This window comes from Comamonas aquatica NBRC 14918 (assembly GCF_000739875.1).
In the GTDB taxonomy this organism is placed as follows: domain Bacteria; phylum Pseudomonadota; class Gammaproteobacteria; order Burkholderiales; family Burkholderiaceae_C; genus Comamonas; species Comamonas aquatica.
This window is the reverse complement of sequence record NZ_BBJR01000022.1, coordinates 112624-169255: the sequence shown is the minus strand read 5'-3', so window position 1 is coordinate 169255 and position 56632 is coordinate 112624. Positions and strand designations below refer to the sequence as shown.

Annotated in this window: 50 protein-coding genes, 1 tRNA gene and 3 pseudogenes (2 of these 54 running past the window's edge); 23 read left to right on the top strand and 31 right to left on the bottom strand. The window is 66.2% G+C overall.

Translation table 11 applies throughout. The features are described from left to right. A protein-coding gene (locus tag CA2_RS02955; RefSeq protein WP_424949049.1) for an EamA family transporter crosses the window boundary here: on the top strand, window positions 1-55 show its end. 833 nt of this gene lie to the left of the window's left edge; only the last 55 of its 888 coding nucleotides appear in the window; its start codon lies beyond the left edge, outside the window; the stop codon is at window positions 53-55. A 256-nt stretch (window positions 56-311) separates the two neighbouring features. Further along, window positions 312-2930, top strand: a complete 2619-nt coding sequence (locus CA2_RS02950) for a sensor domain-containing protein (protein ID WP_042412454.1) — start codon at window positions 312-314, stop codon at window positions 2928-2930. 119 nt (window positions 2931-3049) lie between these two features. Here CA2_RS02950 and CA2_RS02945 read toward each other — a convergent pair. After that, window positions 3050-3415: pseudogene (locus CA2_RS02945) on the bottom strand (aldolase/citrate lyase family protein); the annotation flags it as partial. On the opposite strand from CA2_RS02945, the pseudogene CA2_RS02940 reads away from it, so the two are divergent. Continuing rightward, window positions 3404-3676, top strand: a pseudogene (locus tag CA2_RS02940) (LysR substrate-binding domain-containing protein); the annotation flags it as partial. The pseudogenes CA2_RS02945 and CA2_RS02940 overlap by 12 nt on opposite strands. Before the next feature lie 78 nt (window positions 3677-3754). Continuing rightward, a complete protein-coding gene (locus CA2_RS02935; protein ID WP_245620865.1) occupies window positions 3755-4930 on the top strand; it encodes a GGDEF domain-containing protein in 1176 nt (391 codons plus the stop codon). Between the two features lie 44 nt (window positions 4931-4974). Here the strand turns inward: CA2_RS02935 and CA2_RS02930 are convergent, their stop codons facing one another. From CA2_RS02930 to CA2_RS02920, 3 genes are all read right to left on the bottom strand, one after another. Beyond that, window positions 4975-6006, bottom strand: coding sequence for a patatin-like phospholipase family protein (locus CA2_RS02930; RefSeq protein ID WP_042412448.1), 1032 nt, complete (start codon window positions 6004-6006; stop codon window positions 4975-4977). A gap of 191 nt (window positions 6007-6197) precedes the next feature. Beyond that, window positions 6198-7286 carry a tartrate dehydrogenase gene (locus tag CA2_RS02925; protein WP_042412446.1) on the bottom strand — a complete coding sequence of 363 codons (1089 nt, stop codon included), beginning with the start codon at window positions 7284-7286 and terminating at the stop codon, window positions 6198-6200. A 160-nt stretch (window positions 7287-7446) separates the two neighbouring features. Then, window positions 7447-8400 carry an MBL fold metallo-hydrolase gene (locus CA2_RS02920; protein ID WP_042412444.1) on the bottom strand — a complete coding sequence of 318 codons (954 nt, stop codon included), beginning with the start codon at window positions 8398-8400 and terminating at the stop codon, window positions 7447-7449. Window positions 8401-8557: 157 nt separating this feature from the next. Here CA2_RS02920 and CA2_RS02915 point away from each other — a divergent pair, with 157 nt between their 5' ends. Both CA2_RS02915 and CA2_RS02910 read left to right on the top strand, forming a co-directional pair. Beyond that, entirely contained in the window at window positions 8558-9577 is a 1020-nt protein-coding gene (locus CA2_RS02915) for a Bug family tripartite tricarboxylate transporter substrate binding protein (protein ID WP_439708926.1), read from the top strand. 62 nt (window positions 9578-9639) lie between these two features. Continuing rightward, window positions 9640-10581, top strand: a complete 942-nt coding sequence (locus CA2_RS02910) for a LysR substrate-binding domain-containing protein (RefSeq protein ID WP_042412443.1) — start codon at window positions 9640-9642, stop codon at window positions 10579-10581. 62 nt (window positions 10582-10643) lie between these two features. Here CA2_RS02910 and CA2_RS02905 read toward each other — a convergent pair whose 3' ends face one another. The 3 genes from CA2_RS02905 to CA2_RS02895 all read right to left on the bottom strand — a co-directional run bounded on the left by CA2_RS02905 (window position 10644) and on the right by CA2_RS02895 (window position 12931). Continuing rightward, a complete protein-coding gene (locus CA2_RS02905; protein WP_042412440.1) occupies window positions 10644-11090 on the bottom strand; it encodes a GatB/YqeY domain-containing protein in 447 nt (148 codons plus the stop codon). Window positions 11091-11249: 159 nt separating this feature from the next. Further along, window positions 11250-11462 carry a 30S ribosomal protein S21 gene (gene rpsU / locus CA2_RS02900; RefSeq protein ID WP_003052999.1) on the bottom strand — a complete coding sequence of 71 codons (213 nt, stop codon included), beginning with the start codon at window positions 11460-11462 and terminating at the stop codon, window positions 11250-11252. A 191-nt stretch (window positions 11463-11653) separates the two neighbouring features. After that, entirely contained in the window at window positions 11654-12931 is a 1278-nt protein-coding gene (locus CA2_RS02895) for a BaiN/RdsA family NAD(P)/FAD-dependent oxidoreductase (protein WP_042412432.1), read from the bottom strand. 156 nt (window positions 12932-13087) lie between these two features. Between CA2_RS02895 and CA2_RS02890 the strand changes: the two genes are divergently transcribed. Beyond that, window positions 13088-13582: an acyl-CoA thioesterase gene (locus CA2_RS02890; protein WP_043385831.1), complete on the top strand. Its 495-nt coding sequence runs from the start codon at window positions 13088-13090 to the stop codon at window positions 13580-13582. A 571-nt stretch (window positions 13583-14153) separates the two neighbouring features. On the opposite strand, the pseudogene CA2_RS02885 reads toward CA2_RS02890, so the two are convergent. Further along, window positions 14154-15503 (bottom strand): annotated as a pseudogene (locus CA2_RS02885) (methyl-accepting chemotaxis protein); the annotation flags it as partial. 294 nt (window positions 15504-15797) lie between these two features. Between CA2_RS02885 and CA2_RS02880 the strand changes: the two are divergent. Continuing rightward, window positions 15798-17756, top strand: a complete 1959-nt coding sequence (locus tag CA2_RS02880; RefSeq protein ID WP_042412428.1) for a PhoX family protein — start codon at window positions 15798-15800, stop codon at window positions 17754-17756. Window positions 17757-18118: 362 nt separating this feature from the next. On the opposite strand, the gene cobA is transcribed toward CA2_RS02880, so the two are convergent. Both cobA and ybiB read right to left on the bottom strand, forming a co-directional pair. Beyond that, window positions 18119-18925 (bottom strand): uroporphyrinogen-III C-methyltransferase, encoded by an 807-nt coding sequence (gene cobA, locus CA2_RS02875; RefSeq protein ID WP_042412425.1) that lies wholly within the window; start codon window positions 18923-18925, stop codon window positions 18119-18121. Beyond that, the gene (gene ybiB / locus CA2_RS02870; RefSeq protein ID WP_042412424.1) at window positions 18922-19893 is read right to left on the bottom strand and encodes a DNA-binding protein YbiB; all 972 of its coding nucleotides are present in this window, start codon (window positions 19891-19893) and stop codon (window positions 18922-18924) included. Before ybiB ends, cobA begins: the two co-directional genes overlap by 4 nt. Before the next feature lie 213 nt (window positions 19894-20106). Between ybiB and CA2_RS02865 the strand changes: the two genes are divergently transcribed. The 6 genes from CA2_RS02865 (at window position 20107) to CA2_RS02840 (ending at window position 26897) form a co-directional block, all read left to right on the top strand. Then, complete coding sequence (locus CA2_RS02865; protein ID WP_042412422.1) at window positions 20107-20745, top strand: DUF937 domain-containing protein; 639 nt, start codon at window positions 20107-20109, stop codon at window positions 20743-20745. A gap of 114 nt (window positions 20746-20859) precedes the next feature. Beyond that, window positions 20860-21909, top strand: a complete 1050-nt coding sequence (tsaD, locus tag CA2_RS02860) for a tRNA (adenosine(37)-N6)-threonylcarbamoyltransferase complex transferase subunit TsaD (RefSeq protein ID WP_042412419.1) — start codon at window positions 20860-20862, stop codon at window positions 21907-21909. Window positions 21910-22019: 110 nt separating this feature from the next. Then, on the top strand, window positions 22020-23495 hold the full coding sequence (locus tag CA2_RS02855) for an efflux transporter outer membrane subunit (protein ID WP_081888836.1): 1476 nt from the start codon (window positions 22020-22022) through the stop codon (window positions 23493-23495). Window positions 23496-23515: 20 nt separating this feature from the next. Then, complete coding sequence (locus CA2_RS02850; RefSeq protein ID WP_042412417.1) at window positions 23516-24904, top strand: efflux RND transporter periplasmic adaptor subunit; 1389 nt, start codon at window positions 23516-23518, stop codon at window positions 24902-24904. After that, window positions 24901-25692 (top strand): ABC transporter ATP-binding protein, encoded by a 792-nt coding sequence (locus tag CA2_RS02845; RefSeq protein WP_042412415.1) that lies wholly within the window; start codon window positions 24901-24903, stop codon window positions 25690-25692. Before CA2_RS02850 ends, CA2_RS02845 begins: the two co-directional genes overlap by 4 nt. Further along, a complete protein-coding gene (locus CA2_RS02840) occupies window positions 25692-26897 on the top strand; it encodes an ABC transporter permease (protein ID WP_042412412.1) in 1206 nt (401 codons plus the stop codon). The genes CA2_RS02845 and CA2_RS02840 overlap by 1 nt, the downstream gene beginning before the upstream one ends. A 132-nt stretch (window positions 26898-27029) precedes the next feature. Here CA2_RS02840 and nhaA read toward each other — a convergent pair whose 3' ends face one another. The 5 genes from nhaA to CA2_RS02815 all read right to left on the bottom strand — a co-directional run bounded on the left by nhaA (window position 27030) and on the right by CA2_RS02815 (window position 33161). After that, window positions 27030-28433: a Na+/H+ antiporter NhaA gene (gene nhaA / locus CA2_RS02835; protein ID WP_245620864.1), complete on the bottom strand. Its 1404-nt coding sequence runs from the start codon at window positions 28431-28433 to the stop codon at window positions 27030-27032. A 331-nt stretch (window positions 28434-28764) separates the two neighbouring features. Then, the gene (locus CA2_RS02830; protein WP_042412408.1) at window positions 28765-30516 is read right to left on the bottom strand and encodes a TRAP transporter large permease; all 1752 of its coding nucleotides are present in this window, start codon (window positions 30514-30516) and stop codon (window positions 28765-28767) included. Between the two features lie 20 nt (window positions 30517-30536). Further along, complete coding sequence (locus CA2_RS02825; RefSeq protein ID WP_042412406.1) at window positions 30537-31148, bottom strand: TRAP transporter small permease subunit; 612 nt, start codon at window positions 31146-31148, stop codon at window positions 30537-30539. A 192-nt stretch (window positions 31149-31340) separates the two neighbouring features. After that, entirely contained in the window at window positions 31341-32453 is a 1113-nt protein-coding gene (locus tag CA2_RS02820; protein ID WP_042412402.1) for a substrate-binding domain-containing protein, read from the bottom strand. A 204-nt stretch (window positions 32454-32657) separates the two neighbouring features. Then, entirely contained in the window at window positions 32658-33161 is a 504-nt protein-coding gene (locus CA2_RS02815) for a low molecular weight protein-tyrosine-phosphatase (protein ID WP_042412401.1), read from the bottom strand. A 105-nt stretch (window positions 33162-33266) separates the two neighbouring features. Between CA2_RS02815 and CA2_RS02810 the strand changes: the two genes are divergently transcribed. Then, window positions 33267-33340: transfer RNA gene (locus CA2_RS02810), tRNA-Gly, on the top strand. 32 nt (window positions 33341-33372) lie between these two features. On the opposite strand, the gene CA2_RS02805 is transcribed toward CA2_RS02810, so the two are convergent. From CA2_RS02805 to CA2_RS02775, 7 genes are all read right to left on the bottom strand, one after another. Further along, window positions 33373-33741: a hypothetical protein gene (locus tag CA2_RS02805; protein WP_042412539.1), complete on the bottom strand. Its 369-nt coding sequence runs from the start codon at window positions 33739-33741 to the stop codon at window positions 33373-33375. Between the two features lie 133 nt (window positions 33742-33874). Continuing rightward, window positions 33875-34696, bottom strand: coding sequence for an alpha/beta fold hydrolase (locus CA2_RS02800; RefSeq protein ID WP_042412399.1), 822 nt, complete (start codon window positions 34694-34696; stop codon window positions 33875-33877). A 43-nt stretch (window positions 34697-34739) separates the two neighbouring features. Then, window positions 34740-35561 carry a proteasome-type protease gene (locus CA2_RS02795; RefSeq protein WP_042412398.1) on the bottom strand — a complete coding sequence of 274 codons (822 nt, stop codon included), beginning with the start codon at window positions 35559-35561 and terminating at the stop codon, window positions 34740-34742. An 82-nt stretch (window positions 35562-35643) separates the two neighbouring features. Beyond that, window positions 35644-38238, bottom strand: a complete 2595-nt coding sequence (gene mutS / locus CA2_RS02790; protein ID WP_042412536.1) for a DNA mismatch repair protein MutS — start codon at window positions 38236-38238, stop codon at window positions 35644-35646. A gap of 194 nt (window positions 38239-38432) precedes the next feature. Further along, on the bottom strand, window positions 38433-38747 hold the full coding sequence (locus CA2_RS02785) for a chaperone modulator CbpM (protein ID WP_042412396.1): 315 nt from the start codon (window positions 38745-38747) through the stop codon (window positions 38433-38435). Continuing rightward, complete coding sequence (locus CA2_RS02780) at window positions 38744-39715, bottom strand: DnaJ C-terminal domain-containing protein (RefSeq protein WP_042412533.1); 972 nt, start codon at window positions 39713-39715, stop codon at window positions 38744-38746. Before CA2_RS02780 ends, CA2_RS02785 begins: the two co-directional genes overlap by 4 nt. 158 nt (window positions 39716-39873) lie before the next feature. Further along, window positions 39874-40758 carry an inositol monophosphatase family protein gene (locus CA2_RS02775; protein ID WP_042412394.1) on the bottom strand — a complete coding sequence of 295 codons (885 nt, stop codon included), beginning with the start codon at window positions 40756-40758 and terminating at the stop codon, window positions 39874-39876. A gap of 203 nt (window positions 40759-40961) precedes the next feature. Here CA2_RS02775 and CA2_RS02770 point away from each other — a divergent pair, with 203 nt between their 5' ends. From CA2_RS02770 to CA2_RS02760, 3 genes are all read left to right on the top strand, one after another. After that, window positions 40962-41762, top strand: a complete 801-nt coding sequence (locus tag CA2_RS02770; RefSeq protein WP_042412392.1) for an RNA methyltransferase — start codon at window positions 40962-40964, stop codon at window positions 41760-41762. 36 nt (window positions 41763-41798) lie between these two features. Continuing rightward, on the top strand, window positions 41799-42602 hold the full coding sequence (cysE, locus tag CA2_RS02765) for a serine O-acetyltransferase (protein WP_042412389.1): 804 nt from the start codon (window positions 41799-41801) through the stop codon (window positions 42600-42602). Window positions 42603-42805: 203 nt separating this feature from the next. Then, window positions 42806-43465 carry a nitroreductase gene (locus CA2_RS02760; protein WP_042412386.1) on the top strand — a complete coding sequence of 220 codons (660 nt, stop codon included), beginning with the start codon at window positions 42806-42808 and terminating at the stop codon, window positions 43463-43465. Between the two features lie 66 nt (window positions 43466-43531). Here the strand turns inward: CA2_RS02760 and CA2_RS02755 are convergent, their stop codons facing one another. The 9 genes from CA2_RS02755 to CA2_RS02715 form a co-directional block, all read right to left on the bottom strand. Further along, window positions 43532-43867, bottom strand: a complete 336-nt coding sequence (locus tag CA2_RS02755; protein ID WP_042412531.1) for an SMR family transporter — start codon at window positions 43865-43867, stop codon at window positions 43532-43534. 20 nt (window positions 43868-43887) lie between these two features. Continuing rightward, window positions 43888-44694, bottom strand: coding sequence for a type I methionyl aminopeptidase (map, locus tag CA2_RS02750; protein WP_042412384.1), 807 nt, complete (start codon window positions 44692-44694; stop codon window positions 43888-43890). A gap of 288 nt (window positions 44695-44982) precedes the next feature. Next, the gene (locus CA2_RS02745) at window positions 44983-46293 is read right to left on the bottom strand and encodes a citrate synthase (protein ID WP_042412382.1); all 1311 of its coding nucleotides are present in this window, start codon (window positions 46291-46293) and stop codon (window positions 44983-44985) included. Between the two features lie 59 nt (window positions 46294-46352). Continuing rightward, on the bottom strand, window positions 46353-46628 hold the full coding sequence (locus CA2_RS02740) for an FAD assembly factor SdhE (protein WP_042412380.1): 276 nt from the start codon (window positions 46626-46628) through the stop codon (window positions 46353-46355). Window positions 46629-46631: 3 nt separating this feature from the next. Next, window positions 46632-47336 carry a succinate dehydrogenase iron-sulfur subunit gene (locus tag CA2_RS02735; protein WP_042412378.1) on the bottom strand — a complete coding sequence of 235 codons (705 nt, stop codon included), beginning with the start codon at window positions 47334-47336 and terminating at the stop codon, window positions 46632-46634. A 30-nt stretch (window positions 47337-47366) separates the two neighbouring features. Further along, window positions 47367-49172 carry a succinate dehydrogenase flavoprotein subunit gene (gene sdhA / locus CA2_RS02730; RefSeq protein WP_042412377.1) on the bottom strand — a complete coding sequence of 602 codons (1806 nt, stop codon included), beginning with the start codon at window positions 49170-49172 and terminating at the stop codon, window positions 47367-47369. Between the two features lie 38 nt (window positions 49173-49210). Next, entirely contained in the window at window positions 49211-49576 is a 366-nt protein-coding gene (gene sdhD / locus CA2_RS02725) for a succinate dehydrogenase, hydrophobic membrane anchor protein (protein ID WP_042412374.1), read from the bottom strand. Between the two features lie 33 nt (window positions 49577-49609). Then, window positions 49610-50047, bottom strand: a complete 438-nt coding sequence (gene sdhC / locus CA2_RS02720; RefSeq protein WP_042412372.1) for a succinate dehydrogenase, cytochrome b556 subunit — start codon at window positions 50045-50047, stop codon at window positions 49610-49612. A 136-nt stretch (window positions 50048-50183) separates the two neighbouring features. Continuing rightward, complete coding sequence (locus CA2_RS02715; RefSeq protein ID WP_042412369.1) at window positions 50184-50978, bottom strand: GntR family transcriptional regulator; 795 nt, start codon at window positions 50976-50978, stop codon at window positions 50184-50186. A 225-nt stretch (window positions 50979-51203) separates the two neighbouring features. Between CA2_RS02715 and CA2_RS02710 the strand changes: the two genes are divergently transcribed. From CA2_RS02710 to acnB, 5 genes are all read left to right on the top strand, one after another. Then, the gene (locus CA2_RS02710; protein WP_042412365.1) at window positions 51204-52190 is read left to right on the top strand and encodes a malate dehydrogenase; all 987 of its coding nucleotides are present in this window, start codon (window positions 51204-51206) and stop codon (window positions 52188-52190) included. Window positions 52191-52201: 11 nt separating this feature from the next. After that, on the top strand, window positions 52202-53002 hold the full coding sequence (gene tam / locus CA2_RS02705; RefSeq protein WP_042412363.1) for a trans-aconitate 2-methyltransferase: 801 nt from the start codon (window positions 52202-52204) through the stop codon (window positions 53000-53002). Continuing rightward, window positions 52999-54006, top strand: a complete 1008-nt coding sequence (locus CA2_RS02700; RefSeq protein WP_042412359.1) for an HpcH/HpaI aldolase/citrate lyase family protein — start codon at window positions 52999-53001, stop codon at window positions 54004-54006. Before tam ends, CA2_RS02700 begins: the two co-directional genes overlap by 4 nt. Before the next feature lie 50 nt (window positions 54007-54056). Next, a complete protein-coding gene (locus CA2_RS02695) occupies window positions 54057-54626 on the top strand; it encodes a hypothetical protein (protein ID WP_042412358.1) in 570 nt (189 codons plus the stop codon). Window positions 54627-54693: 67 nt separating this feature from the next. Continuing rightward, window positions 54694-56632 carry the 5' portion of a bifunctional aconitate hydratase 2/2-methylisocitrate dehydratase gene (gene acnB, locus CA2_RS02690; protein ID WP_042412353.1) on the top strand. The gene runs 653 nt beyond the window's last position, so only the first 1939 of its 2592 coding nucleotides appear in the window; it begins with the start codon at window positions 54694-54696; its stop codon lies off the right edge, out of view.

Genomic DNA, 56632 nt, shown 5'->3' with positions numbered 1-56632 from the left:
GGTGCTGGTCGGCATGGTGGTCAACCAGTTTGGCGGCCGCTGGCTGCGGCGCTGACCCCCGGCGCGCGCTGTCGTTGTCACCCTTGCAGCCCGGCGGCCCGCATGCCCCGGGCTTTTTTTGTCCCCATCAGGCACGTTGTGGGCCGCTGCCCGAGCGGCAAATCCGACTGTTTCATACTGTTGCTCACAAGTGGTTCATCCTTATTATGGAATCCTCAACCGGGGAGGCCGCTTCGGGCACCTGCACGCAGGGGCGTGGTGACAGGGCTCGCAACAAAGACAAAAAAACCAACAAACTCAAGGAATTGGCGATGCGAGAAGAATCGAACGACGGGCTGCCCGAAGCAGTGCAGCGCACCCAGTTCCAGGCCCTGGACCGGGTCATGGCGATGGCCAGCTTCGACCTGGACGGGGTGCTGCGCCATGCCAATCGCAATTACCTGCAGCTGCTGGGCCTGCCGCAGGACCAGGCCCTGGGTCGCAGCCACCAGAGCTTTTGCACGGCCGCCCAGGTGCACAGCGGCGCCCATGCCGCGCTATGGAGCCAGCTGCGCGCTGGCCAGGCCCATTCGGGCGTGGTGGAGCGGGTGCGCAGCGATGGCAGCAGTTGCTGGCTGGAGGCCACCTACACCCCTGTGCGCGATGCCCAGGGCCAGCTCACGCAGATCCTGAAGGTGGCCACCGACGTCACCCAGCGCCACCTGCAGGAACAGGCCCACCAGCAGCACCTGGAGCGCCTGTCGCTGGTGGCCGATGCCAGCGATGCGGCGGTCATCATCAGCGACAGCCAGTCGCGCATCGTCTATGTGAATGGTGGCTTCAGCCGCATGTTCGGCTGGACCCAGGAGGAGGTGCTGGACCAGGCCCCGATCGCCTTGCTGGCCCCGCAGATGCAGGAAACCTTCACCGAACAGTACCGCTCTGAGCTGCGCGGCGGCAAGCCGGTGTGGAGCGAGGAGATCGTGGTGGGCAAGCACGGCCAGCGCTACTGGGCCAAGGTCACCAGCAACCCCGTCATCAACGACCAGGGCGTCTGGAGCTGCACGGTGTCCGTGCTGACGGACATCACACGCTCCAAGATGCACGAGGCCCTGCAGCACCGTGTGCTCGAGGCCATGGCGCGCGAGCAGCCGCTGTCCGAAGTGCTGGACATGGTGTGCCTGGAGGTCGAGCGCATCGCGCCGGAGGTCACGGCCTCCATCCTGGAAGTCGATGCGCAAGGCCTGCTGCACCCCCTGGCCAGCCCCAGCCTGCCAAGTTCATATTCCGCGCTGCTGGATGGCGTCGCAATCGGGCCCGAGGTCGGCTCCTGCGGTACGGCGGCGTGGCGCAATGCCCCGGTGCTGGTGACCGACATCGCGACCGATCCGCTGTGGAGGGATTACAAGCACCTGATCCTGCCGCTGGGCTACCAGGCCTGCTGGTCCACGCCGATTTGCGGCACCGCGGGCAAGCCCATCGGCACGTTCGCGTTTTACTACCGCGATGTGACGGCGGGCGTGGCCTCGGCCTACCACCAGCAACTGGTCGATGCCTGCACCCATTTGTGCGCCCTGGCCCTGGAGCGCGAGCACACCCGGGCGCGCATTCGCCAACTGGCGTTCTACGACGGCCTGACCGGCCTGCCCAACCGCAGCCTGCTGCAGGCCAATGCCGACCAGGCCATGGCCGCCGCGGCGCGCAACGACGAGCAACTGGCCGTGCTGTTCATCGACCTGGACCGCTTCAAGCAGGTCAACGACTCCATGGGTCACCCGGCCGGCGATGAGCTGCTGCGCGTGGTGGCGGCGCGCCTGCAGAAAGTGCTGGGCCCTGGCGATATCGCCGGCCGCCTGTCCGGCGATGAGTTTGTGGCGGTGCTGCCGCAGTGCGATGCCGAGCGTGTCACGAACACCATCGAGCGCCTGCAGGAGCAACTGGCCGAGCCCCTGGTGCTGGCCGACAATGCGCTGGCCATCTCCGCCAGCATCGGGATTGCCATGTTCCCTGCCGATGGCCGCGACATGGAGACCCTGCTGCACCGTGCTGACATGGCCATGTACCAGGCCAAGAGCAGTGGCCGCGGGCGCTTCAGCTTCTTCAGCAGCGAGATGAACCGCCTGGCGCAGGAACGCCTGGCGCTGGAAAACGCCTTGCGCAAGGCGCTGCAGGGCGGTGAGCTGCGCCTGCACTACCAGCCGCAGGTGGACCTGGCGAGCGGCCAGCTGTATGGGGTCGAGGCGCTGGCGCGCTGGACGCACCCGCAGCTGGGGGAAATCTCCCCGGCGCGCTTCATCCCGCTGGCCGAGGAGTGCGGCCTGATTGCCGATCTGGGCCGCTGGGCCGTGGGCGAGGCCTGCCGCCAGCTGGCCGCGTGGCGCACCCAAGGGCTGGCGGTGCCGGCTGTGTCGGTCAACCTGTCGCCGTCCAGCTTCCACAACCTGGACCTGCCGCGCATGATTGCCGACACCCTGGACCGCCACGCGCTGGCACCCAAGGACCTGACGCTGGAGCTGACCGAAAGCATCCTGCTGGACACCAACCCCAGCACCATGAAGACCATCGAAGAGGTCCATGCCCATGGCGTGCGCCTGTCCATGGACGACTTCGGTACGGGCTACTCCAGCCTGAGCTACCTGCGCCGCTTGCCGGTCAGCGAACTCAAGCTGGACCGCAGCTTCGTGGCCGACCTGGAGCACGACGAGGCCGCACGCGCACTGAGCAGCGCCATCCTGGGCATCGGCCAGAGCCTGCGCCTCACCGTGGTCGCCGAAGGCGTGGAAACCCCGGTGCAGAACATCATGCTGCGCGAGCAGGGCTACCCCGTGGCCCAGGGCTTTCTGTTCGCCCGGCCGCTGGCCCCGCAGGATCTGGAGCGCTGGCTGGTGGCCCGCATGGCCCCCGCGCAAGCCAGCGCCGACCAGCCGGTGCACGGCGAGGAATCGGCATAAAAATAGCTGTTGGCGCAGGTGTGGACTGCGCCAACAGCTATGAAATTCGGGGCATTCCCGGTGGGTTCTATTCACCTGCAGGGTGCCGCCCAGCCGTCCAGCCGTCCAGACGCCCGGTCTCAGTAGGCCGCGCCGGGCGTGGCCGGGGCCACCACCGTGGTGCCGGCAAACTGGGTGCGCAGCTTGCGCGCGGCGTTCACGAACATCAGCATGTCCACGCCCACGGCCACAAAGCTGCAGCCAAGTTGAAGGTAACGCTGGGCCAGCACCGGGTCCGAAGTCAGCGTGCCCGCGGCCTTGCCGCTGGCGATGATGGTTTGCATCGCGCCTTCGATGGCGGCCTGCACCGCGGGGTGGCCCGGGTTGCCGCGGTGGCCCATGGAAGCCGCCAGATCGGCCGGGCCGATGAACACGCCGTGCACACCGTCCACGGCGCAGATGGCTTCAAGGTTGGCCAGGGCTGTGGTGGTCTCGGCCTGCAGCCACCGGCCGACATCGTCGAGACCGCATCCTTTCTGTCGCAGCTGACCTTTGTGCACCAGCGGGGCGCCGTGGCCTTCATGGCGCGCAGCGTGGCCCGCCACCATGCGGCCCTGGGCACGCTGGCCGTGCTGGACCTTGCTGTGCTGATCGAGTTGCCCTCCGTCGGCCTGATCACGCTGCGCGGCCAGCCGCTGACCCCCACCACCGGGCTGCTGCTGGAGTGCCTGCGCGCGGTGGCCGCGACGCTGCGCGCCGGCGATTGAGCGCCTGGCGGCGCCGGCCGGCCGGGCATCTGCGCCACAATGGCTGCGGTGCACAATGCGCACCCACACGCGTTTTCCATGACACCCAGCCTCCCACCTCCGAAGAAAAACGAGGGCCCTCTCCTGTGGGGGCTCGAATCGGCCTCGCCCCTGGTCAGTGAGGCAGCGCATTTCGAGCGCTGGCGCCGTCGCACCTGGCAGTTGCACCTGTCGGTGGGGCTGAGCCACCTGTATGCGCTGGCGCTGTTCCTGGGCCATGCCTGGGCCGGTTATGCACCGCTGAGCGCCGTGCTGTGGTACGGCCTGTGGATTGCCGTGGGCATGGCCTTCATCACCTGGGCCTATGCCAGCGGCTGGAGCCAGAAGCGGCGCGATCCTGGCTTGTTCCTGGAGCACCAGCTGATGTCGATTTCCGGGGTGCTAGGGCTGCTGGTGGTGGCCCCGCAGGTGGCGTTCCAGGCCCTGGTCATGCTGCTGGTGTTCAGTGCCGACGGTTTTCTGGCACGGCGGCGCACGAGCTTCTGGCTGACCTGGGGCCTGACCCTGGCCCTGGTGGCCGTGGTCATCTGCTGGCGCGGGCCACAGATGCGCATGGTCACCGATACCCTGGCCGGCCAGCTGCTGACGGCCGCCGTGATGCTGGGCGCAGTGGTGCGCTGCAGCATGCTGGTGACCTATTTCCGCGGCATGCAGTACCGACTGAGCGCCAGCAACCAGAAGCTGGCGGCGGCCCTGGCCCACATCGAACAACTGGCGCGCTACGACGAGCTGACCGGCGTGGCCAACCGCCGTGGCGTGCTGGAGCGGCTGCACCTGGCGCTGGAGGGCGTGCAGCGCCACGGCACGCCATTGAGCATTGCCCTGCTCGATATCGACCACTTCAAGAGCATCAACGACCAGTACGGGCATGGCTGTGGCGATGCGGTGCTGCGCGCCTTCGGCAGCCTGCTGTCGACCGAGATGCGTGCCATCGACGTGGCCGGGCGCTACGGTGGCGAGGAGTTCCTGCTGGTGCTGCCGGAGACCGACATTCCCCAGGCCCTGGTGCTGCTGGAACGCCTGCGCCAGCGCACGCAGGACATGCCCTGGGACCGCCTGGTGGACCAGCCTGTGACCGTGACCTGCACCGTGGGGGCCACCCAGTACCAGCCCGGCGAGCCGGTCGAGGCCGCCATCGCCCGCGCCGATGCCGCCATGTACAGCGGCAAGGCCCTGGGGCGCAACCGCGTGATCATCGACGGCATGGGCGGCTGAGCCCGGTGGCCAGCACTGGCGCGCGCTACCGGTTCAGCGCCGGGTCAGGGGGCTGCGCAGGCGGCGTCCAGTCCCGCCATGCCGGCCAGCTTTTGCAGGCGTGAGCGCTGGTCCAGGCAGGCCTGGCGCTGGGCTGCCGCAGCCTGCTGCTGCGCGGTGTGTGCGGCCTGGTCGCGCTCGGCCTGCAGCTGGGCGATGCGCTGGCGGATCTGCGGCATCGCCGCCAGGGCGGCCTTCTCGCCTTCCAGGATGGCGCTGGCCCGCTGGCTGAAGTCGGCCGCGCCGATGTCCAGCACCTGGGGGCGGATGACCACGTCGGCGCGCTCCAGCTCGGCCTGGCCCAGCTTCTGGCCCATGATGGCGATGGACTGGTTCAGGGTGCCCAGCATGTCGCCCGGCGTCTTGCCGCGGGCCTTGCTGGAGATGTCCACGGCGATCACCACATCGGCGCCCAGCTGGCGTGCGGCATCGACCGGCACGGGGCTGACGACGCCGCCGTCCACATAGTGGTGCTTGCCGATGCGCACGGGCTGGAACACGCCCGGCACGCTGCTGGATGCGCGCACGGCCTGGCCGGTGTTGCCGCGGGCGAACACGGTGCGCGCGCCGTCCTCCAGCCGCGTGGCCACGGCCACGAAGGGCTTGGACAGCTGCTCCAGCGGTTTGCGCTGCACCTGCTGGTTCACATAGTCCGCCAGCTTCTGGCCCTGCACCAGGCCGCCGGACGACAGCTGCAGGTCGCGGATCTTGGCCTCGTCCAGGGACACGGCCTTTTCCTGCAGCTCAAAAGCATTCATGCCGCTGGCATACAGCGCACCCACCACGCTGCCGGCGCTGGTGCCGGAGACTACGGCCGGGGCGAAGCCATTGGCCTCCAGCATCTTGATCACGCCGATGTGGGCAAAGCCCTTGGCGGCGCCGCCGCCCAGCGCGATGCCGATCTTGAGCGGTGCCGAGGGCGGGGCGGAGGTGGTGGTGGCGGGGGTGTCCGCAGTGCGGGGAGGAAGGCTGCCGCAGGCCGTGAGGGCGGTGAGGCCCAGAATGACACAGGGGCGCAACAGGGCGGTCAGGCGCATGCCGGAAAGTGGGGTGGTTGTTGAAGCGCAAAGTGTATCGACCCACGCAGCACACGGGGGCGGTATGGCCTTCGGGGCTCACCTTGTGGCGATGAATTTACATAAAAAAGCACTCCAGCGCAGATGCAGTAAGTGTGGAGTGCTTTGGTTTCAGGAGCATTCGCTGGCCCGGGCTGGGGCCAGCGGCGGTCTCACGCCTGGGCGATGGCGGCGGCGATGGCCTGGCCCACCACGGTGGTGCTGGCCGTGCCGCCCAGGTCGGGCGTGCGTGGACCGGTCTTGATGGTGCTCTCGATGGCGGCCACGATGTGGTCGTGGGCCTGGCGCCAGGCGCCTTCGCTGCGGCCCAGGAAGTCCAGCATCAGCGCGCCGGACCAGACCATGGCGATGGGGTTGGCGATGTTCTTGCCATAGATGTCGGGCGCCGAGCCGTGCACGGGCTCGAACAGCGAGGGGAAGGTGCGGTCGGGGTTGAGGTTGGCCGACGGTGCCAGGCCGATGGTGCCGGTGGTGGCCGGGCCCAGGTCGGACAGGATGTCGCCGAACAGGTTGGTGGCGGCGACCACGTCGAAGCGGCCCGGCTGCAGCACGAAGCGCGCGGTCAGGATGTCGATGTGCTGCTTGTCCAGCGTGACTTCGGGGTAGTCCTTGGCTACATCGTCGGCGCGCTGGTCCCACCAGGGCATGCTGATGGCGATGCCGTTGCTCTTGGTGGCCAGGGTCACGTGCTTCTTGGCGCGGCTCTGGGCCAGATCGAAGGCGTACTTGAGCAGGCGGTCGGCGCCTTTGCGCGAGTACACCGACTCCTGGATGCAGATCTCGCGGTCCGTGCCCTCGAACATGATGCCGCCCAGGGCCGTGTACTCGCCCTCGGTGTTCTCGCGCACCACGTAGTAGTCGATGTCACCGGGCTTGCGGCCGGCCAGGGGGCAGGGCACGCCTTCGAACAGGCGCACCGGGCGCAGGTTGATGTACTGGTCGAATTCGCGGCGGAACTTGAGCAGCGAGCCCCACAGCGAGATGTGGTCGGGCACGGTGGCGGGCCAGCCCACGGCGCCGAAAAAGATGGCGTCCATGCCGGACAGCTGGGCCTTCCAGTCGTCAGGCATCATCTGGCCGTGTTCGGCGTAGTAGTCGCAGTGGGCCCAGTCGAAGTGGTGGAACTCCAGCGGCAGGTTGAAGCGCTGGGCGGCCGCTTCCAGGGCGCGCAGGCCCTCGGGCATGACTTCCTTGCCGATGCCGTCGCCGGCGATGACTGCGATCTTGCGGGGTGTGGACATCTCAAATCCTTCTGAAATTCTGTCAACGGGATGCGGCATTGTTGAGTCAGACTGCGCACCATGCAATCCGCAAAATGTGCGTTGATTGTTTACGTAGTGTGCGCAATTGCGGCATCAAAAAGCCCCGGCCATGGCCGGGGCTGCCGCGGGGGATGGCCGCTCAGGCGCGCGGCACCCAGTCGTAGCCCGGGCCTGCAGCGCGCAGGCGTCCCAGGGCCGGCATGGGGAAGTGGTAGCCGCCCACCCAACCCCCTTCCTGGGCCAGGCGGCCCAGCAGGGCGTGGCGCGTGGCCCGCGCTTGCTCGGGGTTCATGTCGAACTGCACCTGCCAGTCGGGGTGCTTCACGAACAGGGCCGGGTAGTGCGCCACGTCACCGATGAAGGTGAAGCGTTCGCCACCCGATTGCACGGCGATGGCCGTGTGGCCCGGGGAGTGCCCGAACGCGGCCACCGTCTCCAGGCCGGGAGCAATCGCGCTGCCGGGCGCAAACAGCTTTAGCTGTGCGGCGGGGTAGCCGTCGAAGACGCGGCGCACCGCCCGGAAGCCGCCGCGTGCGGCTTCCGGGGTGGCGTTCATGCGGGCGTCGTCCAGCCAGTGCGCGGCCTCGGGCTGGGGCACATAGACCGTGGCCTGGGGGTAGACCAGGCTGCCATCCTTGCGCCGCAGTCCGTTGATGTGGTCGCCATGCAGGTGGCTGATGACCACCACATCGATGCTGGCCGGGTCTATGCCGGCCGCCTGCAGGTGGCGGTGCAGCTGTCCGGTGCCCGGCGCACCGTTGTCGCCAAAGCCGGTGTCCAGCAAATAGCGCTTGCCATGCAGGTCGACCACGAAACAGGTGTAGGGCACGTCGATGTGCGTGGTCGGCAGTCCGGCGGCCGTCAGGGCGGCCTGCACCTCGGACAGCGGGGCGTTCTTGACGAAGCCGGCATCCAGGGGGCGGCGGGTGACGCCATCGCTCACGGCCGTCACCCGGGCCTGTCCGATGGTCTGGTGCTGGTAGCCCAGCGCGGCGGTGTTGGTCGCGGCAGGGCGGCTGGCGCAGGCGGACAGCCAGCTGGCAGCGGCCAGGCTGGTGGTGCTCAGAATCCAACGGCGGCGATTGACGTGCATGAAACCTCCTGGGGTTGTAGCAATGAAGGGGTGATGGCGCCACCCTGCTTGCAGGGCGCAGCCTTGGCGACAGCGGGTGCGGGCAAATCCCAAAGCACAAATGCCTGGCCAGGCCGGACATTCGGCTTCCAGGTCCCTGCGCTTTCAAGGAGTTCCGATGGACAAGCACCGATCACCGTCACCCGCAGTTTCTACACTGAAGCGCTGCCGGACAGGGGCAATAGCCCTGCTGGCCGGCATGCTCGCCTGCGGCACCGCCGCCTGGGCCCAGGCGCCGGGCGCCTATCCCAGCAAGAGCATCCGCATGGTGATTCCTTTCACGCCGGGCGGCTCGGCCGACATCCTGGGTCGCGCCATGGGGCATGAGCTGACCAAGGCCTGGGGCCAGTCCGTGGTGCAGGAGAACGTGGCCGGTGCGGGCGGCAGCATTGGCGCCGACCGCGTGGCCAAGGCGGCCGGCGATGGCTACACCCTGCTCATGGGGCATGTGGGCACCCTGGCCATCACGCCCTCGCTGTACCCCAAGCTGCCCTACGACCCCGTGCGCAGCTTCACCCCGATCGCCTGGGTGGCACGCGTGCCCAATGTGCTGGTGGTCCACCCCGCGCTGCCGGTGACCGACCTGCCATCCTTCATCGCCTACGCCAAGGCCCACCCGGACCAGATCAACTACAGCTCCGGCGGCAATGGCAGCGCGGCGCACATGACCATGTCCTACCTGGCGCAGCAGACCGGGGTGCGCATGCAGCATGTGCCCTACAAGGGCACCGCCCCGGCGGTCAACGACCTGGTCGCCGGCCAGGTGCAGGCGCTGTTCACCGGCATTCCCGCAGTGCTGGCGCAGCTCAAGGCTGGGCAGGTCAAGGCCCTGGCCGTGTCTTCACCGCAGCGCGTGGCCATCCTGCCGCAGGTGCCCACGGTGGCCGAGGCGGCCGTGCCGGGTTTCGAGGCCGACCAGTGGTATGGCATCGTCGGCCCGGCGGGCATGCCCAAGGCCGTGGTGGAGCAACTGAATGCGCAGATCAATGCCTCGTTGCAAAGCCCGGCCATTCTGGAGCGCCTGCAAAGCGAGGGTGCACAGCCCATGCCCAGCAGCTCCCAGGTGTTCGGCGAGCTGATCGCCAAGGACCTGGAGCGCTGGAGCAAGGTGATCCAGGACAGCGGCATGAGCCTGTAGGCGCGCCGCGCCCTGCCTACAATCGGCCGTTTTGTGGAACGGAGACGCCCATCGTGCACACCATGCCCGCGCCGGAAGACCTGCGTGTCTTCATCACCGTGGTGCGCAAATCCAGCTTCGTGGCGGCGGCCACGGCGCTGGAGGCTTCGCCCGCCTATGTGAGCAAGCGCATTCGCCTGCTGGAGGCCACCTTGGGGGTCAAGCTGCTGCACCGCAGCACGCGCCGCGTGGTGGTGACCGAGGAGGGCGAACGCATCTTCCTGTGGGCGCAGCGCATCCTGGACGACATGGAGCACCTGCTGCAGGAAGCCCAGATCACGCGCCGCGAGCCGCGGGGCCTGCTGCGGGTCAGCAGCAGCTTTGGCTTTGGCCGCAACGTGGTGGCACCGGCGTTGTCTCAGCTGGCCCTGCGCTACCCCGGGCTGCAGTTGCGGCTGGAGGTGTTCGACCGCCTGGTGGATGTGGCGGCCGAGGGGCTGGACCTGGATGTGCGCGTTGGCGATGAGATCGCGCCGCACCTGATTGCGCGCCACCTGGCGGACAACTGCCGCGTGCTGTGCGCCGCGCCCGCCTACCTGCAGCGCCGCGGCGTGCCGCGCAGCGTGGACGAGCTGGCCGCCCACGACTGCCTGGTGATCAAGGAGCGCGACCACCCGTTTGGCGTGTGGAAGCTGCGCAGCGGCGCCCAGGAGCGCAGCGTGAAGGTGACTGGGCCGCTGTCCACCAACCATGGCGAAATGGCCGTGCAATGGGCGCTGGACGGCCACGGCGTGGTGTTGCGCTCGCTGTGGGATGTGGCGGCCGAGCTGGCCGCCGGGCGCCTGGTGCAGGTGCTGCCCGACTGGCAGCAAAGCGCCAACATCTGGGCCGTGTACCCGACGCGGCTGGAGCGCTCCGCCAAGGTGCGCGTGTGCGTGGAGTTTCTGCAGGCCTTCTTTGCCCGCACGCAGCCAGCCGGGATCAAGCAGGCCATGCAGCAGGTCGTGCAAGCCCCCCAAAAATAAAGGGTGTGAGCGCACAGTGGCGCCCACACCCTGGAGCAGTCCGCGCCCAGCGCGGTCCGCCATTACTTGCTCAGCGCGGTCTTCACGGCGGCGGACACCAGGCCCATGTCGGCCTTGCCGGCCAGCTGGGCCTTGACGGCGCCCATCACCTTGCCCATGTCGCCCGGGCCGCTGGCACCCAGCTCGGCCACGATGGCCTGCACGGCGGCGGTGATCTCGGCCTCGCCCATGCGCTCGGGCAGGTAGACCTTGAGCACTTCCAGCTCGGCCTTTTCCACATCGGCCAGGTCGGCGCGGTTGGCGGCTTCGAAGGCTGCAATGCTGTCCTTGCGCTGCTTGATCAGCTTGTCGACGATGGCGATGACGGCGGCGTCATCGAGCTCGATGCGTTCGTCCACTTCCTTTTGCTTCATCGCAGCCTGCAGTAGGCGGATGGTGCCCAGGCGCGCACTGTCCTTGGCGCGCATGGCGGTCTTCATGTCTTCGGTAATCTGGGCTTTCAAGCTCATACATCTCTCCTGGGTAGGGCGCCGTGGCCGCTGCTGCGAGGGCCGGGCACCGAGAGGTCACTGCGCCGTGCGGGCAGTGGCCAGAAAACAAAAAACCCGCGCCTGGCGTCCCGAGCGCGGGTTTGCGGCGTTTGACGGCCGACTGATCCTAATCGACGATTAGTACAGCTTCTTGGGCAGTTGCATGCTGCGAACGCGCTTGTAGTGGCGCTTCACGGCAGCAGCCTTCTTGCGCTTGCGCTCGGCTGTGGGCTTTTCGTAGAACTCGCGAGCGCGCAGGTCGGTCAGCAGACCCAGCTTTTCGATGGTGCGCTTGAAGCGGCGCAGGGCAACTTCATAGGGTTCGTTTTCTTTGACGCGGATGGTAGTCATTCAGTTTCCAGATATATCTGTGCTGTCAGCGGGTTCTCGGGAAGATCGGGCCTGAGAGCCATAAGCAGCGGTTGTTCCCCGTCTCTATTAACTAGTATGGCCGACGGGGATATGCCAGCAAAGTCGAGCATTATAACGACTTTTGGAAATGTATCTGCAGTGGCCGCTTCGCCCACTGGCGGACTGGGGCTTCAGGCCTGCGCGGCCTGCTGCTGCGCCATGGCCTGGGCGCAGGCAAAGGCACTGGCCCAGGCCCACTGGAAGTTGTAGCCGCCGAGCCAGCCGGTGATGTCCACCACCTCGCCGATGGCGTACAAGCCGGGCTGGGTCTTGCATTCCATGGTCTGCTGCGACAGCGCCTGGGTGGCGATGCCGCCCAGGGTGACTTCGGCCTTCTTGTAGCCTTCCGAGCCCGTGGGCGTGATCTCCCAGCGGCTCAGTTGCTCGGCCAGCTTGCCCAGGGCCTTGTCGCTGGCCTCGTTGATGGGGCGCTGCAGCTCGGGCTGCTGACTGACCCAGGCTTCGGCCAGGCGCGCGGGCAGCAAGGCCGCCAGTTCGTTGACCACCAGCTTGCGCGAGCGGGCCTTGGCCTGTTGCAGCAGCGCGGCCAGGTCGGTGCCGGGCAGCAGGTTGATCTGCAGGGGCGTGCCGGCTTTCCAGTAGCTGGAGATCTGCAGCACCGCCGGGCCGGACAGGCCGCGGTGGGTGAACAGCAGGTCTTCGTGGAAGCTCATGCGTTCCTTCTTGCGGCCGGTGCTGATTTCCACCGGCAGGGCCAGACCTGCGAGCTGGGCGTAGGGCTGCCAGGCCGCGCCGTCAAAGGTCAGCGGCACCAGGCCGGGGTGGCGTTCCACCAGCGGCAGCTGGAATTGCTGGGCGATGCGGTAGCCGAAGTCCGTCGCACCGATCTTGGGGATGGACAGGCCGCCCGTGGCCAGCACCAGGCGCGGCGCGCGCACCACGCCCCGGTCAGTGGAAATTTCATAGCTGCCGGCGCTTGCTGCATCTGCGCTGGAAGGCAAAAAGCTGATTTTTTTGACGGCGCAGGGCTGCCAGTGCTCGACCTGGCCGGTGGCGCACTCGGCCAGCAGCATGCGGATGATGTCCTCCGCGCTGGTGCTGGCAAACAGCTGGCCCTTGTGCTTTTCCTCGTAGGCAATGCCGTGCCGCTCCAGCAGCGCCATGAAGTCGGCCGGGGTGTAGCGCGACAGGGCCGAGCGGCAGAACTGTGGGTTCTGGCCCACGTAGTGCTTGTGCGGCGCGCGCACGTCCAGGTCGCGGTTGGTGAAGTTGCAGCGCCCGCCGCCGGAGATGCGGATCTTCTCGGCCACCTTCTCGGCGTGGTCGATCAGCAGCACCTTCAGGCCCGCCTGCCCTGCTTGCGCGGCGCAGAACAGCCCGGCCGCGCCGGCGCCCAGGATGATGGCGTCGAAGGCGGTGGTGGCGGGCAGGGCAGGGGCAGCAGTCATGGGGCGGCAAGTACGTGAATGGGGGCCAAAAAGCAACGCCCATCACACAGACGGGCGGCCCCGGCAGTGTAGCCAAGCGGCCAAGCCCCGCAGGGGCTGCGGGTTGCCCGGCGGCTGTCGTGCCACTGCCACCATCCGTTCCTACAATCCACCGCCATGAACTTGCCTGCACACCAACTCAGCATGACGGTGCTGATGACCCCTGACATGGCCAATTTTTCCGGCAATGTGCACGGGGGCGCAATCTTGAAGAAGCTGGACGAAGTGGCCTACGCCTGCGCCAGCCGCTATGCCGGTCGCTACTGCGTGACGCTGAGCGTGGACCAGGTGATGTTTTTGCAGCCCATCCATGTGGGCGAGCTGGTGACCTTCCTGGCCAGCGTGAACTACACCGGCCATTCTTCCATGGAAATCGGCATCAAGGTGATTGCCGAGGACATCCGCACCCAGGTGGTGCGCCATGTGAACAGCTGCTTTTTCACCATGGTGGCGGTGGACGATGCGCGCAAGCCCGTGCCGGTGCCTGCGCTGCAGACCGAGACCGAGGAACAGCAGCGCCGCTGGCAGGCGGCCTTGATCCGCAAGGACATGCGCAAGGAAGTGGCCCAGCGCTTTGCCGAAACCCGCCAGGCCTCTTCGACCGTGGTGTGATTCCCGGCGCGCTGCGCCCGATGCACAAGTAAAAAGCCGTGCCTGTGGGCACGGCTTTTTGCATGGGGGCTGGGGGTGTGCCGCTGGCGCAGGGGCCAAGCATCAGCCGGGGCCGATGCTGGCCAGGACCACGCGACCCCAGCGGTTGGTGGCGCAGCTGAGCTGTGTTTAGAAGCTTTCCCAGTCGTCGGTGTTGTCGCCGGATGGCGCTGCGGGCGGGGCGGAGGGCTTGGCCGGGCGGGCCAGGGCGGGCGCCGAGGTGGCTGGGGTGGATGCTTGTGCGCGCCGCACCCGCGGCGGGGCTGCGCGGTGCTGGCATCGGCGTGCGGGGAGCGGCCGTAGCCACGGGCACCGCAGCGGCCGGCGTGGCCGCGCGGACAGGGGCAGCCGCCGGTGCAGTGCCGCCCTGGGTCTTGAAGTGCGAGACGGCCTGCACCAGTTCCTGGGCTTGGCGCTTCAGGCTGTCGGCGGCGGCCGCGCTTTCCTCGACCAGGGCCGCATTCTGCTGGGTGGTGGTGTCCATCTGCGTGATGGCTTCACCGACCTGGGCCACGCCCTGGCTCTGCTCGGTGCTGGCGGCGCTGATCTCGCCGACCAGGTCGGTCACGCGGCGGATGGCGCCCACCACCTCGGACATGGTGTGGCCGGCGCGCTCCACCAGGGCGCTGCCGGCTTCCACGCGCGAGACGCTGCTGTGGATCAGCTGCTTGATTTCCTTGGCCGCCTCGGCCGAGCGGCCGGCCAGGCTGCGCACCTCGGCCGCCACCACGGCAAAGCCGCGGCCTTGTTCACCGGCGCGCGCGGCCTCGACAGCGGCGTTCAGGGCCAGGATGTTGGTCTGGAAGGCAATGCCGTCGATGACCCCGATGATGTCGGCAATCTTGTGGCTGCTTTCGGTGATGCTGCGCATGCTTTCCACCACCTCGCCGACCACCTCGCCGCCTTGCTGGGCAACTTGTGAGGCACTCAGGGCCAGCTGGTTGGCCTGCAGGGCGCTGTCGGCGTTCTGGCGCACGGTGGACGAGAGCTGCTCCATCGAGGCGGCGGTCTCTTCCAGCGCGCTGGCCTGCTCTTCGGTGCGCGAGGACAGGTCCGTGGTGCCGCTCGAAATCTCTTCGCTGGCGGTGGCCACCGACTCGGCGTTGCTGCGCACGCGCTGCACTACCGTGCTCAGGCTGTGGCGCATCTGCTCCATGGTGGCCATCAGGGTGCCCATCTCATCGCTGCTGAGGGCCTGGATGGGGTGGGTCAGATCCCCGGCCGCAATCTGCGTGGCGGCCTGCATCGCCTGGTGGGCCGGGCGGGCCAGCGAGCGTGTGACCAGCACCGCGAACAGCAGCGCCAGGGCGGCGCTGCTGGCCATGCTGCCCAGCACCCACCACATGGCCGAGGTCTTGACCGTGGCGCTGTCCGTGCGCAGCACCTCGGCATTGTTCTGGTTGATGCTCGACAGTTTGCCCACTGTCTCGGCCAGCGCGGCAAACGCGGGTTCGCCCTCCTGGGTGTACATGGACTGCAACTGCACCAGGGCGGCGGGGTCGGTGTTGCCACTGCGGTGCAGGGTCAACGCCGCCTCCGTGAAGCGCTGGTGCACGGCCAGGTAGGTGTCCCGCTGCTGCTGGTAGGCCTGCAGCAGTTGCTGCTCTTGTGCCGATTGTTCCAGCGCCTTGTAGCGTTGCTCTGACTCGGAGATCAAGGCCAGTACCGACTGCGACTGCTGATCCAGGGTCTGGGCGGCCGATTCGCTCTGCGGCGTGAGCAAGTGGCTTTCCAGGCGGCGGTAGCGGTTCCATTGCGACCGCATGTTGCCGGTCTCTGCCACGCTGGGCAGGGCGTTCTCGCTGATGCCGTGGAAGGCCTGGTTCAGTCGCTCGACCTGCCACAGGGCCACGCTGCCCAGCAGAAGGGTCAGGGCCAGCATGGACGCGAACGCCAGGCCGAGCTTGGTGCCAATTTTCAGATTTGCAAAGCGCATCGAAATACCTCGCGGTGGTTGAGGGCGTGCTGCCATTGTGCGCTGTGATTCGGGCGCTGGGATGGCGGTCAACGCGCAGCCGGCGCCCGTTTGTCACGGCCCTGCAAGCCTTGGGGCCGTGGCACAACGCGGCGGTGCGCTGTCATGCAAATGCCGCGCAACCGTCACGTCGCTGACACAGTGTTTGCAGACACTGGCCGGGCTTTTGAAACCCCCACGACGACCTCAAGGACGCCCACCATGAATCTGCAAGCTGCCACCCTCGACAGCGAAGATGTTCCCACCAACCTCAGCGCCAACCCGGAATTCCAGACCGTGGTGGCCAGCGCCGTGTCGCGCCGTGGCTTTTTGCGCACCGGCACTGGCCTGTCGGCGGCCATGTTCCTGGGTCTGGGCGGGGGGCTGGTCGGTTGCGCCACATCGGGCAGCCAGGGCGGCCAGCCGCTGATCGGCTTCCAGGCCATTCCGATCTCGACCGACGACAGCATCAAGATTGCTCCCGGCTACAGTGCCAAGGTGCTGGCCCCCTGGGGCACACCGCTGCTGGACGGGGCCCCCAAGTTCAAGGGCGATGGCAGCGAGGACGCCGCCACCCAGGCCCAGCAGGTGGGCGACAACCACGACGGCATCCACTTCTTCGCCCTGGACGGCAAGAACGACGAAGGCCTGCTGGTCATGAACCACGAGTACTGCACGGTCGATGAAAAGACCGGCGCCTACGTCTGGCTGTTTGGCCGCAAGGGCGGCGACGTGGCCAAGCAATGGGGTCGCGACCACGTGCACAAGTCCATGAACGCGCACGGCGTGTCGGTGATCCACCTCAAGCGCAACGCCAAGGGCGCATGGGACATCGTGCCGGGCAGCGTCTACAACCGCCGCATCACGGCGCATTCGGCCATGCAGATGAGCGGCCCTGCCGCCGGCGATGCCCTGCTCAAGACCCGCGGCGATGCCAGCGGCACGCGCGCGCAAGGCACCTTCAACAACTGCGGCAATGGTTTCACCCCCTGGGGCACCTACCTGACTTGCGAGGAAAACTTCAACAACTACTTCGGCACCAGCGCCGGTGAAGACCGCCGCAACGCCGCGCAAAAGCGCTACGGCCTGTCGCCCAAGGGCAGCCTGTTCCAGTGGGAAAAGCACGAGGCGCGCTTTGACTATGTGAAGGAGCCCAACGAATCCCACCGCTTTGGCTGGATCGTCGAGATCGACCCCTTCAACCCCGGTAGCATCCCGCAAAAGCGCACGGCGCTGGGCCGCTTCAAGCACGAGAACGCCGCCTTCGCCCTGACCAAGGATGGCCGTCCCGTGATCTACATGGGTGACGACCAGGCCAACGACTACATCTACAAGTTCGTCTCGAACCACAAGTACGTGCCCGGCGGCGACACCAGCCGCCTGCTGGACGACGGCCAGCTGTTCGTGGCCCGTTTTGATGCGGGTGCCGCCACGGGCGACTTTGCCGGCACCGGCACCTGGCTGCTGCTGGACAAGCAGGCCAACCCCCAGCTGCGTGCCGATGCCCAGTTTGCCAACCAGGCGGCCGTGCTGGTGCATGCCCGCTTGGCCGGCGATGTGGTGGGCGCCACCAAGATGGACCGCCCCGAGTGGGTGACCGTGCACCCCCGCACCGGCGAGGTCTATGTGACCCTGACCAACAACAGCGGCCGCAAGACCGTGGACGACGCCAATCCGCGCGAGAAGAACGTCTACGGCCAGATCGTGCGCTGGCGCGAAGCCGGGGGCGACGCCGCGGCCACCACCTTCGAGTGGGACATCTTCGTGCTGGCCGGCAACCCCACCGTGCACACGGACCGCAAGGACCTGCGCTCGGGCTCGGCCAACATCACGGCCGACAACACCTTCAACAGCCCCGATGGCCTGGCCTTCGACCGTGACGGCCGCCTGTGGATCCAGACCGACGGCAAGTACAGCAACAAGGGGGACTACGCCGGCCAGGGCAACAACCAGATGCTGTGCGCCGACCCCGTGACCAAGGAAATCCGCCGCTTCCTGGTGGGCCCCAAGGAGTGCGAGGTGACCGGCATCACCTTCACCCCGGACCACAAGACCATGTTCATCAACATCCAGCACCCCGGTGAAGAGGGCGACAGCCACTGGCCCGATGGCGGCAACAGCATTCCGCGCTCGGCCACGGTGGTGATCACCAAGGACGATGGCGGTGTGATCGGCAGCTGAGGCGCGCCGTGCAAAGACATGCGTCCTGCCCGCCCGGGCTGGGGGCATGACAAGGGCTGACACAGTGGTGGCTGTGTCAGCCCTTGTTGTTGGGGCAGCGCCGCCGTGGCAGCTGGCAAAAAGTGAGCGATTGGCGCACGTTTGGCGCTGGTTTCAGGTGTTTATATGCCTGAAAGTAAGCCGCCACGTGTGTTAAATGCTTTGAAATGAAGAGCGTTGGTGGGTCTGAGCCGCAGGGCCGCCGCGGGCCCGAAGGGCGCCAGGGGTGCAGCCCGACCGGCTGGGCCTCGGCACTGGGGCGTGTCCGAAGGCCTTCCGGGCTGCGGCCCGCACGGCGGTGGGTCTGCCGGTGCGCAGGGCGTTCAGCTGGCCAGGGCCTGCGCCGTGGCCTCTGGGGCCGGGCTGTGCCGTGCCCACTGGGCCACGCCGCGCACCACATCGCCAATCACCAGCACGCTGGGGCTGCCCAGTTGCTGCGCGGCCAGCGTGGCGGGCAGCGCGCCCAGGGTGGTGATGGCGTGGCGCTGCTGCGCCAGGCTGGCGTGCTGGATGATGGCCGCGGGCGTATGCGCGGGCAGGCCACCGGCCTGCAGGCCGGCGGTGATCTGCTCGGCCGAGCTGATGCCCATGTAGATCACCAGGGTCAGCCGCGCTGCGGTGGCCGTGGCCGCCAGGGCCTGCCAGTCCGTGCCGGCATCGCCGGGCTTGGCGTGGCCGGTGATGAACACCACGCCGTGGGCGTGGTCGCGGTGGGTCAGCGGCGCGCCCAGGCTGCTCAGGCCCGCCAGGCCGGCGGTGATGCCGTTGATCACCTGCACCTCGATGCCGGCGGCGCGCAGGTGTTCCACCTCTTCGCCACCGCGGCCGAAGATGAAAGGGTCACCGCCCTTGAGGCGCACCACGCGTTCGCCCTTGTGCACTTCGGCTTCCATCAGCTTCTCGATGAAGGCCTGGGGCGTGCTCTTGCAGCCGCCGCGCTTGCCCACATAGATGATGCGCGCGTCGGGCGCGGCAAAGTCCACGATGGCCTGGGACACCAGGTCGTCCACCAGCAGCACGGTCGCGGTCTGGATGGCTTTCAGTGCCTTGAGGGTCAGCAACTCCGGATCGCCGGGGCCGGCACCGACCAGGGTGCAAGTGCCAGTGGGGGACAGGGGGGCGCTGTTCATGCGTGGGCTCCGGGGGTGACAGGCAGGGCGGGTGAGGCGGCGGGGCAGGCGGTCTGCAACTGGCGGTGCAGCGCCACAATGGCCTGCACCTGGGTGGCCAGGGTGGCGGGCAGCGGGCGCTGGCCTTGCAGCACTTCACGCGTGAAGGCGGCGGTGGCGGCAGCGTCCAGGTGCGGCGGCAACTCCGGCAGGGTGGGGATGGTACCGCTTTCGGCGGTCCATGCCTGCACGGTCTGGCCGTGCAGGATGGCGCGCATGGCCGGCTGGCGCCGTGGATCGGCCACGGGCTCGCCCTCCATGCCGCGCAGCAGCAGCGCGTGGCCCCCGGCTTCGGCATGCGTTGCGGCCATGCTGAGGGCGTATTCCGGGTGCGTATAGCAGCCCACGACCAGGCTGGCGAAACCACCGCGCCCCAGCGGGTTGAAGTGCTTGACCAGGCTGTGGGCGGGGTTGCGCAGGCCGATGGTGGCGCGCGCATCCAGCAGGTCGGCCAGGCCGGGCAGCAGCTGGCGTGGTCCCATCAGCAGCAGCTCGCCGGGATCTGGCGCGCGCAGGCGGCTTTCGGGGCTGTGGCCCAGGTGCGCGAGCACCTGCGTGGCGGTGGTGCGGCTGGTTTCGGTGGTGGCGCCGTGCAGCAGCACGGGCAGGCCTTCGCGCACCAGCAGCAGCGCCAGCAGCGGGGTCAGCACGGGCAGGCGGCGCGCGCCGTTGTAGCTGGGCAGCACCACGACCGGGCTGGCCGGGGCCTCGGTCAGCGGCAGGCGGGCGTGCACGGCGTCCATGAATCCGGCCATTTCGGCAGCGGTTTCCCCCTTGATGCGCATGGCTAGGCAGAAGGCCCCCACCTGCAGCGGGTGAGCCTGGCCGTCGAGCAACCAGCCCATAAGCTCGGCGGCCTGCGGCCGCGACAGCGGGCGTGCGCCGTCTTTGCCGCGACCGATTTCCTTGAGGTATTGCTGGATGCTCATGGGGTATCTATAAAAGTATTCGCCGTATTTTGAATGGTTTTTTATATCTGTTTCTTATATGAGCATGGCGTTTGCGTCTGATTGCCCGCTGTCGCCCGCTGCCGTGCTGTCAGGCTTTGCCGCATCGTGCACGCCATGGCCGGTGGCTCCTCCGCGCTGCCGCATACTGACGCCCCAGGGGCGGCACCAGCCGCCCGCCGACAGGAGTGAGTGATGCATCCACAGCAATCTTTGGTGTCCGAATTGATGGCGCAACTGCAGGGCGCGCCCATGCAGCAGATGGCGCAGCAACTGGGCGCAGACCGCCAGCAAATCCAGACCGCGGTGGGGGCAGCATTGCCCTTGCTGCTGGGCGCCTTGGGTCGCAATGCCGCACAGCCCCAGGGCGCCGCCGACCTGATGGGGGCGCTGCAGCGCGACCACGCTGCGGCCTTGCCCCAGGGGCTGGGCGGTCTGGGCGACCTGCTGGGTGCCGTGTTCGGGGGCGCGGGCGGCGCGGCCAGCCCCGCTGGGCAGGGCGCGGCCATCCTGGGCCACATTTTGGGTGGCAGCCAGCAGCAAGCGCAGGACAGCCTGGGCCAGGCCACCGGGCTGGGCGGACAGACGGTGGGGCAGTTGCTGTCCATGCTGGCGCCCATCGTCATGGCGTTCCTGGCCCAGCGTGCGCAAGCCGGCCACATGGATGCGGGTAGCCTGGGGCAAAGCCTGGAACAGGAACGCACCCAGGCCCAGAACGCCGGGGGCCTGGGCGGTGGGCTGCTGGGCAGCCTGCTGGACCAGGACGGCGATGGCAAGTTGGGGGCCTCGGACCTGTTCAAGCTGGGCAGTGCCTTCCTCAACAACCGCCGCTGAACGCCTGTCGCCCCATCTGCCAAGCACCTGCGGGTGCTTTTTTCTGGCCTGGGGCACAAGGCTTTTGGCCGGGCCCACGCTGCGCCGTGGTGCGCAGACCTACACTTGCGCCCTATGAGTCAGCTGATCTTGGGTATTGAATCTTCGTGCGATGAAACCGGCGTGGCCCTGGTGCGCATGCCGGCCGACGGCAGTGTGCCGACGCTGCTGGCCCACGCCTTGCACAGTCAAATCGACATGCACCGCGCCTATGGCGGGGTGGTGCCGGAACTGGCCAGCCGCGACCACATCCGCCGCGTGCTGCCGCTGACGCAGCAGGTGCTGGACGATGCGGGCCAGACCCTGCAGGACATCGACGTGGTCGCCTTCACCCGGGGGCCCGGCCTGGCTGGCGCGCTGCTCGTGGGGGCCGGGGTGGCCTGCGCGCTGGGGGCGGCCCTGGACAAGCCCGTGCTGGGCGTACACCACCTGGAAGGGCACCTGCTGTCGCCCTTCCTGAGCGCCGATCCCCCTGAGTTTCCCTTCATCGCCTTGCTGGTCTCGGGGGGGCACACCCAGTTGATGCGCGTGGATGGCGTCGGCCGCTACGAGATTCTGGGCGAAACCATCGACGATGCCGCCGGCGAAGCCTTCGACAAATCCGCCAAGGTCATGGGCTTGCCGTACCCCGGCGGCCCCATCCTGTCCAAACTGGCGGAAAGCGGTGACCCCGAGGCCTTCAAGCTGCCGCGTCCCTTGCTGCACAGCGGCGATCTGGACTTTTCGTTTGCGGGCCTGAAGACCGCGGTGCTGACGCAGGCCAAGAAACTGGGGGACGAGCTGGAAGCGCGCAAGGCCGACCTGGCGGCCAGCGCCCAGGCGGCGATCGTGGACGTGCTGGTCAAGAAGACCCTGAACGCCCTCAAGCAGACCGGCATGCAGCGCGTGGTGGTGGCGGGGGGCGTGGGCGCCAACCAGCTGCTGCGCCAGCAACTGAACGAAGCCTGCGCCAAGCGCAAGATCCGCGTGCACTATCCGGAGCTGCACCTGTGCACCGACAACGGCGCCATGATTGCCATGGCCGCGGCCATGCGCATGCAGGCTGGCCAGCAGCAGGCCGACAAGCACTATGCGTTTGATGTGAAACCGCGCTGGCCGCTGGACGCGATTGTGGAGCCGGCCTAGGCCCGCAGGCAGCTTTACCAAAGCTTCACAGGGCTTTTGCCCGGGCCCTACACAGGCTCTGCACAATCGCGGGGTAGAAACAAGCGAACACGCGGTTTTTCTCCCATTTTATGCAGAACCAGCTTCTCTCCATTTCCGACCGCCACCCGGCGCGCGCCTGGGTCACGCCACTGGCGCTGGCCACGGCCTTGCTGGTGGCCGGCTGTAGCCACACCTCGCAATTTGCCGGACAGAGTCAGCCCGTGCCGGTGCCCACGCAGTGGCAGCGCAGCGCCGAGGCCGCCCCTGTGGCATCGCCCGAAGACCTGAGCCGCTGGTGGCAGCGCTTTGGCGACGCGCCGATGACGGCGCTGATCGACCAGGCCCTGGCCGCCAACCCGAGCGTGCTCAACGCCCAGGCCGTGCTGCGCCAGGCGCGGGCCCAGCGCGATGTGCAGGCCGCTGGCCTGCTGCCCAGTGTGGGCAGCAGCGCGGGGGCCACCCGCAGCCGCTCGGGCAACAACGATGCCAGCAACCGTTACTCCGTGGGCGTGGACGCCAGCTGGGAGCCCGACTGGTGGGGCCGCCAGGGCAATGCCGTCCAGGCCGGCGATGCCAACGTGCAGGCCGCCGTGGCCTCGTTGGAAGGGGCCCATGTGGCCCTGGCCGCCGAGGTGGCGCTGAACTACATCGAGCTGCGCAGCCTGCAGGAACGCCTGCAGATTGCCCGCGACAACCTGGCCATCCAGCGCGAAAACCAGCAGATCACCGAATGGCGCCTGCAGGCGGGGCTGGTGACTTCGCTGGAGGCCGAGCAGGCCCGGCAATCCACGGCGCAGACGGCCGCGCAGATTCCGGCGCTGCAAAGTTCCCTGGCCCAGTCGCGCCATGCACTGGCAATCTTGACCGGGCAGCCGCCCGGGGCCCTGGATGCCCAGCTGCAAACCGTCCAGCCTCTGCCAGTGGCCCCCGAGCAGCTGGCCATGGCCTTGCCGGCCGATACCTTGCGCCAGCGCCCCGATGTGCGCGTGCAGGAGCACAAGGTGGTGGCGGCCATGGCCAATCTCTCCGCCCAAGAGCGGGTCAACTTCCCCAGCTTGCGCCTCAGCGGTTCGCTGGGGCTGGGCGCCCTGACGGTGGGGGCCCTGACCAATGGCGCGTCGGTGGCGGCCAGCATTGCGGCCGGCCTGTCTGCGCCGCTGTTCGATGGCGGCGCCAACCGCGCCCAGATTCGCGCCCAGCAGGCGGCGGTGGAGCAGGCGCGCATCGCCTACCGTTCCACGGTGCTGACGGCCTTGCAGGAGGTCGAGGATGCGCTGGCGCAGCTGCAGGGCGACAAGGAGCGGCTGGTCCAGTTGCTGGTGGCGCAGGAGGCCGCACGCAATGCCTCGCTGCTGGCCAACCAGCGCTACAGCAGCGGGCTGGTGGACTTCCAGACGGTGCTGGATACCCAGCGCACGCTGCTGTCGTCGCAAGACAGCGTGGCGAGTACGCGCGCGGCCATCAGCACCGACCATGTGCGCCTGTACAAAGCGCTGGGCGGCGGCTGGCAGCCCCTGGACACGGATGGACAGCGGGTGGGCAGCAGCACCCCCGCCACGTTGTGAGAGATGGAACGGACAAAGCGATGAACAAGAAAAACTCCGCAAGCACCTCCAAGGAGGTCCAGGAATTACTGGGTGACGGCTTGGCACGCCGCTGGTGGCAAAGCCCCACGGTCTGGATCGGCGTGGTGGCGATCGTGGGTGCCGCCGGTGCCTATGCCTACTGGCAGCACCAGCAACAGGTGAACGCCAAGCCGGTGTATGTGGCCGAGGCGGTCAAGCGCGGCAATCTGTCGATCACGGTGTCGGCCAACGGCACCTTGCAACCGACGCGGACGGTGAACGTCGGGTCCGAGCTGTCCGGCACGGTGCGCCGGGTGCTGGTGGATGTCAACGACGAGGTCAAGCAGGGCCAGGTGCTGGTGGTGCTGGACACGGACAAGCTGAATGCCCAGTTGAACCGCTCCAAGGCCTCCGTGGCCTCGGCGCTGGCGCGCCTGCAGCAGGCCCAGGCCACCCTGAAGGAGGCGCGCTCCAATTTCGCCCGCCAGGAAGAGGTCCATCGCCTGTCCGCAGGCAAGGTGCCGTCCGCCGCCGAAATGGATGCCGGGCGTGCCTCGGTCGATCGTGCGGTGGCCGATGAAGCCGCCGCCCGTGCCTCGGTCGACGATGCGCGCGCCGCACTCCAAACCGATGAGACCAACCTGTCCAAGGCCTCGATCAAGTCGCCCATCGACGGTGTGATCCTGACCCGTTCCGTGGACCCCGGCAATGCCGTGGCTGCCTCGCTGCAGGCCGTGACCCTGTTCACCGTGGCAGAAGACCTGAAGAAGCTGCGGCTGGAAGTCTCGGTCGACGAGGCCGACATCGGCCAGGTGCAGACCGGCCAGCGTGCCAGCTTCACGGTCAGCGCCCACCCCTCGCGCACCTACCCGGCCAAGGTCACGCGCGTGGACTATGGTTCCACCAAGACCGACAACGTGGTGACCTACCTGGCGCGCCTGGATGTGCGCAACGAGGACCTGTCGCTGCGCCCCGGCATGACGGCATCGGCGTCCATCCGCGCCAACGAGCGCAGCGATGTGCTGCTGGTGCCCAATTCGGCGCTGCGCTTCACGCCGGTGGGCATGCAGGCTCCGGCGGTGGAGGGCGCGGCCCCCGCCGCCGAGCGATCGGGCGGCCCTGGCGCAGAGCGCAACCCCCGCCCGCAGGGCGCCTCGGGGGGCAACAGCGGCGGCATCATGGGCCAGCTGATGCCCCAGCGTCCCCGCATGAGCCGTGGCGGCGCGGGTGGCGCGCAGGCCATGGGCCCGGGCCAGACCCGCTACGTCTGGGTGCTGGAGGGCGAGCAGCCTGTGGCCGTGCAGGTCAAGACGGGCATCAGCGATGGCCGCATGACCGAGGTGGACAGCGAGAAGCTGGCCGAAGGTGCCCAGGTCATCACCGACCAGCGCAGCGGGGCCGCGCGATGAGCGAGGCCGCACCGCAGGCTGCTGACGGCGGCGCCAGCCCACCGCTGATCCGGTTGCGCAACATCGTCAAGGTGTATGGCGAAGGCGGCCTGGCCTTCAAGGCGCTCAAGGGCGTGGACCTGGACATCGCGCAGGGCGAATTCGTCGCCATCATGGGGCCCAGCGGGTCGGGCAAGTCCACGGCCATGAACACCCTGGGCTGCCTGGACCGGCCGACGGCGGGCGAATACCTGTTCAAGGGCGTGCACGTCGAAGGCCTGGACCGTGACGAGCGCGCACGGCTGCGTCGGCGCTATTTCGGCTTTGTGTTCCAGGGCTTCCATCTGTTGCCGCGCACCACGGCGCAGGAAAACGTGGAACTTCCCCTGCTGTACCGCGGCGAATCGGCCGCGCAGCGCCACCAGGCGGCGCGCCGGGCGCTGGAGGCCGTGGGCCTGAACGGCTGGGAGCACCACACGCCGGCCGAACTGTCGGGCGGGCAGCAGCAGCGCGTGGCGATTGCGCGCGCCATCGTCAGCAACCCGGTGGTGCTGCTGGCCGACGAGCCCACGGGCAACCTGGACACCCAGCGCAGCGAGGAAATCATGGAGTTGCTGTGGAAGCTCAACCATGAGCAGGGCATCACCGTGCTCATGGTGACGCACGAGCCCGAGATGGCCGCGTACGCGCGCCGCATCGTGCGCTTCAAGGACGGGCTGCTGGACACGGATGTGCCCAACGCCTCGGTCATGCTGCGTGCCGCGGCGCCATCTGCGGGCGATGGCCTGGCGCAAGGGAGGGAAGGCTGATGTTTGGCAACACCATCTTGCTGGCGCTGCGATCCATCCGCCGCAATCTGCTGCGCTCCTTCCTGACCATCCTGGGCATCGTGATCGGGGTCAGCGCGGTGATCACCATGGTCACCCTGGGCAATGGCGCCACCTTGGCCGTGCAGACGCAGATCCAGGGCCTGGGCACCAACCTGCTGCAGATCCGCGCGGGGCAGCGCATGGGGCCCGGGACAACGGCCGCACCGGCGTTCAAGGACACGGACGCGAATGCTATTGCCCAGCAAATCGGCGGCATTGCCGCCGTGGCCCCGGAGGCGCGTTCCGGCACCACCCTGGTGGCGAACGGCCGCAACTGGTCGTCCAGCGTGATCGGCAGCACCAACGCCTGGCTGCAGACCGGCAACTGGAAGCTGGAGCAGGGCCGCGTGTTCACGCCCGAAGAGCTGCGCGCCGGTGCGGCCGTGTGCATCATCGGCTCGACCCTGCACCGCGAACTGTTTCAGAACAGCCCGGACATCCTGGGCCAGCACCTGCGGGTGAAAGCCTTCTCGTGCGAGATCGTCGGCCTGCTGGGTTCCAAGGGCCAGGGGGCCTTCGGCAACGACCAGGACGACATGGTGCTGATCCCGCTCAAGACCCTGCAGCGCCGGGTCACGGGCAACACCCGGGTGAACACTTTGCTGGTGTCCATGGCCGAAGACAGCGATCCCGAGCGCGTCAAGAGCAGCCTGCGCGACCTGCTGCGCGATCTGCGCAAGCTGGCACCCATGGACGAGGACAACTTCAACGTGCTGGACACCAAGCAACTGGCCGACACCATGGCCGGCACCACCAAGGTGATGACCACCCTGCTGGGCGCGGTGGCCGCGGTGAGTCTGTTGGTGGGGGGTATCGGCATCATGAACATCATGCTGGTCAGCGTGACCGAGCGCACGCGCGAGATCGGCCTGCGCCTGGCGATTGGCGCGCTGGAGCGCGAGGTGCTGCTGCAGTTCCTGATCGAGGCCGTGGTGCTGGCGGCGCTGGGGGGCTTGATCGGCATCGCGATTGCGGCCGTGGCCTCGGTGACGCTGGCGCAGCTGATGCAGGTGCCGTTTGTCTTCAACCCCACGGTGAATCTGCTGTCGTTTGTGTTTTCGGCGGCGATTGGCGTGGTCTTTGGCTACTTCCCGGCGCGCCGCGCTGCGCAGCTGGACCCGATCGAGGCCTTGCGCCACGAGTGAGTGCCGGGGATTCCCATAAAAAAGCCGGTGGCTGCAAGGCACTCCGGCTTTTTTGTAGGGTGGCGGCGCCAGTGCCGGCGCGGCATGCCCTGGGTCAGAGAGAGCCGCGCAAGCAGCCTGACAGCCCCGGGCTCAGGCCGCCTCGGTCGCGCCCAGGCGCTTGCGCATGGCAAAGCCGTAGAGCAGGCCCAGCAGGGCGGCAGCGCCCGATGCGCCGAGGATGCCCATCTTGGCTGCGGCCAGCAGTTCCGGCTGGCTGAACGCCAGTCCGCCGACAAAAATGGCCATGGTGAAGCCAATGCCTGCCAGCATGCCGACCAGCAGCACGCCGGGCCAGGTCACACCCTGGGGCATGGTGCACAGGCGCAGCCGGACGGCCACAAAGGTGGCCAGCAGCACGCCCACTGGCTTGCCCAGCACCAGGGCCACCATCACGCCCAGGGCCACGGTGGCGGGTCCGCTGGCCGACAGGTCCACCCCGCCGAACTGCACGCCGGCATTGGCCAGCGCGAAGATGGGCATGACGCCGAAGGCCACCCAGGGGTGCAGCATCATGGGCAGGCGGAACACGGGCGGCAGCAGGTCGCGCTGGGCCAGGGTGGCAATCTTCAGCTCGTGGCGCAGCACCGTGGCGTCAAAGTCGCCGCTGCGGGCGTGCAGGTGCACGCGTGCCAGGGCCGTCTGCGCCACTTCCAGGTGGTGGCGCGGGGCGGGGCGCATGGCGACAGGGGTCATCAGGCCCAGCACCACGCCGGCCAGCGTGGGGTGGGCCCCGGTCTGCAGCAGGCCCAGCCACAGCACGGCGCCGGGCAGCACGTACATCCACGCCGACGCCACGCCCATGCGGTTGAACAGCAGCACCAGCAGCAGGCCGACCAAGGCCACGCCAAAGCCGCTGTAGTCCAGGCCGCCGGAGTAGAAGAAGGCAATGATCAGCACGGCCACGATGTCGTCGATGATGGCCAATGCCAGCAGGAAGATGCGCAGCGGCCCGGGGATGGACTTGCCCAGCAGGGCCAGCACGCCCACGGCGAAGGCAATGTCGGTGGCCGTGGGTATGGCCCAGCCGTTGAGCAGCGCTGGATCGTTGCCGGCCAGCGCCACATAGATCAGTGCGGGCACGACCACGCCGCCGATGGCGGCGATGACCGGCAGCGCGGCCTGGCTGAGGTTGGACAGGGCGCCGTTGTGGATCTCGCGGCGGATCTCCATGCCCACGACCAGGAAGAAGATGGTCATCAGCACGTCGTTGACGAAGAAGTGCAGGTCGGTGTTGACCGACCAGGGGCCGAGGGTCAGCGACAGCGGCGCATGCCAGGTGTCAAAGTAGCTGGCGGCCCAGGGCGAGTTGGCCCACAGCAAGGCCACGGCGGCGGCGATCAGCAGCACGATGCCGCTCATGGATTCGATATGCAGCATGCGGGCAAAGCCGGCGGAGGCTTTGTCGGTCACGGTCTGCAGGGTGGGGATGCGCGCGCTGGGCGCGGGAAATTGAGGGTGCAGGGGGGCCTGGCCCTGGGGGTCATGGGGGTGCACGGACGGACTTTCGCTGAGTGCATGCAAGCGGCCCGACTTGCACATGAACATTCACCTGCCATCACCACCGCATGTGGCGGGCACCCGGGGCGCAGTGTACCCAAAGACACCGCCGGGACGGTGGTGAGGGGCCCGATTTTTCGAGGTAAATCAGGGTAAATCCTTGAAAAATAGGAGCATTTGCCGCTTGTTGTATCAAGCTTTCCAAGCGTTTTCGCAAGGGATGAGCTGCTGCGCGAGTGCTGGCTGCTATGTTTTTTGCGGCCTGCGGGCATGAAAAAAGCCCCTGCGGCGTGAGCGGCAGGGGCTGGGAGCGGTGCGAAACCGGCGCTTACTTGAGCGAGTCTTGCAAGGCCTTCAGTGGATCGTCCTCGGCGGGGGCGCTGCCCGTGCCGTTGCTTTGCTCCATGTACGGATTGTCGAAGTCGATCGGTGCCGGCATGGAGGATTCCATCTGTTCGCGGATGGCGTCCAGGTCGTAGTCCACCTTCTCGTCCAGGCCGCTGGAGACGATGCCCGGGAAGGCAATGATCAGGCCCACCATCAGCAGCTGGATGCACAGGAACGGAATTGCGCCCTTGTAGATCTGCATGGTGGTCACCGGTGCGATACGCTTCTTGGTGACCTTGTCGGTGTACTCCTTGTCGGGCGCAACCGAGCGCAGGAAGAACAGCGCAAAGCCGAACGGGGGGTGCATGAAGGAGGTCTGCATGTTCACCGCCAGCAGCACGCCGAACCAGATCAGGTCGATGCCCAGCTTGTCGGCCACGGGGGCCAGCAGCGGCACGACGATGAAGGACAGCTCGAAGAAGTCCAGGAAGAACGCCAGGAAGAACACCATCACGTTCACCAGGATCAGGAAGCCCAATTGGCCGCCTGGCAGGTCCGAAAGCAGGTGCTCCACCCACAGTGGGCCGTCCACGCCCTGGAAGGTCAGGCCGAACACGGTGGCGCCGATCAGGATGAACAGCACAAAGCACGACAGCTTGGTGGTGCCAACCAGGGCCTGGCGCAGCAACTGGTAGCTCAGGCGCTTGCGGCTGACGGCCAGGATCATGGCGCCCAGGGCACCCATGGCGCCGCCTTCAGTGGGCGTGGCAATGCCCAAGAAGATGGTGCCCAGCACCAGGAAAATCAGCAGCAGCGGGGGGATCAGCACGAAGGTGACTTTTTCCGCCACGTGCGACAGCAGACCCAGGCCGGTGACACGGTTGATGGACGCTGCCACGAAGGCCAGCGCCACGCCGAAGCACATCGCGAAGACGATGGTCTCGTCCTTGGCCACTTTTTCCACCACTTCACCGGTGAACCAGGTGTGGATGGTTTCCATGTTGTGGGCGGCAAACACCGACACGCCCACGCACAGGATGGTCAGCAGCAGCAGCGAAGTCAGTCCGCTGGAGCCGTCCTTTTCCTTCAGGCTGCGCGCTTCGGGCGGCAGGGCCGGCACCATCGCGGGCTTGAAGATGGCGATGGCGAAAATCATCAGCATGTAAAAGCCCACCAGCATGAAGCCGGGGACGAAGGCGCCCTTGTACAGGTCGCCCACGCTGCGACCCAGCTGGTCGGCCAGAATGATCAGCACCAGGGATGGCGGAATGATCTGTGCCAGCGTGCCGGAGGCGGCAATCACGCCCGAGGCGATGCGGCGGTCATAGCCGTAGCGCAGCATGATGGGCAGCGAAATCAGGCCCATGGAGATCACGGACGCCGCCACCACACCGGTGGTGGCCGCCAGCATGGCACCCACCAGAATCACCGCAATGGCCACGCCACCACGGATGGGGCCGAACAACTGGCCCACGGTGTCCAGCAGGTCTTCCGCCATGCCGCTGCGTTCCAATATCAACCCCATCAGGGTGAAGAACGGAATCGCAAGTAGCGTCTCGTTTTGCATGATGCCGTAGATGCGCAGCGGCAAGGCCTGCATCAGGGCTTCGGGCAGCACGCCCAGCTCAATCCCCACCACGGCGAAGAACAGGCCGCAGGCGCCCAGGCTGAATGCCACCGGGAAGCCCAGCAGCAAGAAGCAGATGAGGCCCGCGAACATGATCGGGGCCATATTGTTTGCAATGAATTCCATAGCTATGTCTCCCTCCGCGATCAGGCGCTCTTGGCGGCGTTGCGCGCGGCTTCTTCTTCCGCCTTGCGGATGACTTCGGCCAGCTCTTCTTCGGGGGTCTTTTCCACGATCTTCACGGTCGGATCGTCGATCAGGCCCATCAGGAAGGCGATGCGCTTGATGAGCTCGGACAGGCCCTGCAGCAGCAGCAGGCCAAAGCCCAGGGGCATCATCAGGTACACGGGCCAGCGGATCAGACCGCCAGCGTTGCTGGACATTTCGCCGGTGTTCCAGGCCTGCAGGAAGAAGGGCACGCCGTAGTACAGCACCAGGGCGCACATGGGGGTCAGGAACAGGGCGAAGCCCAGCACGTCAATCCAGACCCGCGTGCGCAGGGACAGGCGGGCGTTGATCACGTCCACCTTGACGTGTTCCTTTTCCAGCAGCGTATAGCCTGCGGCCAGCAGGAAGGACGCTGCAAAGAAGTACCACTGCACTTCCAGGAAGGCATTGGAGCTGGTGTGGAAGACCTTGCGCACCACCGCGTTGACACCGCTGATGACGGTGGCCGCAAGGATGAGCCAGATGACATATTTACCGACCCAGGCGTTGAGCCCGTCGATACCCCGTGAGAGTCGTAAGAGTGCTTGCATGGTGTCTCCAAAAAGCGCGATGTGTGCCGCAAGTGGGCTGCCGACGTGTGGCCGACGCCTCTTGCAGACGTGTAGGAATGCACAGTCGCGCGATTCTACGGAGCGCACCCCTCAGTTGCTGACGGCTTTGTGACGGGAAGGTGTAAATCCAGGATTTTTAACGCCTGGATGGGGTGAAATACAGGGTTTTTACTAGGTGTTGGCTGCGGTTGTGGCAGGTGCGCAGGTCCACCAGGGCAGGCACTGGTCCAGGGTGTAGATGTCGCCGCAGCCGGTGCTGTCGTGGCCCCCCTGGCTGTGCAGGCGGTTTTGCCAGGCGGGCGTGCGCAGCAGGGTGCACAGCGCTTGCAGGGCCGGGTGCTGCAGCAGCGTGGCATGGCAGATCAGCAGGTCGTGCTCCTGGCACAGCGGGATGAAGTCCAGGCCCTTGGCCTGTGCTGCGGAGGCAATGCCCAGACCCACATCGGCCTGGCCCTGGGCCACGGCCTGGGCCACGGCGTTGTGGCTGGGCTCTTCATCGTCGAAGCCCAGGATGTCGCCCGGCTGCAGCTGGGCCTGCGCCATCAGGTCGGCCAGCACCACGCGGGTGCCGGTGCCCAGCGGGCGGTTGACAAAGCGCACCTGTTGGCGCGCCACGTCCTGCAGGCTGTGCAGCTGGTGCGGATTGCCGGCGGCCACGATCAGCCCCTGGGCGCGCAGGCCCAGTCGGATGAAGCGGTAGTGCTGCAGGTGCAGCAGCGGTTTGTAGATGTGCGCCGCCATGGAGTGCTTGCCCGCCGCCTGCAGCACGTGAAAGCCGGCCAGGGTGGTGCGGCCCTCGTGCAGGGCCCGCAGGGCGTCCACGCTGACGCAGGGCGTCAGGTCCAGGTGCACGGCGTGCTGCGGGTGCGCGCCGGCAAACTGGCGCAGCAGGCTGTAGGCGCTGTCGTAGCTGGCGTGCAGCGACAGGATGGGGGTGTGCTCGTCGTAGCCCAGCGCATAGGTGCGCTCCAGCTCGGCCTGGACGGCTTCGATGTGGGGTGCCAGGCGCGCCTGGGCCTGGCGTTCCGTCAGCAGCAGGCGCAGCCCGAAGGGGCTGAGCTGGGCCGAATGGCCCTTGCCCCACAGGATCACTTCCCGGCCCAGCTGCGCTTCCCACTTCTTGAGGGCCCCCCAGACATGCCGGTAAGACAGTCCCAGCACCCGGGCCGCGCCGGAGATGGAGCCCTGGTCGGCCACCGCCTGCAGCATGTCGAGCAAGGGGTGCTGGATGATGTGGCTGGAGGCGCTGTCTTGCAGGCTGTAGTGAAGTTGGATGTGATGCACGGAAAACCGGAATACCTGGATCGAAAAAGCAAAGGGCGCACCTTAACGGGATTGCCGCGGCCTGCGGGCAGAGACCTCATGCCTGGGCTGCCTTTGGTGGGAGGCAGTCCCGCCGTGGCGCAGGCCTGCCGGGGCTGACGTCCGCCTGAAAAGACCTGTGCCATCCAGGCACCAGCCCGGCCGGTGCGGCGACATGGACGTGCTTCAGCGTGTCAAGTGCTCTTTGTGCACGTGGGACAGCACGCCTTGGCAGGCATCCTCGATCAGGTCCAGCACATGCTCGAAGCCCTGGTCGCCGCCGTAGTAGGGGTCGGGCACCACGGCACTGCGCATCTCGCGGCAGAACTCGGTCAGCCGGTGCAGCTTGTGGCGCTGCGTCGGAGGGCACAGGGCCTGGGCACGGGCCAGGTTCTCGTGGTCCATCACCAGCACCAGGTCGTGTTGCTCGAAGTCCTCGCGCGTCAGCTGGCGCGCCCGCAGATCGCTGAGGTCATAGCCGCGCTGCAGGGCGTGCTTCTGGCTGCGGCGGTCCGGCGCTTCGCCCACGTGGTAGGCGTGCGTGCCGCACGAGTCCACGCGCAGCCAGGCGCTCCAGCCCCGCGCGTGCACCATGTCGCGCAGCACGCCGTGGGCGGTGGGGCTGCGGCAGATGTTGCCCATGCAGACCATCAGAACGGCGTAGGGCAGGGGGTGAAGGTCATTGGTCATACGGGAGGCCGAAAATGCGCAGAGACTGCGCGGGAGGCAGCATGCATTTGTGTTAGATTAGCGTCCGCTTTGCGCACTGCCGTCAACCGGCAGTCCAGCTGCAAGGCGGGTGTAGTTCAATGGTAGAACGCCAGCTTCCCAAGCTTGATACGTGGGTTCGATTCCCATCACCCGCTCCATCCTTTGCCCGTTCGTGGCGCTGCTTTCTCCCTCATTCCAGATCAAACGCCTGGCGCAGTGCGTCGCCAAAGGCGGTGTTGCCCGTCAGGGTCAGCGTCACGGTGCCATAGCCCCCGGGTTGCGGGCCCTCGGCCTGCAACGCGTCGTTCGCACGGTCCCAGCGGATGCGCAGGGCGCGGCCGTGGTCGTCGTCCTGGGCGCTCAGGTCGTAGTCCCAGTCGCCGCCGTCCTCCAGTGGTGCGCGGCGGCCGCGGAAGTCGTGGCTGGCCCAGTGCAGCACCTGGCGCACTTCCTCGAGCAGCGCGGTCCAGCGGCCGTCGGCCACCCTGGCCATGGCGTCCCAGGTGCCGTTGCCGTCTTCGTCTTCGCTGTAGTCAAAATCCAGGTAATCCAGTGCCATGGCGGTGCCGTGTTCAAACAATAAATAAAAGAATAGCGGTCAGCGCTGGATTCAATTGGCTTGTGGATATAAAGCGCGTTGAAAGCAAGGTTTAACAGGCGCGGGCTGCTTCTCTTTTTTAAGGATTGCCGCGTCAGGGCTTGCGCGCTGCGGCCTGCAGGTTGAGCCAGCTGGCTTCGATGGCGGCGGCCGTCACTTCGGGCTGCTCCATGGGGAACAGGTGGCTGCCGTCGAGCATCATGATGCGGCCGTGGGTGATGCGCAGCGTCATGTCCATGCCGACCTGCTTCATTTCCTTGGACGACAGGCCGCCGATGAAGGCCGCCGGGCAGCGCAGTGGGTGGCGGCGCAGCAGGGCGCTGAGGTTGTGCGGCAGGGTGTTGTAGATGGCGGTTTCTTCCTCGCGCGTGAAGTGCAGGGTGATGCGCTGCTCGGCGTCCTCGGCCAGGCCGTGGTTCACATAGTCCTGCAGCACCTGCGGGTGCCAGCGGGCGAAGGATTTCTTGCTCTGGAACAGCGCCAGCGCTTCCTCGCGCTGCGCCCACAGGTTGCGGCGCTTGCGGCTGATCTTGCCCGGCGAGACCGCGCCGACCAGTTGGGCGCGCTTGGCCATCTCCAGCGAGCGCGCGCGCCAGCCACTGATCAGGGGCGAGTCCAGCATCAGCACGCCGCTGGCCAGCTGCGGGTGCTGGGCGGCAGCCATGACGCTGAGAAAGCCGCCCAGCGAGTGGCCGACCAGCAGGGCAGGCTGGCCCCAGCGCTGCACCAGGGGCGCGGCAAAGTCGGTCAGCTGCTGCACCAGGTGGGGCCAGCTGTCGGTGACGGGGTAGCGCGCATCGTGGCCGAAGCGGTCGACGGCGTGCACATCAAAGCCGCGCTCGCGCAGCAGCGCAAACAGCAGGCGGTAGGTGCCAGCAGGAAAGCTGTTGGCGTGCGAGAAGATCAGGGGTTGCATACGGAGCCGGTTCTGCGTGGAGGGCGCAGCCGCTGCGGCTGCGTCAGATCAATTTTTCTTCGGGCGTGGTGATTTTCTTGACTGCGCCGGGCTTGTCCATCACCAGAGGGACGGTGCTGTTGCCGCCGAACCACTGCGGGTCCTCGATGCTGTCGAAGGCCGCGCGCAGGCGCTTGCCCCAGTTGCTGCGCAGCATCTGGAAGTAGGGGTTGTGCTCGTCGATGCACACCACCTTGTCGCAGCGCAGGCTGCCGACCTCGTACACCGCCAGGTCCAGCGGCAGGCCCACCGAGAGGTTGGACTTGAGCGTGCTGTCCATGGACACCAGGGCGCATTTGGCGGCTTCGTCCAGCGGCAGCTCGGGGTGCAGCACGCGGTCCAGCACGGGCTTGCCGTACTTGGACTCGCCGATCTGGAAGAACGGGGTTTCGCTGGTGGCCTCGATGAAGTTGCCGGCCGAGTAGACCTGGAACAGGCGCATGCCCTCACCCTGGATCTGGCCGCCGAACAGCATGGAGACATTGAAGTCCACGCCGGCACGCTTGAGCGCCACGCCATCGCGGTCGTACACGTGGCGCACGGCGGCGCCCAGCACGCGGGCTGCATCGAACATGCTCTTGGCGTTCCAGATGCTGATCACCTCGCCGGTCGCATCGTCGCGGATGTGCTGGGTCTGCAGGATCTCCCGCACCGACTGCGAGATCGACAGGTTGCCCGCCGACAGCAGGGCCATGAACCGGTCGCCGGTCTGCTCGTAGATCATCATCTTGCGGAAGGTGTTGATCTGGTCCAGCCCCGCGTTGGTGCGCGAGTCGGACAGGAAGACGAGGCCAGCGTTGAGCTTGATGGCGATGCAGTAGGTCATGGCAATAAGGGCAGGAAAGCCGCAGGGGCAAGCAAGTGTAGTGCCCGCTGGCGGGTGGCAGTGTCGGCGGAGGGCTGGGGGGTTACGTACGCTGCGCCAGCTTCTTCAGCTGGTACAGGGCTTCCAGCGCCTCGCGCGGGCTGAGGGCGTCGGGGTTGATCTGCGCCAGCGCATCCTCGACCGGGGTGGCTTGCAGGGCGGACGCCGGCAGGGGCGGGGCGGCAAACAGGTCCACCTGCTCGCGCCCGGCTTCGTCGCGCGCTTCCAGGGCCTCCAGCGTGTGGCGCGCGTGGTTCAGCACGGCGGCTGGCATGCCGGCCAGCTTGGCCACCTGCACGCCATAGCTGCGGCTGGCCGGGCCGGGCTGGATCTCGTGCAGGAAGACGATGTCGTGGCCCGACTCGGCCGCACCCACGTGCACGTTCACGGCGGCCTTGGCCTTGGCGGGCAGCTCCGTCAGCTCGAAGTAGTGCGTGGCAAACAGGGTGAAGGCGCGCGTCTTGTCGTGCAGCTGCGTGGCAATGCCGCTGGCCAGGGCGAGGCCGTCGAAGGTGCTGGTGCCGCGGCCGATCTCGTCCATCAGCACCAAGCTGTGCGGCGTGGCGGCGTGCAGGATCTGCGCGGCCTCGGTCATCTCCATCATGAAGGTCGACTGGGCGTTGGCCAGGTCGTCGGCCGCACCGATGCGGGTGTGGATGGCGTCGATGGGCCCCAGGCGGCAGGCCGCGGCGGGCACGTGGCTGCCCATGCTGGCCAGCAGCACGATCAGCGCTACCTGGCGCATGTAGGTCGATTTACCGCCCATGTTGGGGCCGGTGATGATCTGCATGCGCGTGTTGACGTTCATGCGCGTGTGGTTGGCGATGAAGCTGCCGCTGGAGGTTTCGGCCATGCGCGCCTCCACCACGGGGTGGCGGCCGGCCTCGATCTCGATGCAGGGCACGCTGGTGAATTCGGGGGCGTTCCAGTGCAGGGTGAGCGAGCGCTCGGCCAGGGTGCACAGCACATCCAGCGCCGCGATGGCCTGGCCCACGCGGGTCAGGCCGGGCACGTGGGGCTGCAACTGGTCCAGCAGCTGTTCGTAGAGGAACTTCTCGCGCTGCAGCGCGCGCTCCTGCGCGGACAGGGCCTTGTCTTCAAACGCCTTCAGCTCGGGTGTGATGTAGCGCTCGGCGTTCTTCAGCGTCTGGCGGCGCTGGTAGCGCGCGGGCACCACGTCCTTGTAGCTGTTGGTGATCTCGATGTAGAAGCCATGCACCTTGTTGAACTGCACGCGCAGGTTCGGGATGTTGGTGAGCAGCTTTTCCTTGGCTTCCAGCTCCAGCAGGAACTCGTCGCAGTTTTCCTGGATGGCGCGCAGCTCGTCCAGCTCGGCATCAAAGCCGCGTGCGATCACGCCGCCATCGCGCACCAGGGCTGCGGGCTCGTCCAGGATGGCGCGTGCCAGCAACTCGGCGCAGCCGCTGGGCGGCACCAGGTCCTGAAAAATCTGGTTCAAATACGGCGATGGCGAGGGTGTGGTCTGCGCCAGCAGCTGCGCTTTTTGTAGCGTCTTGCCCAGGGCCACCAACTCGCGCGGGCGCACCTGGCGCAGCGCGGTGCGCGCGGTGATGCGCTCCACATCGCTCACACCCTTGAGCTCGCCGCGCAGCGCCTGCCAGGGCATGGTGCCGCCCAGGGCATCGCTGCCGCGCAGCACGGTGGTGGCCTGCAGGCGGGCGATGGCATCGGCACGGTCGCGTTGGGGCTCCAGCAGCCAGCTTTTGAGCAGGCGGCTGCCCATGCCGGTCAGGCAGGTGTCCAGCAGCGCAAACAGCGTGGGGCTGTCCTCGCCGCGCAAGGTCTTGACCAGCTCCAGGTTGCGGCGCGTGCTGGGGGGCAGGTTGATCAGCTGGTCGTCGCGCTGCACCTGCAGGCTGTGGATGTGCGTGAGGTTGCGGCCCTGCGTGTGCTCGGCGTAGCTGAGCAGGGCGGCGCTGGCGGCATGCGCCAGGGGTAGGGCTTCGGCCTCCCAGGCCTTCAGGCTGGCGGCGCCCAGCAGCTCCAGCAGCTTGCGTTCGCCCAGGCCCGTATCGAACTGCCAGTCGGGGCGCGGGCTCAAGGGGCAGGCGATGGCGCCGCTGTGCTTGAGGGCGAACAACCCTTGCTCAAAGCGCTCGGTCACGCCGGCGCTGTAGATCACCTCGCTGGGGCCGATGCGCGCCAGCCATTCGCCCAGCTCGTCCTGGGCACATTCGGCCAGGTGGATGCGGCCCTGGGTCACGCTCATCCAGGCCAAGCCGCAGCGCTGGCGCCCAGCGGTGTGCAGGGCGACCAGCATGGCCTCCTGCTTGTCGCTCAGCAGTTCGGCATCGGTCAGTGTGCCGGGGGTGACCACGCGCACCACCTTGCGCTCCACCGGTCCCTTGCTGGCGCCGACTTCCCCGACCTGCTCGCAGATCGCCACCGATTCGCCCATCTTGATCAGGCGCGCCAGATAGCCTTCCAGGGCGTGAAAGGGCACGCCGGCCATGGCCACCGGAAAGCCCGCAGACTGGCCGCGCGTGGTCAGGGTGATGTCCAGCAGGCGGGCAGCTTTCTCTGCGTCGTCCCAGAAGACCTCGTAGAAGTCGCCCATGCGGTAGAGCACCAGGGTGTCCGGATAGTCCGCTTTGAGCCGGATGTACTGCTGCATCATCGGCGTGTGCTGCTCGATGGGGGCAGTCAGCGGAGAAGTGGCGGTCTGCACGCTGTTGTTGTTCGGGGTGTGCGTGGAAACGTCAGATGTGGACAAAGCTCAAATTCCTCGGTGTGGACGGTCGCAGCCAAGCGGCCGCCAAAATCAGGCAGGAATTATCCGGGATGCGGCTGGCGCCGGGCGTGCGAGGGGGATCAGCCCCTGATGCGGCGGCGCAACTGCCGCACTTCTTCCATCAGGTCGGCAGTCAGTGCGGCCAGCTCCGGGTCGGCCTCGAAGGTGCGTTCCAGCTGTGCGATGCGCCGCGCGCGGATCACGGTGTGGGTGCTGAAGCGCCAAGACTGGGGGCTGCTGTGCCCTGTGGCATCGGTGGTGTCGCAGTGCAGCACGCCGGTGGTCACGCGCTCAACCACCCATTGCGGCGCCATGCGGCAGGCGGCGGCCAGTTGCTCCAGGCTCAGGGCCTGTTCGTCCAGCACATCGGGCGGGGTGTAGAAGGGGGTGGTCATGCGGTGCCTCCGGTGCGAGGGTTGCGGCCGTCAAAGGCCTGGGACAGGGCGGCATAGGCCTGGCGCTGGGCATCGTTGAACACCGGCGGCACGATGATCTGGAGCACCAGGTACAGGTCGCCCGGCGTGCGGCTGGGCAGGCCCTTGCCCTTGACGCGCAGCTTGCGCCCGGCCTGCGAACCGGGCGGGATGTGGATCTCCAGCGGTCCGGCCAGGGTGTCGAATTCCACCGGTCCCCCCAGCGCCGCCTCCCAGGGGGCCAGGGGCAGTTGCTGGTAGACGTCCTTGCCCTGGGTGTGCCAGCGCTTGTCGTCCTTGAAGCGCACCTCCAGCAGCAGGTCGCCGGCCGGGCCCTGGCCATAGCCCGGCAGGCCCTGGCCGGCCAGGCGGATCATTTGTCCCTCGTACACGCCCTGGGGGATGGTGACTTGCAGCTCGCGCTCGTCCTCCATGGCATGGCCCTGGGCATCCAGGCGTACGCCACGCAGCCTCAGCACGCGCATGCCGCCGTGGTAGCTGTCGGGCACCTCCAGTTCGATGGCGGCATGCTGGTCCTGGCCGCGCAGGTCTGGCGCCGGGCCGCTGCGGCGCGTGCGCTGGCCGCGGCCGAACAGCTCTTCGAAGAAGCTGCTGAACTCGGGGTGCTCGGCGCCGTCGGCAGTGCTGTGGAAATGGAAGTCCTGCTGGTCCCAGCCGGGCGGTGGCTGGAAACCCGCGCTCTGGCCCGGGCGGTGGCCGGCGCCGGTCGGGGGGCTGGCCTCCCCCAACTGGTCGTAGGCCAGGCGTTTGTCGGGGTCGGACAGCACGGTGTTGGCCTCGTTGACTTCGGCCATGCGGGCGGCCGCATCGGGCTCCTTGCTGATGTCGGGGTGGTACTTGCGTGCCAGCTTGCGGTAGGCTTTTTTGATGTCTTCGGCGCTGGCGTTCTTGTCCACACCGAGGATGCGGTAGTAGTCCTTGTATTCCACCTGGTTCTCCTGCGCGCGGCAGCCGGGTGCCGCATGCCAAGCATGGTGGCGCAAGCACGGACGCAGCGCCGTAGGCCGGCGGCGCATGTGGTACAGGCGTAAAAAAAGCCGCAAGGCGTGCGCGCTTGCGGCTGGATGGCGCGTCGGGGCGCGGTGGATCAGTCGTCCTGGCTGTCGTCGTCCTGCTTGTCGGCGGCCACGGCGGCGTCGACGCCCAGCTTGTCCTCCACCCCGGCGAACTTGCTGTACTTGCCCAGGATGCCGACCAACTGACCGTAGGCGCGGGGATTGCCGGCCAGGCATTCGGCCTGTTCCAGGAAGTCGGCTTCACCCGTGAAGTTGCCGACCAGGCCACCGGCTTCGGTCACCAGCAGGCTGCCGGCGGCCACGTCCCAGATGGACAGGCCGGTTTCGAAGAAACCATCGGTGAAGCCCGCGGCCACGTAGGCCAGGTCCAGGGCGGCGGCACCGGGGCGGCGCACGCCGGCGCTGCGCTGGGTGATCTCGGCGAACATGCGCATGTAGGCGCGGAAGTTGTCACCGGGGCGGAAGGGGAAGCCGGTGGAGATCAGGCAGTCCTTGAGCTGGGCGCGCTTGCTTACGCGAATGCGGCGCTCGTTCAGGAAGGCGCCACGGCCACGGGTGGCGGTGAACAGGTCGTTGCGGGTGGGGTCGTAGACCACGGCGTGCTCGATCTTGCCCTTGACGGCCAGCGCGATGCTGACGCAGTACACGGGGAAGCCGTGGATGAAGTTGGTGGTCCCGTCCAGGGGGTCGATGATCCAGACGTAGTCCGAATCCTTGGCGCCGAATTCCTTGCCGCTTTCCTCGCCCAGAATGCCGTGGCCGGGGTAGGCGCCCAGCAGGGTCTCGATGATCATGCGCTCGGCAGCCTGGTCCACTTCGGTCACGAAGTCGTTGACTTGCTTTTGGGCCACGCGGACCGATTCAACGTCCAGGGCCGCGCGGTTGATGATGGCGCCGGCGGCGCGTGCGGCCTTTATGGCCACGTTGAGCATGGGGTGCAGGGAGGAAGACGACATAAATTGTGCAGTTGGCGCCCAGCGCGCGGCCCTCCCCAATTTCTCTGTCTCTGCTCTCACAACCTGGGATGGCGCACCGCTGAACGCGGATGATGAACGGGTTTACGCACGCCCGGCGATGCGGGCAGCGACAATAGGGCGCAAATTCTAACCGGCTTGCCCGATTTCTGCTGCCCGTATCTGCAATGCGGGCCGATCTCCGAATGAAAACCCGTTTTATCCTGATCGAGACCAGCCATGCTGGCAACGTGGGTGCTGCCGCCCGCGCCATGAAAACCATGGGGTTTGACGACCTGGTGCTGGTGCGCCCGCGCTGGGCGAATGTGCTGCGCAAGGAGGAAACCATCCAACGCGCCAGCGGCGCCCTGGATGTGCTGAACCAGGCGCGCATTGTCGAGTCGCTGGACGAGGCCGTGGACGGCCTGTCGCACCTGTGCGCCACAGCCATGACGCCGCGCGACTTTGGCCCGCCCACCCGGGCGCCGCGCCAGCACTTTGAAATGCTCATCCAAGGAGAGCTGAAGGCGCAGGCTGGACAAGCGCCAGAGGCTGATTTGGTTGATGAAACCGAAGCCGTGGCCAGTGCCAGCGGGGAAACCGGCGTGGGCCTGCTGTTCGGCTGCGAGCGCTTTGGTATGGCCAACGACGACGTGTACCGCTGCAACGTGGCGCTGTCGATTCCGTCCAACCCCCAGTTCGGCTCGCTCAACCTGGGCGCGGCGATCCAGCTGATCGCCTACGAGTGGCGCCAGGCCCTGGGCGGTTTTCCGGTGGTGGAACACACGCCGCACCCCAGCCGCGCCGACATGCAGCAGGTGGCCGGCATGCTGGGCCACTGGGCGCAGGCGCTGGCCCACCTGGGCTTTCTGGACCCGGCTGCGCCCAAGAAGCTGATGCCGCGCCTGAACCAGATGTTCAACCGTGCGCAATTGACGCAGGAAGAAATCCACATCCTGCGCGGTGTTGCCAAAAGCATGCTGCAGAGCACGCCCCCAAAGCACTAAACTGGCAGCCCTTTTTGTAACAAGTGACGGCCTCTGATGCTTTCCCGACTGCGTTCTGACATCCAGTGCATTCTTGACCGCGACCCTGCGGCGCGCAGCACCTGGGAGGTCATTACCTGTTATCCGGGCCTGCATGCCATCTGGTGGCACCGTCCGGCGCACTGGTGCTGGACGCACAACTTCAAGTGGCTGGGTCGCTTCACTTCGCACATTGGCCGCTGGCTGACCGGGATTGAAATCCACCCCGGCGCGGTGATTGGCGAGCGCGTCTTCATCGACCACGGGATGGGCGTGGTGATCGGCGAGACCGCGGTGGTCGGCGACGGCTGCACCATCTACCACGGTGTCACCCTGGGCGGCACCTCGCTGTACAAGGGCGCCAAGCGCCATCCCACCCTGGGCAAGGACGTGGTCGTGGCCGCGGGGGCCAAGGTGCTGGGCGGCTTCGAGGTGGGCGATGGTGCCAAGATCGGCAGCAATGCCGTGGTCATCAAGCCCGTGCCCGCTGGCGCGACGGCCGTGGGCATTCCGGCACGCATCATCCCTTCCAAGCAGGGCGAAAGCGCCGATGTGACCGAGCTGGAGGCCTCGCCCGCAGCCCCCAAGGCAGCAGCGCCCCAGGTGTTCACGGCCTATGGCGTGACCCAGGAGGATGACCCCGTCAGCCAGGCCATGAAGGGGCTGGCCGAAGGCGCAGCCACGCACGAGCAGCAGCTGCAGCTGCTGTGGCAGGCGGTGGAAAAGCTGTCCAACCAGCTCAAGGCAGATTGTGTGCCCTGCGAAAGCGAGCGTGGCGGGCACTTCGAGAAATCCAAGATCGACCAGATCCTGGGCAAGTAAGCCGCACTCAGCCGCGCCCAGCCGCGTTATGGCGCGCGCAGGTCGGCGGTGGCGGGTCTGTGTGGCCGGCCCCCGGTGCTTGCCGTCCACCACCCCCTGAAAAAAAGCACGCCGCGCGTCACCAAGGTGGCGCCGTGCCAGGCTGTGCTCTTGTACGCTTGCCGTTTTGATTTTTCACCCCCAGAGACTGGAGACCTGAGCCCATGGACGTTTCCCAAGCCCTGCGCGAGCGCCGTTCGGTGCGTGCCTTTACCTCCCAAGTGCCTTCGGCCGAACTGGTGCAACAGCTGATGCAGGATGCGGCGCTGGCCGCCTCGGGCGGCAACATGCAGCCCTGGCGCGTGGCTGCCCTGACCGGCGATGCCCTGCAGGCCATGCTGGCCGACGTGGCCAAGACCCCGGGCGAGGAAAACCCCGCCTACCTGTCCTACCCCCCCAACCTGTGGGAGCCCTACCGCACCCGCCGCTTTGCGAATGGCGAAGACCTGTACGCCAGCATTGGTGTGCCGCGCGAGGACAAGGCCGGGCGCCTGCAGCAGCTGGCCAAGAATGCCCAGTTTTTTGGTGCCCCGGTCGGGCTGATCATGTTCACCGAAGAGCGCATGGGCCCGGTGCAGTGGATGGACCTGGGCATCTACCTGCAGTCCTTCATGCTGCGGGCGACCGAGGAAGGCCTGGCCACCTGTGCCCAGGGCTTCTGGCGCCGTTACGACGCGGTGGTCAAGCAGCACGTGGAGGTGCCCGACGGCTACCTGGTGACCTATGGCATCGCCCTGGGTTACGAGGACAAGACCGCACCCATCAACAGCATGCGAGCATCGCGTGCCGACTTTGCCGAGTGGGGCCAGCTGCGCGGCTTCTGAGCCGGGGGCTGAACATGAAAAAAGCGCTTCCTCGAAAGCGCTTTTTTCAGGGGTGAGTGGAAGGCCTCAGTGTCCGGCGGTCTTGGAAAACAGGTTGATCACCAGCACGCCGGCCAGGATCAGGCCCATGCCGATCAGGGCCGGGGCATCCAGCTTCTGGCCCAGGAATATCCAGGCAATCGCCGACACCAGCACGATGCCCGCGCCCGACCAGATGGCGTAGGCCACGCCCGTGGGGATGGTGCGCAGGGTCAGCGACAGGCACAGGAAGGCGATGCCGTAGCCCACGGCCACGATCACGCTGGGCCACAGCCGGGTGAAGCCTTCGGCGCTCTTGAGGAAGGACGTGGCCAGCACCTCGGCCACGATGGCAATGCCCAGGTAGCCGTAGCCATTGCCCAGGGAGGGGAGGCCTTCTGCGCTCACGGTGCGGGGTAGCGGCCGGTGCCTTCGGGCCAGGCGGTCAGTACGTCGTAGCCGGTGGCGGTGACCACGACCATGTGTTCCCACTGCGCGGACAGCGACTTGTCCTTGGTGACCACGGTCCAGCCGTCGTTCAGCTCCTTGGTGTCGTGCTTGCCGGCGTTGAGCATGGGCTCAATGGTGAAGATCATGCCTTCCTGCAGCGCCATGCCCTGGCCGGGGTAGCCGTAGTGCAGCACCTGGGGCTCGTCGTGGTAGATCTGGCCGATGCCGTGGCCGCAGTAGTCGCGCACCACGGAAAAACCGTCGCGGTGGGCCACGGTCTGGATGGCGTGGCCGATGTCCCCCAGCGTGGCGCCGGGCTTGACGGCGCGGATGCCGGCCACCATGGCCTCGTAGGTGGTGTCGATCAGCTGCTGCGCCTTGGGCGCCACCTGACCCACGGTGTACATGCGCGAGGTGTCGCCGAACCAGCCGTTCTTGATCAGTGCCACGTCGATGTTGACGATGTCGCCGTCCTTCAGGATCTCCTGGGCCGAGGGAATGCCGTGGCAGACCACCTCGTTGACCGAGGCGCACACCGTCTTGGGGTAGCCGTGGTAGCCGATGTTGGCGGGGATGCAGCGCAGCTCATCGACGATGAAGTCGTGGCACAGGCGGTCCAGGTGGTCGGTGCTGACGCCGGGCTGCACATGCGGGGTCAGCATTTCCAGCACGCGGGCGGCCAGCAGGCCGGCTTCGCGGGATTGGGCAATGTCAGCAGCGCCGTGGATGGGAGGGAGGCGGCGGTGGGGTCGTTTGGCCATGGAGGTAGGCCGCAGGACGGCGGCCGCAGGTGAAACACAACGGCCCACACTGTAGCGTGTTGCCGTGGCCGCCGTGCAGGCGCCCCAGGCAAGTGCCCCGGGGTGCACGGTTTTCCTGCTCTAATAAACAGAGTGGCTGGCGCTCGTGAATCCAGGGTTTGATGCTGAAAAGCACCTGAAAACCTTATTTGGAAAACGCTAAGTGCTATGAAAAAAGCCAGCAGGCGGGACGGCGTGCTGGCTTTGGCGGTGCGGATGCGCGGGCTGCCACCAGGGCAGCCCGTGGGATCAACGCTGGTTCAGAGGCTTGACGTCGCGGGCGACGGAGCCGGTGAACAGCTGGCGGGGACGACCGATCTTGTACTCGGGGTCGGCCATTTGTTCGTTCAGCTGGGCGATCCAGCCCACGGTACGGGCCAGGGCGAAGATGCCGGTGAACAGCTTCACGGGGATACCGATGGCGCGCTGCACGATACCGGAGTAGAAGTCCACGTTGGGGTAGAGCTTGCGCTGGACGAAGTAGTCGTCTTCCAGGGCAATCTTTTCTAGTTGCTTGGCCAGGGCGAACAGCGGATCCTTTTCCAGGCCCAGTTCGGCCAGGATCTCGTTGCAGGTTTCCTGCATCAGCTTGGCGCGGGGGTCGTAGTTCTTGTACACGCGGTGGCCAAAGCCCATCAGCTTGACGCCGCTGTTCTTGTCCTTGACCTGCTCCATGAACTCACCGACCTTGGCGATGCCGCCGTTGGCCTGGATGTGCTCCAGCATGTTCAGGCAGGCTTCGTTGGCGCCGCCGTGGGCAGGGCCCCACAGACAGGCCACGCCGGCGGAGATGGCGGCGAAGGGGTTGGTGCCCGACGAGCCGCACAGACGCACGGTGGAGGTGGAAGCGTTCTGCTCGTGGTCAGCGTGCAGGATGAAGATGCGGTCCAGGGCCTTTTCGACCACGGGATTGACCTTGTACTCTTCGCAAGGGTTGCCGAACATCATGCGCATGAAGTTGCCGGCGTACGACAGGTCGTTCTTGGGGTACATGTAGGGGGCGCCGATGCCGTACTTGTAAGCCATGGCGACCAGCGTGGGCATCTTGGCGATCAGGCGGATCGCGGCGATTTCACGGTGCTCAGGGTTGTTGATGTCGGTGCTGTCGTGGTAGAAGGCCGACATGCCGCCCACCAGACCGGTCAGCACGGCCATGGGGTGGGCATCGCGGCGGAAGCCACGCAGGAAGAACTGCATCTGTTCGTTGACCATCGTGTGCTGGGTCACGCGGTTCTCGAAGTCAGCCTTCTGGGATTCGTTGGGCAGTTCCCCGTACAGCAGCAGGTAGCAGGTTTCCAGGAAGTTGCAGTTCTTGGCCAGCTGCTCGATGGGGTAGCCGCGGTACAGCAGTTCGCCCTTGTCGCCATCGATGTAGGTGATGGCCGACTGGCACGCCGCCGTAGAGAGGAAGCCCGGGTCATAGGTGAACATGCCCGACTGGCCGTACAGCTTGCGGATGTCGATGACATCCGGGCCGATATTGCCCTGGTAAACCGGCAGTTCGACGCTGGGCGCGCCATTGCTGAAAGACAGCGTTGCTTTGTTGTCTGCGAGTTTCATTTCCAACTTCCTTCTCTGATCGGCCGGCTCTGGTCGGCCTTTTTTGCAAGCTGTGCTGATCAGATGGGCTTGCGCACCATCTGCAGCACTTCTCTAACTTCAGGGGTGTCCAATGCACCTTCTGGCTCTTTGCGGCGCAGGAACAGGTCCATCAGATCGTTGTCTGCCAAGTCCATCAGGGCAGACAAACCAATTGCGTGTCTCCGCGTCAATTGGTTGCCATGGGTGGCGAAAAACTTCTCGATGTAGAGATCGTTCTCGACCAGGCCGCGGCGGCTTCGCCACCGCAGCAGGTCGCGCTCCCGTTCTTCGAGGATTGCGTCCATGTCGTTCATGGATCAGATGGCGCGACGCACCATCAGCTCCTTGATCTTGCCAATGGCCTTCGTGGGGTTCAGGTGCTTGGGGCACACGTCCACGCAGTTCATGATGGTGTGGCAACGGAACAGACGGTAGGGGTCTTCCAGGTTGTCCAGGCGCTCGCCGGTGGCGGTGTCGCGGCTGTCCGCGATGAAGCGGTAGGCCTGCAGCAGACCGGCAGGGCCCACGAACTTGTCGGGGTTCCACCAGAACGAGGGGCAGCTGGTCGAGCAGCTGGCGCACAGAATGCACTCGTACAGGCCGTTTAGCTCTTCGCGCTCTTCGGGCGACTGTAGGCGTTCCTTGCTGGGCGTCGCGTAGATGTCGCTTTGCAGGTAGGGCTTGATCGAGTGGTACTGCTTAAAGAACTGCGTCATGTCCACGATCAGGTCGCGGATGACGGGCAGGCCAGGCAGGGGCTTGAGAACGATGTCGCCCTTGAGGGTGTTCATGTTCGTCAGGCAGGCCAGGCCGTTCTTGCCATTGATGTTCATGGCGTCCGAACCGCACACGCCTTCGCGGCAGGAGCGGCGGAAGGAGATGGTGGGGTCCTGGGCCTTGAGCTTGACCAGTGCGTCCAGCAGCATGCGTTCGTGGCCGTCGAGTTCGATCTCCACGGTCTGCATGTAGGGCTTGGCATCCTTATCGGGATCGTAGCGGTAGATCTTGAAAGTACGCTTCATTTGATATTTCTTTCGTGGGCTGCTGCTGGATTAGAACGTGCGGACCTTGGGTGGCACGGATTCCACGGTCAGGGGCTTGAGGTTCACAGGCTTGTACGACAGGCTGTTGGAGGCGCTGTCCCACAGGGTGTGCTTCATCCATTCCTTGTCGTTACGACCCAGTGGGCACTCGGCGTCGTCCGCAGGGCGTTCGTAGTCGTACACGGTGTGGGCACCACGGCATTCCTTGCGGGCGGCAGCGGAGGTCATGGTGGCCTGGGCCACTTCGATCAGGTTGTCCACTTCCAGCGCTTCCATGCGGGCGGTGTTCCAGACCTTGGACTTGTCCTTCAGGGTCACGGAGCCGACGCGTTCGCGGATGGCGTTGATCTTGACCGTGCCTTCGTCCATGCCCTTTTGCGTGCGGAACACGCCAGCGTGCTGCTGCATGGCGGCGCGGATGTCGCCGGCGATGTTCTGGGCGTAGGTACCTTCCTTGGATTCATCCAGCTGGTTCAGGCGGGCCAGGGTGCGGTCGGAACCGTCAGCGGGCACGGCAGCATGGTCGCCGAAGCCGTTGACGAACTGCACGATGTGCTTGCCGGCCGACTTGCCGAAGACCAGCAGGTCCAGCAGCGAGTTCGTACCCAGGCGGTTGGCGCCGTGCACCGACACGCACGAGCATTCGCCCACGGCGTACAGGCCATTCACCACGCGGTTTTGCTGGCCGTCCCAGGTCACGACCTGGCCGTTGATGTTGGTGGGGATGCCACCCATCTGGTAGTGGATGGTGGGCACCACAGGGATTGGTTCCTTGGTGATGTCCACGTTGGCGAAGTTGTGGCCGATTTCTTCCACCGAAGGCAGGCGCTTGCGGATGGTGTCGGCGCCCAGGTGGTCCAGCTTCATCAGGATGTAGTCCTTGTTGGGACCGCAGCCGCGACCTTCCTTGATTTCCTGGTCCATGGAGCGCGACACGAAGTCACGGGGTGCCAGGTCCTTCAGCGTGGGCGCGTAACGCTCCATGAAGCGTTCGCCTTCGCTATTCAAAAGAATAGCGCCTTCGCCGCGGCAGCCTTCGGTCAGCAGCACGCCAGCACCGGCCACACCGGTGGGGTGGAACTGCCAGAACTCCATGTCTTGCAGCGGGATGCCGGCGCGCGCCGCCATGCCCAGGCCGTCACCGGTGTTGATGAAGGCGTTGGTCGAGGCAGCAAAGATGCGACCGGCACCGCCGGTGGCCAGCAGCACAGCCTTGGCGTGCAGTTCGTACAGGTCGCCGGTTTCCAGTTCCAGGGCTGTCACGCCGACCACATCACCCTGGGTGTTGCGGATCAGGTCCAGGGCCATCCACTCCACGAAGAAGTTGGTCTTGGAGGCGACGTTTTGCTGGTACAGCGTGTGCAGCATGGCGTGACCGGTACGGTCAGCGGCCGCACAGGCGCGTTGCACGGGCTTTTCGCCGTAGTTGGCGGTGTGGCCGCCAAACGGACGCTGGTAGATGGTGCCATCGGGGTTGCGATCGAACGGCATGCCGAAGTGTTCGAGCTCGATCACGACGTTGGGTGCTTCACGGCACATGAACTCGATCGCGTCCTGGTCGCCCAGCCAGTCGGAGCCCTTGATGGTGTCGTAGAAGTGGTAGTGCCAGTTGTCTTCCGACATGTTGCCCAGTGACGCGGACACGCCACCCTGGGCGGCCACGGTGTGCGAACGGGTGGGGAAGACCTTGGACAGCGAGGCCACGCTCAGGCCGGCGCGGGACAGTTCCAGGGCGGCACGCAGACCGGAGCCGCCAGCGCCAACGATGACAACGTCGAACTTGCGCTTGGTGATATTTGCTTTGGAGTAGCTCATTCTTAACCTTCAATCGTGGAGGATCAGGCAGTTGCCGATCACAGACGCCACAGAACCTGGAAAGCCCAGCCGGCGCAGCCGACCAGCCAAACAATCGTGAACACCTGCAGCGTCAGGCGCAGGCCCACGGATTGGACGTAGTCCATCCACACATCACGAACACCGACCCAGACGTGCCAGACCAGCGCAATGATCACGCCAAAGGTGACGAACTTCATCCACTGGGCAGCGAAGATGCCAGCCCACAGCTCATAGCCAATCTCGCCTTGCGCGAAGATCAGTTGGGCCAGGACCACGATGGTGAACAGCACCATCAGGGCGGCGGTGACACGTTGAGCCAGCCAGTCACGAATGCCGTAGTGGGCACCGACCACGGTGCGCTTGGAGCCGTAATTCACGGACATGATGTCTTTTCCTTATCGTGAGGGTGCGGTTGCTCAGTACAGGCCAAACAGCTTGGCGCCCAGTACCACGGTCAGCCCCACGCTGATCACCAGGACGGTGAGGGCGGAGGACTTGCCGAACTCTTTGTTCACCACGTTGTGGTTCACGTCCATAAACAGGTGGCGCAGGCCGGCTGTCAGGTGGTGCAGGTAGGCCCAGATGATGACCAGCGCAACCAGCTTGATGATCCAGCCGGGAACGAAGCCGCAGCCTTCGTTGAAGACGGCCTTGAACTTGGCGAACGAAAACTCGGACGACAGCGAGGCATCGAACATCCAGATGATGAACGGCAGCAGCAAGAACATGATCACGCCGCTGATGCGGTGCAAGATCGAAACAATGCCTGCTGGGGGTAAGCGATAGGTTCGAACGTCGTTAAAAACGTTGATATTGCGGAACTCGGGCCGCTTCTTTTTTGCTAGCTCTGTCATGGCGGGGTACTTTCGTGGATGTAACTGCGTTGTAATCGCGCGGGAGCAAAAGAATCAAAATTCTATTGCAATGGCGCAGGTAGCGGGCTGTGCTGACGCGATTGTTTTTTGTTGCTGTCTCTGAAGGCGTGGTCAATCAGCTCAGGGCATTCTTGTAGTGGTGTGTGTCTGTTCTGTAGATACCGCGTCGTAACTCCATGGGGATGTCGTTGTAGGTGTATGCAATCCGCTCCACGCTGAGCAGCGGGGTGCTGGCGGGAACCTGTAGCAACTGTGCTTGGGCCTCATCGGGCAGGACCGCACGCAGCTTCTCGTCGGCGCGCACCATGCGCACCCCGAAATCACCTTCGAACATCGCGTAGGTGGGGCCTTGGTAGTTGGCCATCTGTTCGGCAGTCAGTCCTTTGAAGGGATGGCCGGGTAACCAAATGTCTTCCAAAATGGTCGGGATACCGCTGAATGCCAGGATGCGGCGCACCTGCACCACGGTGTCGCCGCTGCGCAATGCCAGCAGGCGGGCAATTTCTGCGGGGGCACGTACGCGTTTGCACTCCAGGATCGTGCGCTGGGCGCGGCCTTCGCCCTCCAGGTTGCCTACGTCCGGGTGCAGCTTCAGAAAGCGGTATTGCACCTGTTGGGCCGAGTGGGTGGCCACGAAAGTGCCTTTGCCCTGTCGGCGCATGACCAGGTTTTCTGCAGCCAGCTCGTCGATCGCTTTGCGCACCGTGCCCTGGCTGACCTTGAAGCGTGCCGCCAACTCCATCTCGCTGGGGATGAGTTCTCCGGGGCGCCATTCGCCGGCTTGCAGGCTTTGCAGAATCAGGCCTTTGATCTGCTGGTACAGCGGGCTGAAGGCTGGGGTCAGTGGGGGGGCTGTATTCGCAGTGGGCCCGGGAGCACTGTCAGCAGAAAAAGATTGCGAAGAGGACATATTGGTGGTTGGAAGGTCAGAGCCTCCGGATGCGAATTCTGGACTGCCGAGAGGTCGCTGGCTTGAGGGGTGATCATATCTTATATAAGACATAAGACAAATTGACCGGGCGACCAAATCAGGGGTACACTTGCCGACTGTTTACGGAGCACGGGCTACTGGTGACAGATGCTGGAGCGACGGTGCGCCGACAACTGTTTATTTCCGAAATCTGGAGTTTTCACCATGAGCAAGAAGCCCGTTCGTGTTGCCGTCACCGGCGCCGCAGGTCAAATTGGTTACGCCCTGTTGTTCCGTATCGCATCCGGCGAAATGCTGGGCAAGGATCAGCCCGTTATTCTGCAACTGCTCGAAATTCCTGACGAGAAGGCACAGAACGCACTGAAGGGCGTGATCATGGAGCTGGAAGACTGCGCCTTCCCGCTGCTGGCTGGTATTGAAGCACACAGCGACCCCCTGCAAGCCTTCAAGGATACCGACTATGCCCTGCTGGTGGGTGCTCGCCCCCGCGGCCCCGGCATGGAGCGCGCCGATCTGCTGGCTGCCAACGCCCAGATCTTCACCGCCCAAGGCAAGGCCCTGAACGCCGTGGCTTCGCGCAACGTCAAGGTGCTGGTGGTCGGTAACCCCGCCAACACCAACGCCTACATCGCCATGAAGTCGGCACCCGATCTGCCAGCGAAGAACTTCACCGCCATGCTGCGCCTGGACCACAACCGCGCGGCTTCCCAACTGGCTGCCAAGGCCGGTTTCAAGGTGGGCGACATCAAGAAACTGACCGTGTGGGGCAACCACTCGCCCACCATGTACGCCGACTACCGCTTCGCCACCGTGGATGGCAAGTCCGTCAAGGACACCATCAACGACCAGGACTGGAACGCCAACGTGTTCCTGCCCACCGTGGGCAAGCGCGGCGCTGCCATCATCAACGCCCGTGGCCTGTCTTCGGCTGCTTCGGCTGCCAACGCTGCCATCGACCACATGCGCGACTGGGCGCTGGGCTCGAACGGTGAGTGGGTGACGATGGGTGTGCCCTCCAACGGCGAATACGGCATTCCTGCCGGCATCGTATTCGGCTTCCCTGTGACCACTGAAAATGGCGAGTACAAGATTGTCGAAGGCCTGGCCATCGATGCCTTCTCGCAAGAGTGCATCAACAAGACCCTGGCTGAACTGCAGGGCGAGCAGGACGGCGTCAAGCACCTGCTGTAATCCGCTGGCCTATGCTCGACTGGAACCCCGCGCTCTACCTGCGCTTCGCCTCGGAGCGCACGCGCCCTGCGGCTGAGTTGCTGGCGCGGGTGCCGCTTGACCCTGCCCAGGTTCGCCACGTGGTGGACCTGGGCTGTGGCCCCGGCAATTCCACCGAGCTGCTGGCGCAGCGCTTTGTCCATGCCCAGGTGCTGGGTGTGGACAATTCCCCGGCTATGCTGGCCACGGCCCGGCAACAACTGCCGCAGGTCCGGTTCGAGCTGGGTGACATCGCCACCTGGGCTCCTCAGGCAGGCACGCCGGCTCCGGACCTGATTTTTGCCAACGCTTCGCTGCAATGGGTGTCTGCCCATGAGGTGCTGATCCCCCGGTTGCTGTCGCTGCTGGCGCCAGGTGGTGTCCTGGCCATCCAGATGCCCGACAACCACCAGCAGCCCTCGCACCGACTGATGCGCGAAATCGCACAGCTGCCGCAGTTCGCCAGCCACATCGGGCAGGTCGAACGTTTGCGCACTGAGATTCTCCCGATCGGGACTTACTACGATTTGCTGGCCGCCCCTGGGGTGCAGTCGGCCGCGGTGGATGTGTGGCACACCATCTACCAGCACCCCATGGCATCGCCTGCCGCCATCGTGCAATGGTTGCGCAGCACCGGTCTGAAACCATTTGTCGAAGGCTTGCCTGCTGGATTGCAGGCCGACTTCGTGCAGGCCTATGAACACCGTGTGGATGCCGCCTATCCCGCACGTGCCGACGGCCAGCGTTTGCTGGCTTTCCCCCGTCTTTTCCTGGTTGCCCAGCGTAGCGCATGACCACCACTACCACCGCCCATCCTGCCGAGGTGCTGCTGGACGCCCAGGCGGCCGGCGCCTTGCACCTGCCGGTGTGCGACCACTACAGCGGGGTGGAAGAGCGCATGCGCAAAAGCCTGCAGCTGCAGGCCCAGATGCTGCAGGAGTTCGGCACCTGCGTCTTTGATGTGACGCTGGATTGCGAGGACGGCGCATCGGTGGGGCAGGAGCAGGCACACGCCCAGTTGGTTGCTCAACTGGCGCGCGGGGCGGTGGCTGGCGCCCGGGTGGCTGCCCGGGTGCATGCGGTGGACCACCCGGCCTTTGTGCAGGACATGGACATCATCGCCGGCGAGGCTGGGGCCCACCTGTGCCACATCATGCTGCCCAAGGTGGAGAGCGTGGAGGACGTGCTCAAGGCTGAAAAAGCCCTGCAACGCGCGACAGGCGTGCGTGTGCCGCTCCATGTTTTGATTGAATCGCCCGCAGCCGTGCACCGTGCTTTCGAGATCGCTGCCCATCCGGCGGTGCAGAGCATCTCTTTCGGCCTGATGGATTTTGTCTCCGCGCACGGTGGCGCCATCCCTGCCAGTGCCATGGGGGTGCGCGGCCAGTTCGAGCACCCGCTGGTCGTGCGGGCCAAGCTGGAAATCGCCGCGGCCTGCCATGCCTTTGGCAAAGTGCCCTCGCACTGCGTGGTGACCGAATTCAAGGACACGGCCGCTTTGCAGGCCGCCGCCACGCAGGCCAGCCAGAGCCTGGGCTACACCCGCATGTGGAGCATCCATCCGGCGCAGATCCGTCCGATTCTGGCGGCTTTCGCCCCGGCCATGGCCCAGGTGCAGGAAGCCTCCACCATCCTGGTGGCCGCCGCCGCCCAGCACTGGGCGCCGATCAGCCACGAGGGCGTCTTGCACGACCGTGCAAGTTACCGTTATTACTGGCAGTTGCTGGAGCGTGCACACCGCACCGCCATGCCGCTGCCGCAAGAAGCGCGACAATGGTTCGTTACAGAGGCAGCATGAGCATGCCTTGGTGTTCAACGAACCTATTTTTTGGAATTGCAGGAGTCCGCATGAAACATTTGATTGCCTCCATTGTGCTGATCGCTCCCGCACTGGCGATGGCTGCCACCCCCGACACGGCGGCGCAGAAATCGGCCAAGGCCACCACCCCGGTCAAGAAGACCGCGGCCGTGAAGAAAACCACGCCACCCTCCACCGCGCGCAAGGTCGCCGGGGCAGGGGCGGCCGCCGCAGCCGCCTCGGCGGCGGTGCTGGCGCCCCGTGCACTCAATGCCGACGAGCTGGCACTGGCCGACCGCGTGCACACCGGCAACATTGCCTGTGAGCTGGGCCAGCACGTGAATGTGTCCAAGGACGCCCAGAACCCTGGCCACTTCATGGTCAGCGGCAAGGGTTTCAACTTCCACATGTCCCCCGTGGGGACCAGCACCGGCGTGGTGCGTCTGGAAGACCAGAAGGCCGGCGCCGTGTGGCTGCAGATCGCGAACAAATCCATGCTCATGAACCAAAAGGCCGGCCAGCGGCTGGCGGACGAATGCATGAGCCCCGAACAGCTTCAGGTGGCCGAGGCCATCAAGAAGAGCCCGCCCCCCAGCCTGCTGGACGCACCGAGCAAGTAATCCCTTGCCAGGACCAAAGCGCTGTCAAACGCTGCCCTACTCTTAGAAAACCAATGGAGAGAGAACCATGTTGAAAGCCTACCGTGACCATGTGGCCGAGCGCGCCGCACTGGGCATTCCTCCGCTGCCCCTCGATGCCAAGCAAGTGGCTGAACTGATCGAACTGATCAAGAACCCTCCTGCGGGCGAAGATGCCTTCCTGCTGGACCTGCTGACCCACCGCGTGCCACCCGGCGTGGACGATGCCGCCAAGGTCAAGGCGTCTTTCCTGGCCGCCGTGGCCCACGGTGACCTGAAGGTGGGCCTGATCTCCAAGGCCAAGGCCACCGAGCTGCTGGGCACCATGGTGGGCGGCTACAACGTGCACCCCCTGATCGAGCTGCTGGACGACGCCGAAGTGGCGGGCGTGGCCGCCGATGCGTTGAAGAAGACGCTGCTGATGTTCGACTTCTTCAACGACGTCGCCACCAAGGCCAAGGCCGGCAACGCCAAGGCCAAGGAAGTGATGCAGAGCTGGGCCGATGCCGAGTGGTTCACTTCGCGTCCCAAGGTCCAGGAAAAGATCACCGTCACCGTGTTCAAGGTGCCCGGCGAAACCAACACCGACGACCTGTCGCCCGCGCCCGATGCCTGGAGCCGTCCCGACATCCCGCTGCACTACCTCGCCATGCTGAAGAACACCCGTCCCGACGCGGCCTTCAAGCCCGAGGAAGACGGCAAGCGTGGTCCCATGCAGTTCATCGAAGACCTGAAGAAGAAGGGCCACCTCGTGGCCTACGTGGGTGACGTGGTGGGTACCGGTTCTTCGCGCAAGTCGGCGACCAATTCCGTGATCTGGGCCACCGGCCAGGACATCCCCTTTGTGCCCAACAAGCGCTTTGGTGGCGTGACCCTGGGCGGCAAGATCGCCCCCATCTTCTTCAACACCCAGGAAGACTCGGGCTCGCTGCCGATCGAGGTCGACGTGTCCAAGCTGGAAATGGGCGACGTCATCGACGTGCTGCCCTACGACGGCAAGCTGCTCAAGAACGGTGAAACCGTTGCCGAGTTCGCCTTGAAGAGCGACGTGCTGCTGGACGAAGTGCAAGCCGGTGGCCGTATCAACCTGATCATCGGCCGTTCGCTGACCGCCAAGGCCCGTGAATTCCTGGGTCTGCCTGCCTCGACCGCGTTCCGTCTGCCCTCGGCACCGGCCGCGTCCAACGCCGGCTTCACCCTGGCGCAGAAGATGGTCGGCCGTGCCGTCGGCCTGCCCGAAGGCCAGGGCGTGCGCCCCGGTACCTACTGCGAGCCCCGCATGACCACCGTGGGTTCGCAAGACACCACCGGCCCCATGACCCGCGACGAGCTGAAGGACCTGGCCTGCCTGGGCTTCTCGGCCGACCTGGTGATGCAGTCCTTCTGCCACACGGCTGCCTACCCCAAGCCCGTGGACGTGAAGACCCACCGCGAACTGCCTGCTTTCATCTCCAACCGCGGTGGCGTGGCCCTGCGTCCTGGCGACGGCGTGATCCACAGCTGGCTCAACCGCCTGCTGCTGCCCGACACCGTCGGCACCGGTGGTGACTCGCACACCCGCTTCCCCATCGGCATTTCCTTCCCCGCCGGCTCCGGTCTGGTGGCCTTCGGTGCCGCCACGGGCGTGATGCCCCTGGACATGCCCGAATCCGTGCTGGTGCGCTTCAAGGGCACCATGCAACCTGGCGTGACCCTGCGTGACCTGGTGCATGCGATCCCGCTGTACGCCATCAAGGCCGGTCTGCTGACCGTGGCCAAGGCCGGCAAGAAGAACATCTTCTCCGGCAAGATCCTGGAAATCGAAGGTCTGCCCGACCTGAAGGTGGAGCAGGCGTTCGAGCTGTCCGACGCGTCGGCCGAGCGTTCCGCCGCCGGTTGCACGATCAAGCTGAATCCCGAGCCGATCAAGGAATACCTGACCTCGAACATCGTTCTGATGAAGAACATGATCGCCGACGGTTACCAGGACGCCAAGACCCTGCAGCGCC

Coding starts and splice junctions, on each gene's coding strand:
- CA2_RS02950 (WP_042412454.1), top strand. CDS start 312: ATGCGAGAAGAATCGAACGACGGGCTGCCCGAAGCAGTGCAGCGCACC.
- CA2_RS02935 (WP_245620865.1), top strand. CDS start 3,755: ATGACACCCAGCCTCCCACCTCCGAAGAAAAACGAGGGCCCTCTCCTG.
- CA2_RS02930 (WP_042412448.1), bottom strand. CDS start 6,006: ATGCGCCTGACCGCCCTGTTGCGCCCCTGTGTCATTCTGGGCCTCACC.
- CA2_RS02925 (WP_042412446.1), bottom strand. CDS start 7,286: ATGTCCACACCCCGCAAGATCGCAGTCATCGCCGGCGACGGCATCGGC.
- CA2_RS02920 (WP_042412444.1), bottom strand. CDS start 8,400: ATGCACGTCAATCGCCGCCGTTGGATTCTGAGCACCACCAGCCTGGCC.
- CA2_RS02915 (WP_439708926.1), top strand. CDS start 8,558: ATGGACAAGCACCGATCACCGTCACCCGCAGTTTCTACACTGAAGCGC.
- CA2_RS02910 (WP_042412443.1), top strand. CDS start 9,640: ATGCCCGCGCCGGAAGACCTGCGTGTCTTCATCACCGTGGTGCGCAAA.
- CA2_RS02905 (WP_042412440.1), bottom strand. CDS start 11,090: ATGAGCTTGAAAGCCCAGATTACCGAAGACATGAAGACCGCCATGCGC.
- rpsU (WP_003052999.1), bottom strand. CDS start 11,462: ATGACTACCATCCGCGTCAAAGAAAACGAACCCTATGAAGTTGCCCTG.
- CA2_RS02895 (WP_042412432.1), bottom strand. CDS start 12,931: ATGACTGCTGCCCCTGCCCTGCCCGCCACCACCGCCTTCGACGCCATC.
- CA2_RS02890 (WP_043385831.1), top strand. CDS start 13,088: ATGAACTTGCCTGCACACCAACTCAGCATGACGGTGCTGATGACCCCT.
- CA2_RS02880 (WP_042412428.1), top strand. CDS start 15,798: ATGAATCTGCAAGCTGCCACCCTCGACAGCGAAGATGTTCCCACCAAC.
- cobA (WP_042412425.1), bottom strand. CDS start 18,925: ATGAACAGCGCCCCCCTGTCCCCCACTGGCACTTGCACCCTGGTCGGT.
- ybiB (WP_042412424.1), bottom strand. CDS start 19,893: ATGAGCATCCAGCAATACCTCAAGGAAATCGGTCGCGGCAAAGACGGC.
- CA2_RS02865 (WP_042412422.1), top strand. CDS start 20,107: ATGCATCCACAGCAATCTTTGGTGTCCGAATTGATGGCGCAACTGCAG.
- tsaD (WP_042412419.1), top strand. CDS start 20,860: ATGAGTCAGCTGATCTTGGGTATTGAATCTTCGTGCGATGAAACCGGC.
- CA2_RS02855 (WP_081888836.1), top strand. CDS start 22,020: ATGCAGAACCAGCTTCTCTCCATTTCCGACCGCCACCCGGCGCGCGCC.
- CA2_RS02850 (WP_042412417.1), top strand. CDS start 23,516: ATGAACAAGAAAAACTCCGCAAGCACCTCCAAGGAGGTCCAGGAATTA.
- CA2_RS02845 (WP_042412415.1), top strand. CDS start 24,901: ATGAGCGAGGCCGCACCGCAGGCTGCTGACGGCGGCGCCAGCCCACCG.
- CA2_RS02840 (WP_042412412.1), top strand. CDS start 25,692: ATGTTTGGCAACACCATCTTGCTGGCGCTGCGATCCATCCGCCGCAAT.
- CA2_RS02830 (WP_042412408.1), bottom strand. CDS start 30,516: ATGGAATTCATTGCAAACAATATGGCCCCGATCATGTTCGCGGGCCTC.
- CA2_RS02825 (WP_042412406.1), bottom strand. CDS start 31,148: ATGCAAGCACTCTTACGACTCTCACGGGGTATCGACGGGCTCAACGCC.
- CA2_RS02815 (WP_042412401.1), bottom strand. CDS start 33,161: ATGACCAATGACCTTCACCCCCTGCCCTACGCCGTTCTGATGGTCTGC.
- CA2_RS02805 (WP_042412539.1), bottom strand. CDS start 33,741: ATGGCACTGGATTACCTGGATTTTGACTACAGCGAAGACGAAGACGGC.
- CA2_RS02800 (WP_042412399.1), bottom strand. CDS start 34,696: ATGCAACCCCTGATCTTCTCGCACGCCAACAGCTTTCCTGCTGGCACC.
- CA2_RS02795 (WP_042412398.1), bottom strand. CDS start 35,561: ATGACCTACTGCATCGCCATCAAGCTCAACGCTGGCCTCGTCTTCCTG.
- mutS (WP_042412536.1), bottom strand. CDS start 38,238: ATGATGCAGCAGTACATCCGGCTCAAAGCGGACTATCCGGACACCCTG.
- CA2_RS02785 (WP_042412396.1), bottom strand. CDS start 38,747: ATGACCACCCCCTTCTACACCCCGCCCGATGTGCTGGACGAACAGGCC.
- CA2_RS02775 (WP_042412394.1), bottom strand. CDS start 40,758: ATGTCGTCTTCCTCCCTGCACCCCATGCTCAACGTGGCCATAAAGGCC.
- CA2_RS02770 (WP_042412392.1), top strand. CDS start 40,962: ATGAAAACCCGTTTTATCCTGATCGAGACCAGCCATGCTGGCAACGTG.
- cysE (WP_042412389.1), top strand. CDS start 41,799: ATGCTTTCCCGACTGCGTTCTGACATCCAGTGCATTCTTGACCGCGAC.
- CA2_RS02760 (WP_042412386.1), top strand. CDS start 42,806: ATGGACGTTTCCCAAGCCCTGCGCGAGCGCCGTTCGGTGCGTGCCTTT.
- map (WP_042412384.1), bottom strand. CDS start 44,694: ATGGCCAAACGACCCCACCGCCGCCTCCCTCCCATCCACGGCGCTGCT.
- CA2_RS02745 (WP_042412382.1), bottom strand. CDS start 46,293: ATGAAACTCGCAGACAACAAAGCAACGCTGTCTTTCAGCAATGGCGCG.
- CA2_RS02740 (WP_042412380.1), bottom strand. CDS start 46,628: ATGAACGACATGGACGCAATCCTCGAAGAACGGGAGCGCGACCTGCTG.
- CA2_RS02735 (WP_042412378.1), bottom strand. CDS start 47,336: ATGAAGCGTACTTTCAAGATCTACCGCTACGATCCCGATAAGGATGCC.
- sdhA (WP_042412377.1), bottom strand. CDS start 49,172: ATGAGCTACTCCAAAGCAAATATCACCAAGCGCAAGTTCGACGTTGTC.
- sdhD (WP_042412374.1), bottom strand. CDS start 49,576: ATGTCCGTGAATTACGGCTCCAAGCGCACCGTGGTCGGTGCCCACTAC.
- sdhC (WP_042412372.1), bottom strand. CDS start 50,047: ATGACAGAGCTAGCAAAAAAGAAGCGGCCCGAGTTCCGCAATATCAAC.
- CA2_RS02715 (WP_042412369.1), bottom strand. CDS start 50,978: ATGTCCTCTTCGCAATCTTTTTCTGCTGACAGTGCTCCCGGGCCCACT.
- CA2_RS02710 (WP_042412365.1), top strand. CDS start 51,204: ATGAGCAAGAAGCCCGTTCGTGTTGCCGTCACCGGCGCCGCAGGTCAA.
- tam (WP_042412363.1), top strand. CDS start 52,202: ATGCTCGACTGGAACCCCGCGCTCTACCTGCGCTTCGCCTCGGAGCGC.
- CA2_RS02700 (WP_042412359.1), top strand. CDS start 52,999: ATGACCACCACTACCACCGCCCATCCTGCCGAGGTGCTGCTGGACGCC.
- CA2_RS02695 (WP_042412358.1), top strand. CDS start 54,057: ATGAAACATTTGATTGCCTCCATTGTGCTGATCGCTCCCGCACTGGCG.